The sequence below is a fragment of the Streptomyces sp. NPDC060232 genome, assembly GCF_042726555.1.
Lineage (GTDB): Bacteria > Actinomycetota > Actinomycetes > Streptomycetales > Streptomycetaceae > Streptomyces.
In genome coordinates this window covers 564288-620424 of record NZ_JBHXAG010000001.1, presented here as the reverse complement: position 1 = coordinate 620424, position 56137 = coordinate 564288, and the positions used below count along the sequence as shown (strand labels likewise).

The window sequence follows — 56137 nt, the reverse complement described above, 5'->3', positions numbered from 1 at the left end:
GAACTACGCGGCCGGCGACTCGGTACCGAACCTGGTCGTCGTGCCGGTCGGCAAGAACGGCTACGTGAACCTCTACAACAGCGGTGAACAGGGCGTCGACCTGATCGCCGACGTGACCGGCTACTTCACCCGGACCTCGGCCAACGGCTACACGCCGACGGACCCGACGCGCTTCGTCGACACCCGCGAGGGCCTCGGCACGCCGCGGGGCATGGTCCCCGGGCAGGGCCAGTTCGGCGTCCAGATCACCAGCACCCGCGGCGTGCCGGCCGGCGCCAAGGCCGTGGCGCTCAACGTGACCGTCACCAACCCGCGGACGGCCGGTCACCTGACCGTGTTCCCCAGCGGCCAGGCCGCGCCGAACACGTCCAACGTGAACTTCAGCGGCGGCCAGACCATCGCCAACTCGGTGATCGTCCCGGTCGGCGCCGACGGCAAGATCGTCGTCCGCAACGGCAGCTGGGCTGCAGCCGACGTGATCGTCGACGTCGTCGGGTACTACAGCCCGGACAGCGTGAGCGCCTACATCCCGGTCCGACCCGTCCGGGACCTCGACACCCGTGACGCCTCGCAGTGGCCCTCCGGTCCGCTGAAGCCCTACCGCTACATCTACTCGACGTTCGGGGAGGAAAACACCACGGCCACCGCCATGGTGTTGAACACTACGGTCACCAACACCAGCGGCGCCGGGCACCTCACGGTCTCCCCCGACCCCAACGCCCTGTGGCAGTACGAGAACAAGACGCACACCCCGCCGGTCGCGCCGAACTCCTCGAACCTGAACTGGACTGCGGGCAAGACCGTGCCGAACCTGGTCCAGGCGAGCCTCGGCGTCAACGGCATCGTCGACTTCTTCAACCGCAGCGGCAACAGCATCGACCTCGTCATCGACATCTTCGGCGTCTACGACAAGCACTGAGCGGTTTCTCCGGTCGGCAGCTCTGGCTCGTCGACTGCAACGGCTCCGGTACCGGGCATTCCCAACTTCTCACCGCACCCCAAGCGGGACACGGGCCCGCCATCCCTACACAGGGGGTGGCGGGCCCGCCCTCTGCAGGTCCGCCCGTAACGTTCCGCCTCAGCGCCGACGGACACCTCACCCGGTGCGGCTGGGACCTTGCGGGGCGATACGTGCCCACCCCCAGGGCGCCGCGCTCTTTACGTGCCCCTGCCGTCGCGGTTACCTGGGGCACAGAGCTACGAGCCACGGGGGCGGACATGGCGGGCTGGCAAGGGGGATGGCGACGCGGGCTCTCGCGGATCGCGGTGGCACTGGCCACGCCACCGCTGGCCGCGGCCCTGGCGTTCGGGGTGGCCTGGAAGTCGGCGTACGGGACGCTCGGCAGCTGGGGGTTCTTCCTCGGCGGGTTGCTGCTCCCGCTGGTCCTGCTCGGCTGGCACGCCGCACGCGCCGCGCGGCGCGGGGCCTCGCTCATCGCACTGTCCGCCCTTCCGGCCGGCCTCGGCGCCATCCTCGCACCGGCACGACCACGCGGCCGCAACCACGTCCGGGGACGGTGGTGGGATGCAGCGTCATGCCTACGGCGTGGCGCCGGCGGGTCCTGCGGGCTCGGCGGGCGTGGCGGGCTCGGCGGGCCGCTCGGCCTTGAGCGCGAGCTCGTCCTCGTGGTGCCGCAGGGCCAGCGTCAGTGCGCCCGACGTGCACTGGAAGATCCCGATGGCCGCGAAGGGCAGCGAGAGGACCAGGAGTCCGAGCATGTCGGCAAAGTCGCGGGCGACAGCGCAGCGGGTGCCTTCGGCTTCCGCGTACGTCTTCAAGCGCGACCTGCGGCCGTCGTCGGCACCGTCGTCGTAGAAGACCCGGGAAGCGCACTCGATGCTGCCGTTGGAGTCTCGTTGGATGCTGAAGGGCGCGAACAACTGGTACGCGAGAGCGATCCAGATGCAGCCCGCCACCAGAAGCAGGGAGATCCCCTGGGTCTGCTTGCGGCTCGCGCGCTGGCGGAAGGTTATCTCGTGCGCATCTGCTGTCATGCACGTGAATCTAACCCCGCCTGGCTTTGTCCACGTCAGCGGCAGTGCCTGTCCACCTCGTCGGGAGGCCGGAAGCCGGTCGGCGCAGCGGTGGTCGCGCGCGGAAACGACGTCGCGTTGTGGGCAGTCAGGTCTGACGGGGATGCCGGTGGGCCGACCGCCGCAGGTCCCTTGTGCCGGGAGCGGCCTGGGGGGCTGGCGGTGCATACCGGCAACCGTCGTTCTGGGGGTCACGGTGGCGCCGCCGATGTCGCCGAGCACCCGGGCCGTCCCGCCCCGGCCGGGGCCTCCGCGTCGGCCCCGGTCGTGCCCCTGTCCGCGCCGGTCGCGCCCTTGCAGGCCGGGCCGGTCGCAGGTGGTGGTGGCGCGGTCCTCCCGCCGCGAAGACCTGGTGACGATGTCCCGGTCGGTGAGCATGCCCTTGAACTCGTGGTCGGTACCGCGATGGGCACCGGCTTCCGCGATGCGTGTCCTGACGGCAGCGGGAGCCGTGCCCGACACCCTTAAGGTGCAGTCATGCCCGACCTGATAGTCCCGCCGCAGCGGACCCTGCGGCTGGCGCCCGTCACTGCTGAGAACTTCGAAGCGGTGTGCGCCGTACAAGTACGCCCCGACCAGGCGCATCTGGTCTCCCCCGTCGTCAAGTCCCTTGCGGAGGCATACGTTTATCCGGCCAGCGCCTGGCCGCGGGCCATCGTCGACGGCGGCGACGTCGTCGGCTTCGTGATGGCCTTCCACGACATCGTCTGGAACCCGGCCACCGACCCGGGCGACCGGCGCAGCGGCATCTGGCGGCTGAACATCGACGCCGGCCGCCAGGGCAAGGGATACGGCCGCTTCGCCGTTCGCGCCGTCATCGAGGAGATCCGGCGCCGCGGCATCCACCAGCGGGTCTACGTCAGCTGGCACGTCGGCGCCGGCAGCCCCGAACCCTTCTACCTCGGACTCGGGTTCACCCCCACCGGCGAACTCACCGGTGGCCAGCGCGTCGGCGTAATCACCCTCGACGCGACCCCACCTCGGGCGGGCTGAGGACGACCGTGCCGCCGGGCCCCGGCGCCAGTTCGGCGTCAGGCCCGGACGCGCCCGCACGGAACGCCTGCGGACTCATCCCCCGTACTCGCTTGAACGCCGCGGACAGCGCGAACGCACTGCCGTATCCGACCCGCCGGGCCACCCTCTCGACCGTCGCATCCGGTTCGCGCAGCAAGTCCGCCGCCAACGCGAGCCGCCAGCCCGTCAGATAGCCGACCGGCGGCTCCCCCATCACCTCCCGGAACCGGCGTGCCAGCGACGCCCGTGACACCCCCACCCGTGCCGCCAGCTCCTCCACGGTCCACCCGTGCGCCGGGCTCTCGTGCAGCAGCCGCAGCGCCGGGCCCACCACCGGGTCGCTCTGGGCCTGGAACCAGGCGGGCGCGCTCGAATCCGCTGCCGAGGGCCACGCACGCAGCACCCCGATGAGCAGCAGGTCCAACAGCCGGTCCAGCACGACCTCCTGGCCCGGGTCCCCGCTGGAGATCTCGGAGGCGAGCAGGTCGATCAGGGTCGCGTCCGCCGCTTTCGCCGCCCCCGCCGGTCTGACCAGGATGTTCGGCAGTGCGCCCAGCAGCCGGCGGCCGATCTCGCTCGGCGCCTGGTAGGTGCCGCTGAGCATCACCGCCGATCCGGCGTGCTGGTGGGCGGCCCCCCAGGTCCGCACGCCGAGCGCCATGGAATCGGTGACGTCCTCGCCCTCCGGCGTACTGCACCGCTGGTCCGGCCCCACCGTCACCTGTACCGGCGTACCTGGGGCGTCGGCCACCGTGTACGGGTCGGGCCCGCGCACCACCGCCACGTCGCCCGGGGCGATGAACACCGGCTCGCCCCCGCCGTCGGGCAGCAGCCACGCCGAGCCGCGCACCATCGTCGCCACCGACAGCGGAGCGCGGTCTTCGATCCGCATGGCCCACGGCGGGTTCAGGACGGACTTGAGGAGGAAGGCACCGCGGGCCTGAGGGCCTTCGAGCAGCCCGGTCAGCATGTCCATGCGTACATCTTCTCCGTCCCGCATCCGCGGACGGGGGTGACGGGTGCTCAGGAGGACGGGACGGCCCAGACGCCGGTGGCGGCGGCCTCTCGGGCGAAATCCGCGAAGTCCCTGGGCGCCCGGCCGAGGACCTCCTCGACCCCGTCGACCAGGTGCGCGTTGCGTCCGTCCAGGATGAAGTCCTCCGGCAGGCCGTGGTCCCGCAGCACCGCACGGTAGGCCTCGTCCGAGACCGGCACGTAGGCGATCTCCCGACCGATGGCCTTCGACAGTTCGGCCGCGACATCGGCGAAGCTCATCAGGCGCGGGCCGGACAGCTCGTACGTCCTGCCGATGTGCCGGTCGTCGGTCAGTGCGGCCACCACCACGTCGGCGATGTCCCCGGTGTCGACGAACGCCTCGACCGCGTCCGCGGTAGGCAGGGCGATCACACCCGCCAGCACCGGCTCCAGGAAGAAGCCCTCGTCGAAGTTCTGGTTGAACCAACTCGCCCGCACGACCGTCCAGTCGGCCCCGGAGGCCTTCAGTTTCTCCTCGCTGATCCGCGCGGCCTCCTCGCCCCGTCCGGACAACAGCACGAGACGGCGTGCGCCGGCGGCGACCGCCGCCTCGGCGAAGGCTCCCACCTGCTCGGCGGCGCCGGGGAAGGAGAGGTCGGGGTAGTAGGTCACGTACACGCGGTCGACGCCCTCAAGGGCCGGGAGCCAGGTGCCGGGCTCGTTCCAGTCGAAAGCCGGCTCCGTGCTGCGGGAACCGACCCGGACCGGCCGGCCCTGGGCCGTCAGCTTCTCGGCGACCTTGCGGCCGGTCTTGCCGTGCCCTCCGATGACCAGGGTGATGGCCTGGTCGGTGGTCTGCGTCTCGTTCTTCGTCGTCTTCGTCATGACCTCAGTCAAGTCGAGCGGGACGAGACGCGACATAGCCGAAACGCTCATCCGCATACGCGAGCGTCCACAGGGGTGCCCGCGTCCGCGTCCTCCCCGCATGACCGCAGCTGTTCCCCCCGCCGGCCGGCTGACCCGTGCCCGCACCCGCCGGTGGTCGTGGACAATGTCCGTGACCCAAGTCGACCAGGGGGAACGGATCATGCGTGTCGGGGTGTACCTGGCTCATCCGCGGGCGGGCAGTTTCAACCATGCGGTGTTCGACGCCGTCGTGGAGGAGTTGCAGGGGCGAGGGTGCCAGGTGGTCGCGCACGATCTGTGCGCCGAAGGCTTTCCGCCCCTGCTTTCCGCCGGGGAGACGGGCACCGTCTCCTCCGCTCCGGGCGCCGACGATCCGCAAGTGGCCCTGCACCGGCGGGAGGTGGCCGCGCTGGACGCCATGGTGTTCGTCCACCCGAACTGGTGGGGCATGCCGCCGGCCGTCCTTACGGGCTGGGTGCAGCGGGTCCTGGTGCCCGGCGTCGCCTACAAGCTGGGCAGCGCGGACGGCGAGCCCGCGGGGCTGCTGAAGGCGGGCCGGGCCCTCGTGCTGAACACCTCCGACACCCCGGGCGAGCGCGAGGAGAGCGAGTTCGGTGACCCGCTGCAGCGGATCTGGGCGGCGTGCGTCCTGCCGTACGTGGGAGTGGCCGACGTACGACGGATCGTTTTCCGCACCGTCACCGACTCGACCGACGCAACGCGCCTGGACTGGCTCCACCAGGCCCGCCGGGAAGCCGCCGCGCTGACGACCTGACCGTCGTCAGGGGGCCGGGACCGTGACCGCGGGGCTGTTCCAGCCGGAGATCCGCAGCCGGGGGGCCGAGCCGCGCAGATCCGCCGTCCGGTACGTCGCCGTCAGCGTGGCCGACTCGCCCGGCCACAGGCTGACCTGGTTGTCGCTCCACCGCACCGGCAGCGCCGGTTCCCCCGAAGCCCGCACGAGGTGGACGTCCGTGAGCAGCGCCGGGGTGCTGCCGGTGCCCGCGTGCCGCAGGGTCACGGTCGTCGTGGACGTCCCCGAGGCGTCGTCCGCCGTCGTCGACGCCGTCGCCGTGACCGCCGTCCGCGCCATCGAGTTCAGCCCGCGGAGGTCGGCGTAGGTGGTGGTGGGGGTGTGGAACCAGTCGCTGCGCCCGTAGTCGAGGACGTCCGCCTCGGTGGACAGCCAGTAGACGTTGCGGCTCACCTCGCGTCCGGCGGCGTCGGAGAGCAGCAGTCTGGCCAGGTAGGTGGTGGGCAGGCCGGGTACCGACTCGGGGAGCGTCAGCGCGGTGCTGCTCACACCGCCGCCCGCGACGCTCAGGCCGGTCACCGTCCGGTCGTACTTCTGCGTGCCGTCGGGGGCGAAGAGCGTCACCTGGGCCGTCAGCCCGGACGCCGGTGCGGGCCGGTTGTTGACGACCGCCACGGAGTGGTCGTCGTACCCGTACTGCACGTGCAGGGGCTCGTTCGCCTTCTTCGCGCCGAAGTAGGCACCGCCCTGGTCGAGGTAGCGGTCGACGAGCTGCCAGTGGAGTGAGGTCCAGCCGCTGTTGAACATCCAGTAGATGACGCCGGTCGACGGGTCCGAGGGGTCCTTGGCGTTGCGGGCGTACGCCTCGAACTGCGCGCGTACGTTCTCGTACTGGGCGAGCTGCGCCTTGTGTACGTAGTCCTCAAGGCTCGCCGGGGCGCCGTAGCGGGCGGTGAGGGCGGTGTCGTACAGCTCCAGCGTGTCGAAGGTGGCGGACGGGGAGCGGTGGTACTGGGCGGCTGCCGGGTCCTTCCACAGGGTTTCGAGCTCGGCCGGGGTCATCATGCGGCGCAGTGTGTCGAGGGTGGGGACGTCCGGGCCGGCGCTGGTCTCGGAGTTGAATCCGCTCGCTCCGCCCTCGCGCTTGTCGTACCAGTAGGCCGGCGGGACCCAGTCGTACGGTCCGGTCATCTTCATCCCGGACCGGCCGGTGACGGGGGACGAGGCGTCCGATGCGGCGGGGATCACCGGAGCGTGCCAGTCGGCGGCCTTCAGCGCGTCGAGGTAGCCGCGCTCGATCTCCTCGTTCGGGGCGGCGTCACTGCCGATCAGGAAGGAGATCACGCCGGGGTGGTGACGCAGGCGGGCGGCTTCGGCGGCCATGGAGGCGCGGGCGGTCGAGTGGTCGGCGGCGGACCACCGCTCCCCGGCGCCGTCGCGGTTGAACTCGCCCTCCCATTTGGTGCAGCACTCCCAGCCGGGGAGGGTGAGGATGCCGTACCGGTCGGCAAGGTCGAAGAACTCGTCGGGCTCGATGTGTCCTTCCAGGCGAAGGGTGTTCAGGCCCAGGTCGAGGGCGTACTTGAGGCGGTCCTCGGTATAGGTCGGGTCCCAGCGCAGGAACTCGTCGGGAGACCAGCCGGCGCCCTTGATGAGCAGCGGACGGCCGTTGACCTCGTACTGGCGGGCGCCGTCCGCGTTGAGGGGCGCTCGTACGTCGCGGATGCCGAAGGGCTGATGGGCCGTGTCGGAGGGGGTGGCGGTGCCGGTCACGGTGGCGGTCAGGTCGAGCTCGTACATCGGCTGGTCGCCCAGGTGGGCGGGCCACCACACGCGGGGCGACTTCAGCCGCAGCGCGGGGTGTTCGGCAGGTGAGAAGGCGACCGTCCTGGTCTCGTGGGGAGCGAGCGTGACGCTGCGGGCGAAGGCGGCATCGGGATCCCGGGCCGGGCCATGGCTCGGGCCCTGGCTCTGGCCCTGGCCCTGGCCCTGGCCCTGGCCCTGGCCCCGGACCACGGTGCCGGACAGCGTCGTGGTGACGGTGGCGTCGGAGTCGTTGCGTAGCCGGGCCTTGACGGTCAGGTCGGCCGTTGCCATGGACGGCATGGCCAGGGCGGAGACGACGTGCGCGTCGCGCAGGGCGACCGGTCCGGCGCGGCGGACGGTGACGTCGCGGACGATGCCCATGTTCTCGTCCGGGGGCGGTTGCAGCCAGTCGAGCCAGCCCATCGTGAGGTGCTTGCGCGGGTTGTTGGGCTGGATCCGGAAGGCGACCGTGTTGGTACCGGCCCTGATGAGGGCGGTGACGTCGAACTCGTGCCGGGTGTACGCGCCGGCGACGGAGCTCGTGGTGGCGATCCGGCGGCCGTTGACGAAGACGTCGGCGGCGGAGATCACGCCGCTGAAGTCCAGGTGGGTACGGGCGGTCGTGTCGGCGACCGTGAAGTCGGAGCGGTACCACCAGGGCACGGAGAAGTCGGCGGCGGGGATCAGTTCCTGTTGGGTGGAGTGGAAGGGGTCCGGGTGGACGCCGGCTGCGAGCAGTGCGGCGAGGACGGTGGAACGGGGCCCTGCGGGGTACCAGCCGGTGGCCGGATATCCGGGGCTGGAGACGGTCGCCGCCGTGTCGGCGACCTTCGCGGTGGACTGGACGGCGTAGCCGGAGAGCGGGGTCGCGCTGCCGGGCGCGGCGGGCACGACGGTCGTGGCCGCGGCCGTCACTGAACGCGGTGGTGCCCCGGCGCCCTGTGCGGCGGGGGCGGTACGAGCGGCGGGAGCGGCGCCGGACGTGCCCGCGGTGAGGACGAGGACCAGGCCGGCCACGGCGAGGGCAACGGCCCTCGCGTGGTGGTGGGCGAGGCTGCGGGGCACGGGGCCTCCCGGGGGACCGGGCCCGGGATCACGCGTGCCGGACGGCGGGCGCGGCCGATCCGTGGGGCTGCTCGTCGGGGTGGGACGGCCCGCCCGTCACGCGGCGGCCGGGCCGGAGGGCACCGAGTCTGCCACGGGCGCGGCCCCGTGCGGCGGCGACAGCCCGGTGACCGCGGAATCTCTTCCGGGTGCGTCGCCGGTGCTGTGTGCGGGCAGCCCTCGGTGGAGGACTCGCCGCCTGCGCCGTGGCAGGTGCACGGACGTGCGGCGGTGTCGACGTCGTACCAGGCGATGCCCGCACTCCAGCAGCCGCGGACGAACGCGGGGAAGCTCCGCTCGCCTGCCTGGTGCGCGCGCAGCACCGCGATCAGGCCGGCCCGGTCGAAGGGCGGCGCGGCGGCGGAGGTGGCCGTGCTCGGTCAGTAGAGGAAGGCATGGGACGGGACGGCCATGCGGCAGTGGGTCACACCGGCCTGGCGCAGGCTCCCGCCTCGCCGAATCACAGCGGGACCGATGGTTCGACGAACCAGAACGCCGCGGAATCAACCGCAGGCGTCGGGCGACGAAGGCCGGGGCGGCGAGGACATGTGACCATGCCGCAAGAATTGTTGAAAGTTGCCACAATGGCCTGGAATCTTCGCTCAATTTGGTGACTTGCGCACTGATGTTTCATCATCGTGACTGCACGTCAGCTTTCGACGTGCAGTCGAGGAGGCGGGGGCGCCGGGGGGGTCCCCGTTCGTACCGGCAGATGCGGCAGGCGAGTTCATCCCATCGCCGAGCCCCGCCGCGGCTCCCGTCCCACTTCCGTCACCTAGGCAAAGGCCCATGTCCGCCCAGCAACTCTCGGACCTCATACGTTTCGCCCGTCACAACTCGCCCTACTACCGGGACCTCTACGCGTCCCTGCCGCCGGACACCGACCGGCTCGCCGACCTTCCGGTGGTCGACCAGAAGTCCTTCTGGGCGGCCAACACCCTGCACGACAGCCGCGTGCTGACCGGGCCGCTCAGCGAGGCCACGGTCTACAAGACCGGCGGCACCACCGGGTCCCCCAAGTTCTCCGTCTACACCCGGGACGAGTGGCGCACCTTCGTCACCACCTTCGGGCAGGGCCTCGTGGACACAGGGCTGCGTCCGGGACACCGCGTCGCCGACCTCTTCTACGCCGGGGAGCTGTACGCCAGCTTCCTGTTCATCCTCGACTCGCTCGCCCACGCGCCCGTGGACAACGTCCGCCTGCCCATCGGCGGCGGCGCGCCGCTGGAGTCGACGATCCCCACGCTGCGCGATCTCGCCGCCCAGGTACTGGCCGGCACGCCCACCACCCTGTGCCGGCTCGCCGAGCAGGTCCTCGCGTCCGGTGCCCGGCTCGACTCCGTCGAGCTGCTGCTCTTCGGCGGCGAGGCGCTCTTCGCGGACCAGCGGCGCCTGCTGGCCACGGCGTTCCCCGGCGCCGAGGCCCGCTCCGTCGGCTACGCCAGCGTCGACGCCGGCCTGCTCGGCCGTCCCGTGCCCGGCGCCGATGCCCGGGTGCACCGGGCTTTCACCCCGCACTCGGTCGTCGAGATCCTCGACGACTCCACGGACGAGCCCATCACCGAACCGGGTCGCCCCGGCCGGGTCGTCGTCACGAGCCTGTTCCGCCGCCTGATGCCGATCATCCGCTACCCCGCCGGCGACCGGGCCGAGTGGACCGGCACCGGGCCGGGGCACTTCCGGATCCTCGGCCGCGCCGAGGAGGGCGTACGGGTCGGCCCGGTCTCCCTCTACACCCAGGACGCCCAGGATGCCGTGGCCTCGGCCGACACCGCCGGACAGGTGGTCGGCATGCAGCTCGTCGTCCGCCGCTGGGAGGGCCGCGACGGGCTCGTCCTGCGGCTGGCGACCACTCCCGGGGAGGAACGGGCCGGCGAACCGGCCGCGGAGCGGCGTGAGGCGCTCGCCCGGGCCGTCGTCGCGGAGCTGGAGACCGTACGGCCGCTGTACCCCGACAGTGTGCGCGCCGGGTTCGTGCACCCGCTGTCCGTGGAGTGGGCGCGCCACCGGGACCTCGCCGTCAACCCGCGCTCGGGCAAGCTCGTCCGGGTCCTGGACGAGAGGCCGACGGTATGACCGCCCCCCGTCCCGCAGCCCCGCTGATCCTGCGCAACCGCGCCTTCGCCGCCGTGTGGCTGGGCCAGGTCCTCACCCAGGCCGCCGTGCGCATGTTCCAGGTCGGCGTGTCCTGGTGGATCGTGGCCTACGCGGTGCGCGACGCCCGTGGTCTGGCCTCCGGGCTGTTCATGGCCGCCTGCACGCTTCCCGCCGTGGTGCTGGCTCCCGTGGTGGCCGGGGCCGTGGGCCGGTTCGCCCACCGTTCGGTGCTGCGCAGCGCGGCCGGTCTGGCCGCGGCCACCGCGGGCGTCCTCGCGGTGTGGGCGCAGGGCGGCGGACCGCCGCTCGCCGGGGTCTACGCCGCCGCTCTGGCCCTGGCCACCTGCCAGGCGTTCTTCGATCCCTGTCTGACCACCTCGGTGCCCGAACTCGTCGACGACGCCGACATCGAGACCGCGACCGGATTCGAGCTGTCCACCCAGTCCCTGGCGGGCCTGGGCGGAGCGCTGCTCGGCGCCCTGACGGTCGACCGGGCCGGTGTCGCGGGACTGGCCGCCGGCTGCGCGGCCGCCTACGCCGGGGCCGCCGTCCTCGTCGCGAGCGCGCGCTTCCGCGCCACCGGCACCGCGCAGACCGGCCGGGCCGACCCCGCCGCCTCGGCCCCGCCCGCGCAGCGTCCGCTCCGCCGCATCCTCGGCGACCTGCCCTACGTACGGCGGATCCTGGTCTGCTTCACCGCGGCCAACCTCTTCACCGCCGCCGTGTTCGTCGTCATCCCCCTCTACACCCGCTCCGTCCTCGGGGGCGGCGGCGGCACGGTCGCCCTGCTGGAGGCCTCCCTGGGCGGGGGCGCCCTCGTCGGTGCCTTCACGGGCACCCGCGTGCCGGGGCGGCCCACGGTCGCCGGTGCCTGCTGTCTGGGCCTGATGGCCCTCGCGCTGGCGCTGCCCGGCCTGTTCTCCCACCTCCCGGTCGTGGCGGGCTGCCTGGCGGTGGCAGGCTGGTGTGCCGGGGCCGTCAGCGTCCGCTTCGTGGCGCTCTTCCAGCGGCTGGTGCCGACAGCCGACAAGCCCGGCTTCTTCGCCGTGATGCAGGCCGTACTGGGCGCCTCCCTGCCGGTGGCGTCCCTGGTCTTCGGCTCCGCCGGCGACTTCCTCTCCCCGCAGACGCTCTGCCTGGTCCAGGGCGCCGGCCTGCTGCCCGCCGCCTGCGCGCTGGCCCTGCTGGGGTCCCGTACTCCCGAACCGGCACCCTCGGCGGAGCCGGTACCCCCAGCAGAACCGGCGGCGCCCTCCGTGGAGCCGGAGACCGTGGGTGGCGCCCGGTGAAGACCCCCGTCATCACCCCCGCCACCAGCGCGGACATCGCCGAACTGCGGCAGCTCTACTACGCCGTCTACGGTCCGCACTACCCCGTCGCCCTCGGTACGGACCCGGCCGAGATGGCCCGGCTCATGGCCGACCCGCACTCCTTGTGGCTCGTCGCCCGCTGCCCCGCCACCGGGGCCCTGGCCGCGTCCGCCGCCATCCACGGCGAGGCCGGCAGCCGCATCGCCCGGCTGGAGGGCATCGCCGTGCACCCCGAGCACCGCTCGGCGGGTCTGGCCGCCACGCTGACCGAGGCGCTCTGCGCCGAGATGCTCGACACCGGCCGGCTGGACTCGGTGTACGCGACCGTCCGCACCGTCGGCTCCGGTCCGCAGCGGGTCGTCGCACGCAACGGCTTCCGGCCGCTCGGCATCCTGCCCAACGCGGTGGACCTCCGCAGCCGCGAGAGCCTCGCGCTCTACGCGCGTCACTCCCCCGGTGTGCTCGACCGCCGGGTACCCGTCGCCGAAGTGCCCGCCGTGCTCATGCCGTTGCTGCGCACGGCCGGGGCGGCCCTCGGCATCGGCTACCCGGGGGTGCGGGCCGCCTCCGGCCGGCACCCGGCGCCTGCGCCGCAAGGTGTCGTCGAACGACTGGAGTTGATCGAGGCTCCGGCGTTCGTACGCCGCCGCTTCCGCGAGCGCTTCCCCGACACGGAGGGCTGGTTCTACCCGCTGCACACCCCCAACGTGCTGCTCACGCCGGAGGACGGCCGGTTCGAGGTCTACGCCTACCTCAACCGCACCGGCGGCTACTGCTCCCTGCTGACCGCCCATCCCGACCCGGCCGCCGCGGCCGACCACCTCGAACCCGTCACCCGGGCCCTGGCCCGCGCGGGCGCCGGCTACGTGGAGGCCCTGGTGCCGCTCGCCCACCAGGAGGCCCTCTCCGCCTTCCTGGCCCACGGGTTCGTCGCCGGAGCCCTCTACCCGGCGATGCGCGCGGACAGCGACGGCTTCCACGACTACGCCGTCCTGTCGCGCTCCAGCGAGCGGATCGACTTCCGCGGCGTCGCCGTCGAACCGCCCCTCCAGCCCTACCTGGACTGCTACGCGTCGGCCTGGGCGTCGGCGCACCTGCCCACACCATCCGAGGTTGCCCCATGAACCGCATGAACCCCCACCTCGCGCCGGTCGCCGTACCCGACCCGGCCCTCCTGCCGCACGTACAACAGCTGTGCGACCTGACCGACCCCTACGCCCACGGGCCCGCGGTGGACGAGCTGTTCGCCGCCGCCATGGCGGAGACCAACGCCTGGCACACCGAACGCTCCCCGTTCTTCCGCTCCTTGTACGAGGCGACTCCCCCGGCGGAGCCGGAGCCGTACCGTGCGCCACTCGTCCACGCGAACTTCTTCAAGCGCCACGAGGTGCTCTCCATCCCGCGCGAGGACGTCGAACTGCACCTGACCTCGTCCGGCACCACCGGCCAGAAGTCGCAGATGTTCTTCGACCACTGGACCATCCGCTCGGCCCAGCGCATGGTCGCCCGGATCTTCGAGCGCAACGGCTGGATCACCCCGGACCAGGAGGTCAACTACCTCCTCTACAGCTACGAGCCGGCCCCGTCCCTGAACCTGGGCACCGCCTTCACCGACAACTACCTGTGCGACTTCGCCCCGGCACGCAGCGTGGAGTACGCGCTGCGCAACACGGGCAGCGACCACGAGTTCGACCCCTTCGGCTGTATCGCCGCGCTGCGCCGCTTCGAGCGGGAGGACGCCCCGGTCCGCATCCTCGGCTTCCCCGCCTTCCTCTTCTTCACCCTGGAGCGGATGCGGGCCATGGGAATGGCGCCGCTGCGCCTGCCCGAGGGCTCGCTGGTCGTCCTCGGCGGCGGCTGGAAGGGCCACGCCGACCGGCGCATCGAGAAGGAGGAGCTGTACGCCCGCGTCACCGAGCAGCTCGGCATCCCGGGTGAGCGGATCCGGGACACCTTCGGGTCGGTGGAGCACTGCATCCCGTACATCGAGTGCGACCACCACCGGCTGCACGCCCCCGTCTGGTCGCGGGTGACGATCCGGTCCACCCGGACCCTGGAGCCCCTGCCGTACGGGGAGCGCGGCTACCTGCACCTCGTGTCGCCGTACATCACCTCGGTGCCGGCGCAGAGCGTGGTCATGGGCGACCTCGCCTCCCTCCAGCCGGGCGAGGCCTGCGGGTGCGAGCTGGAGACCCCCTGGTTCACCGTCCACGGCCGTGCCGGGGTGAGCCGCAACCGGAGCTGCGCCGTGGCCGCGGCGGAACTGATGAAGGGAATGGCGTGACCATGAGCGTGCACCACCACTACTGGCAGGGTTCCTTCGTCGGCGACGAGGAGGCCGGGCGGCGCCTCACGGAGCTGCCGACCGCCGTCGAGGCCGCGCTGGCGACGGACTTGGAGACCGAGACCGTGCTGGCCGCCTGCGACGCCCTCGCCGGCGCGCTGCGCGACCCGGCCCACCCCGTACACGGCCGGCTCGCCCCGCACCTGCCGGAGGGCGAGGACCCGGCGGTGCTGGCCGAGCTCGGCGCGCTCCTCGGCCGGCGTGAGCTGACCCGCAAGCTGCGCCGGGAGCTGGGCGGCACGGCTCCGGGCCGGCTGAACCGGGCCGATCCCCGCGAGACGGTCTACGAGGCGTGGGCGCCTCTCGGCCTGGTCGCCCACATCGCCCCGGGCAACGCGGCGACGGTGGCACCGCTGAGCATCGTCGAGGGCCTGCTCGCCGGCAACGTCAACATCCTCAAGACCAGCAGCGCCGACACCCTGTTCACCCAGCACCTGATGGCCGAGCTGGCGGCCCTGGACCCCAGTGGTGCGCTGGCCGCGCGGGTCGTCGTCCTGCGGTTCCCGTCGTCCCGTCAGGAGTGGCTGCGCCTGATGTGCGCGCCCGCGGACGCCGTCGCCGTGTGGGGCGGGGAAGGCGCCGTGGAAGGCGTGGCGGCCCATGTGCCGGCCGGTTGCCGGCTGGTGGAGTGGGGGCACCGGATCTCCTTCGCCTACCTGACGCGTGACGCCTGGTCGGACGCCGTCACGCTCGGGGCGCTCGCGGACGACGTGTGCCTGCACGAGCAGCAGGCGTGCTCCAGCCCCCAGGTGGTGTACCTCGACACCGAGGACGAGGGTGAGGTGTTCGCCTTCGCCGAGCGGTTCGCCGCCGTGCTCGCGGCCCGGCCGCCGGCGGTGGGCGCCGCCGTGTCCGCGGTCGGGCCGGACCCGGCCGAGGACGCGGAGCTGACCACCACCGAGCTGGTGGCACGGCTGGAGGAACACCTGGGTCTGACCCGGGTGTTCGCCGCACCCGACGGTTCGTGGCGGGTCATGGCCGACACCCGCTCCCCGCTCACGGCGTCGCCGCTGCACCGCAGCGTCTGGGTCAAGCCGCTGCCGCGGAAGCGGCTGATCTCCACCCTGCGCCCGATGCGCCGTTACCTGCAGACGGCGGGCCTCGCGGGCAGCCGGACCGACATCGCCGAGCTGTCCCGTACCGCGCTGGCCGCCGGCGTCACCCGGGTGACGCCCGTCGGGGCCATGCTGGAGAGCTATGCGGGCGAGCCGCACGACGGCGTGTACGCCCTCCAGCGCTACAGCCGCCGCGTCGCGGTCCAGGCCGACCCGGCGCTCTTCGCCACCACCGCCTGCCTGGACGACCTGGCCAGGCCCGTCGTACTGCCGTCGCCCGCGGGCCCGCTGCTGGGCAAGGAGGACGTTCAGGAGCCGGGCCGGAAGGTGGCGCGCGCCGACGCCGAGCTGTACTTCCGCAGCGGCGGCAGCACGGGCGCGCCCGCGTTGTCGATCTTCAGCTACGACGACTACGACACGCAGATGCACGCCGCCGCCCGCGGCCTGCTCGCGGCCGGCTACGACCCGGTCGGGGACCGCACCGCCAATCTCTTCTACTGCGGCGCCATGTACGGCAGCTTCATCAGCTTCTTCTCCGTACTGGAACGCCTCGGCGGGGTGCAGCTGCCCCTGTCGGCCGGCCCCGACCACCGCGCGACGGCGCGGGCGCTGATCGACCACGGGGCCGACACCCTCTTCGGGATGCCCTCCTACCTGTGGCAGCTGCTGCATGCGGAGGCGGACACCCTGCGTGCGTACGGCGGCCTGCGCAAGGTGTTCTACGGCGGCGAGCACTTCACCGCGGAGCAGCGGCGCACGCTCAAGGACACCTTCGGCATCGAGGTGATCCGCTCGATCACCTACGGCAGCACGGACCTCGGGCCGCTGGGCTACCAGTGCACCGAGAGCTCCGGCGGCGTCCACCACCTGCACGCCGACCTGCACACCATGGAGGTCCTGGAGCTGGCCGAGGACCGGCCGGTGACGCCCGGCGAGACGGGCCGGCTGGTCTTCAGCACGCATGCCCGGCGCGGCCAGGACCTGGGCCGGTACGTGATCGGCGACCTCGGCCGGGAAATCCCGGGCCGCTGTCCGTGCGGACGGCACGCGCCGCGCTTCGAACTGCAGGGCCGCACGGGTGACGTGATGCGGGTGGCGACGTACTTCCTCAACCACCGGCGGTTCCTGGACCTGGCGGGGAAGCCCGGCGGGCACCGCGGCGAGCTCCAGATCCGGCTCGATGCCATGGACGCGCGCGAGCGGCTGACCGTACGCGTGGAACGGGCCGCGGCCACGGATCCGGAACGGCTGCGGGAGGTCTTCCTGGCGGGCTACCCGGAGCTGCGGTCGGCGGTGGCGGAGCGGCTGCTGGACCTGGTGGTCGAGGCTGTCGACGGTGCTTCGCTGGACCGCAGCCCGACCAGCGGCAAGCTCCTGGCGGTGGTGGACGCCCGCCGGTAGGCCGTCTCCTCCAGTCGGTGGCCGGGGCGGGTCGTCTCACCAGCCCCGGCTGCCTGGTTCCCCTTTGAAGGGTCCCGTGATCTCGTCGGTGATCCAGCCGCCGTAGAAGCCGCCCGGCTGGGCCCGAACCGGCTCTCCGTCCACCGTGCACGCCTCCACCCGGTCGGCGCGGAACGCGAGATGGCCGGCGATCGGTGCGTAGGCCGGGGTCGGCACCTCGTAGCTCCACGCGATGTCGGGCACGGGCGGCAGGCCGGGCTCCCGGCCGAGGGTCCAGTAGGTGGCCGTGCCCTTCCACTCGCACACGCTCCGGTTCGCCGAGGCGCGCAGGAGGTCCATGCGCACATCGGCCCGCGGAATGTAGAAGACCGGCGGATGGCTGGTCTCCAACACCCGGAGGCAGCGGCGGGAGTCGGCCAGGACCACGCCCGCGTCCCGCACCACCACGTGCCGTGCGTCGGGCTCGATCCGGGGCGGGCGCGGATAGTCCCACACCGATTCCGTCCTGGGCGTGTGTGTGCGGTTCGTGCTCATGGGGCCTCCCGTCGGTGCGGTCGTTGTCCGGCGGACGGGTCCGCCAGGTCGCCTCCGGCGCGGACCAGGAAGACCTCGTCGGGGAAGCACCAGGCCCAGTCCTCGTCCGCCGCGAGCGACACGGCGACCGGGTGCCCGCTCTCCACATGGTGCCCGTAGGCGTGGCGGCCCCTGGAGCTGTCGCAGCACCCGACGTATCCGCAGGTGACGCATCGGCGCAGCCGCACCGGGCGCAGCCCGCGCGCCTGGCACGCCGCGCATGCGGCGGGCGACGCGGCCGCATTCGGCCTCCAGTCCTCCAGGAGGTCGAGATGCGCGCACGCGCGTCCCTCCGGGCGTCCCGCGTCGGGCGCGACGCGCCACTTCTCCGGTCCTCCCATCAGGCCTCCGCTTCGCTGCCGGTCGGCGTCCGCCGCTCGCGTACGCCTCTTGTCTTTCGTCTTCGGGTGGAGCGGCCCGGACGGATGCGCCGCGGGGCACCCCCGCCGTCACAGTTGCCCGCTCCTCGGCCCGCCGGCGAACACCGCCGCGCCGCCGGCGTGGCCGGAGCCACCCCTCCTCAGCGGGTGGGGTAGTCCGTGTAGCCGCGGGCGTCGCCCCCGAAGAAGGTGGACGGGTCCGGGGTGTTGTACGGACCTTCGGTGCGCAGGCGGTCCGGCAGGTCGGGGTTGGCGAGGAACAGCGCGCCGAACGCGACGAGGTCGGCGGTGCCGTCCTCGACGAGCGCGAGGGCCCGGTGGTCGGTGGGACCCTCGGTCGCCGGGTTCAGCACGAGGAGCCCGGAGAACTGCTTGCGCAGGGCGAGGGTCGTCTCCCGCACCTCGGGGGCGTACTCCAGTACGTGCAGGTAGGCGAGCCCGAGGCCGTCGATCTCCTTGACCAGCGCCTCGTAGACGGGCTGCGGGTCGGGCTCGGAGATGTCGTTGTACGGATTGCCGGGCGAGACGCGCAGAGCCGTACGGTCGGCGCCGATCGCGGCGGCGACCGCCTTGACCACCTCGACCGCGAAGCGGATGCGGTTCTCGGCCGGGCCACCCCACTCGTCGGAGCGCAGGTTCGAGCCGGGGGCCAGGAACTGGTGGATCAGGTAGCCGTTGGCCCCGTGCAGCTCCACGCCGTCGAAGCCCGCCTCGATGGCGTTGCGGGCGGCCTCGGCGTAGTCGGCGATGGTCGCGCGCACCTCGTCGCCGGTCAGTTCGCGGGGGGTCACGAAGTCCTTCATGCCCTCGCCGGTGAACAGCTGCCCCTCGGGGGTGACCGCCGACGGGGCCACCGGGACGAGTCCGTCGGGCAGCAGTGACGGGTGGCCGATCCGGCCGGAGTGCATCAGCTGGGCGAAGATCCGCCCGCCGGCCGCGTGGACGGAGTCGGTGACCTCGCGCCAGGCCGCGACCTGCTCCGCGCTGTGCAGGCCGGGGGTGAAGGGGTACCCCTGTCCGACGACCGAGGGCTGGACGCCCTCGCTGATGATCAGGCCGGCCGAGGCGCGCTGGGTGTAGTACTCGGCGACGAGCGGGGTGGCGATGCCGCCCTCTCCCGCGCGGCTGCGGGTCATCGGAGCCAGGGCGATCCGGTTGGAGAGGGTGGCGCCGGCCATGCGGACCGGGTCGAAAGCGCTGGTCATTTTCGCCTCACAGAGATATTTGGTCGGCCAATGAATGGCTTCGAGATGCAGCGTACTCCATTACTTGGTCGGCCAAGGTAAAATCTGAGCGGTGGGTAGGATCGTCGGAGACGAGCGGCGGTCCGGGCGGGGCCCCGCCCCCACCGCCCCCACCGGGCCCGCCGCAGCCGACGCAGGAGGAGCGAGCCATGACCGCGGAAACCGCCCCCGACACGCGCACGCCCCCGCAGTGCGCGGCGGCGCCCAGCGCCGTGCTCGACGGGCCGGTGAGCCATGCGATCAGCCGGGTGGCCCGGCTCCACCGGATCGCCGCGGGCCGTCTCCTGCGGGACCTGGGACTGCATCCGGGTCAGGAGTTCCTGATGATGCACCTGTGGGACAGCGGGGCCGTGCGCCAGTCGGAGCTGATCAAGGCGGTCGGACTGGACCCCTCGACGGTGACCAAGATGCTCCAGCGCCTCGAACAGTCCGGGCACGTGAGGCGCCGCCCCGACCCCGCCGACCGGCGGGCCTCCCTGGTCGAGGCGACGGAGGCGAGCTGCGGCCTGCTCGTCGAGGTCCGGGGGGCTTGGGGCGAGCTGGAACGCCTGACCCTGGACGGTCTGGACGACGCCGAGCGCGCCGAGCTGGGACGCCTGCTGGGCAAGGTGGAGGGGGCACTGTGCGCGTCGGTCGCCGGGGGCGGCGGCACCGAGTGCGGGACGACCGGCGAAGGACCCGAACACCCGATCGACTGTTGAGCCGAGCGCCGGGCGCCCGCCCGGCCCGCCCCTACGGTCTCCCTACGGCCTCCCCACGGCCTCCCCACGGCCTCCCCGCTGCTCCCGCGCGGTCGAGCCCGGCATGCCCGGCCGCGGCGGTGGCCGTAGCCTTTGTCCCGTGCGCCACACCACCGCGGCCGCGGCCGTGACGACCGCTCTCTGCGCGGCCGCACTGGCCTGTTCCACGCAGGCCGCTCCGCCGCGGTCGCCGGCCGGGCCGCCCGACCCGCCGGCCCGGTTCACCGCGCGGGTGACGGCCGTGCCCCAGGAGAGGCTGGGCGCCTCCTACCGGGTGGGCTGCCCTGTCCCGCCGGATCGGCTCCGGCTGATCCGCATGAACCACTGGGGCTTCGACGGCCACACCCACACCGGCGAGATGGTCGTCCACGAGAACGCCGTCCGCCCCGTCCTCCACGCCTTCGAGCGGGCCTTCGAGGCCCGGTTCCCGATCCGCCGGATGCGCGTGATGGCCGAGTACCGCGACGACGCGGAGGCCATGGCCGACGACAACACCTCGGCCTTCAACTGCCGTCCGGTCACCGGCGATCCCCGGCGCCTGTCACAGCACGCCTGGGGCGACGCGGTCGACGTCAACCCCGCCGAGAACCCGTACGTCGACATCCGCGGGGTCGTCCACCCGCCGAGCGCCCGCACCCACCTGCGGCGCTCCCCGGCGCGCCCGGGGCAGATCCACCCGGACGACGCGCTCTCCGCGGCCTTCCGCGAGGTGGGATGGCAGTGGGGTGGCCGCTGGGCCAACCCGGACTACCAGCATTTCTCCGCCAACGGCGAGTGAGTGCCGGGGCCCGCCACGCGGGTGACACCGGCGTGTGCACGACGGCCCCTCCCGTAGAGACCCCTACAGTCGCGATTCGAGATGATTCGTCCTGTTTGGGGGATTCGCGTTGCGTCGACTCGCCGTTGCTCTCGCCTGCGTGACCGCCCTCTCCTGCGGGGCCCTCGTCGGCCCGCAGGCCGTATCGGCCCACCCCGCGGCCGCGGCGGGCGGCGGGCGGGGCACGAACATCCTCATCGTGGGCATCGACAGTCGTGACGGGCTGTCGAAAGCCGAGAAGAACCGGCTCCACGTGGGCGGGAAGGGGTGCAACTGCACCGACGTGATGATGCTCGTGCACCTGTCAAAGGACGGACACCGGGCGAGCGTCGTCTCCATCCCGCGCGACTCCTACGTCGAATACGCCGGCGGCGCCGTCCCCGCGCGCACCGGCAAGATCAACGGTGCGTATGCCCTCGGGGGCGGTCCGCTCACGGTCGCCACCGTCGAGAAGGCCACCGGACTCCACATCGATCACTACCTGGAGACCGGTTTCACCGGCTTCGAGCGGACCGTCGACAACCTGGGCGGCGCGACCGTGTGCACGGACCGGCCGCTGAAGGACGAGAACTCCGGCCTGGACATCGGGGCCGGCCGCCACCACACCGACGGCAACCGGACGCTGCGCTACGTACGGGCCCGGCACGTCAACCTCCGGCCCGGCGATCTGGGCCGCGTCCGCCGCCAGCAGCGCGTGGTCAACGACCTGCTGGCCCGGCTCACCGTCGAGGGCGCCCTGTCCAGCCCGCTGCGTACGGCGCGGACCGTCCGCACCCTGCTGAAGACCGTGCGTACCGACGCGCGGACGGGCCCGGGCGACCTCATCCGTATCGGCTGGGCGCTCGGTCGGCTGCGTGCGGACCGGACCGAGTTCGCCACCGTGCCGATCCGGCTCTTCGACCACCGTGTGCCGGGCGTGGGGTCCACCCTCGTATGGCACGAGGCCCGGTCCGCCGCGCTGTGGGAGGCCCTGGGCGCGGACCGCCCGATCACCGGCGACACCCGGATCCAGCCCGTCGCGGAAACCCCGGCGCCGACCAACCCCGCGTCCATCACGGTCCGCGTGGACGACGCCGCCGTGGCCGCGGCCCTGAGCCGGAACGGCTTCGTCGTCACCGACGCCTCCCCGTCCGCGCCGCTCGTGCGGCCTGCGGGCCCGCCGGTCATCCGGTACGCCCCGGGCCAGGAAGAGCACGCGTCGACCCTCGCGGCCGCGCTGCCCGGCTCCCGGCTGGAGGCCGTTCCCGGCCACGACACGTACTTCGACGTCGCCGTCGGCACGGAACCGGTACAGGTCAAGACCGTCACCTACGACCGCAACATCGCCGACGGCGCCCCGGTGACCGGCGACACCCTGCGCTGCGCGGAGCCACCCGGAGCAGCGCCGGCGGGCCGGTCATGACGGCGGGCCCGGAAGATGGGTGCCGGCCCCGATGTGCGGGGCCGGCTCGCCGGGTGACGGTGGAGTGGAGGACCACCCCCGTTGCGGGCGGGGTGCGGTGTCGGCACGTCAGCGCACCCGCCTCGACCTGCAGCCTCAACGGGTCGTGCAGATAACGGCGTTGTCCGAACGGAGGCCCTCCGGCGGGAGGGATACCTTCGGGCCCGAGAGGAGCGGCGATGCCCCACCGCAACGATGAGACCCACGTCGCACGGGCCCCGCGCGCACACGGCCGTCCGCGCGCGGACCGCACCGCCGGGGAACGGCCCGGCCGGCCGGGGGCCGTTCTGGCGCTCGTCCTGACCGCCGCCGTCGCCGCGGCCGTCGCCGGCGCCGTCCTGCCCCACGGCCTGCTCCTCGCCGCCGGCCTGATCGCGGCCGCGGTGGCGGTGATCCGCTCCGGCGCGCCCCGCCGGGACCGTGAGCGCCTGCCGTGAGACGGGGCGGACCCGGCCCAGCGCCGTGCCCGCAGAGGTTCACCGGGTCACAGCACTAGCGTTCCCGGGAGGCCGGTTCCGGCAGGGCCGCGGCGGCATCCGGCACCGGGTCGGGGGACAGGCCGCCCGGACCCCGGCGCTCGGCGAACCAGGCCGCGAGGGGCTGGGTGTAGCGGGCGGTGAGCGGGCCGATGACGACCAGGATGAGGACGTAGGCGGTGGCGAGGGGGCCCAGCGCCGGTTCGATGCCGGCGGTTACGGCGAGGCCGGCGATGACGATGGAGAACTCGCCGCGGGCCACGAGTGTGCCGCCCGCCCGCCAGCGGCCCTTGACACCGATGCCCGCCCGCTTGGCGGCCCAGTAGCCGGTGGCGATCTTCGTACCCGCCGTGACCACGGCGAGCGCGAGGGCGGGCAGCAGCACGGGCGGAATGCTCGCCGGATCGGTGTGCAGGCCGAAGAACACGAAGAACACGGCGGCGAACAGGTCCCGCAGCGGGCTGAGCAGCGTGTGGGTGCCCTCGGCGACCTCTCCCGAGAGGGCGATGCCGACGAGGAAGGCGCCGACGGCGGCGGAGACCTGGAGCTGCTGGGCGATGCCCGCCACCAGCAGCGTCAGGCCGAGGACCACGAGCAGCAGCTTCTCCGGGTCGTCACTGGAGACGAAGCGGGAGATGAGTCGGCCGTAGCGGACGGCGACGAACAGCACCGCGCCCGCGACGCCGAGGGCGATGGCCAGGGTGAGGCTGCCCGCCGCCAGGCTCACTCCGGCGAGCAGGGCGGTGATGATCGGGAGGTAGACGGCCATGGCGAGGTCTTCGAGGACCAGGATGGACAGGATGACCGGGGTCTCGCGGTTTCCGAGCCGGCCGAGGTCTCCCATGACCTTGGCGATGACGCCGGAGGAAGAGATCCAGGTGACCCCTGCGAGGACGACGGCGGCGACGGGGCCCCAGCCCATCAGGAGCGCGGCGATGGCTCCGGGCAGGGCGTTCAGGGTGAAGTCGACGATCCCGGCGGGGTATTGGGTCTTGAGGTTGGAGACGAGGTCGCTGGCGGTGTACTCCAGCCCCAGCATCAGCAGCAGGAGGATGACGCCGATCTCGGCGCCGATCGCGATGAACTCCTCGCTCGCGCCCAGCGGGAGGAGGCCACCGGTGCCGAAGGCGAGGCCGGCGAGCAGGTACAGGGGAATGGGCGAGAACTTCAGGCGGCCCGCGACCCGGCCCAGCAGGCCCAGTCCGAGGATGATCGCTCCGAACTCGATGAGGAAGACGGCAGAATGCACGCGATCACTCCCGGCCGAGTATGTCGGCGGCGGCGTCCACGCCTTCGCGGGTGCCGATCAGGATGAGGGTGTCCCCGCCCGCGAGGCGGAAGTCGGGGGCCGGGGAGGGACGGGCCTCGGCCCGGCGCAGCACGGCCACGATCGAGACGCCCGTCTCGGTGCGCATCCTCGTCTCGCCGAGGAGGCGGCCGTTCCAGAGCGAGTGCGCGGAGAGTTCGACGCGCTCGGCGACCAGGCCGAGGTCGGTGGTGTGCAGGAGGTTCGGGCTGTGGTGCGCCGGCATCAGGGCGTCGATCAGCGAGGCCGTCTCCCCTCCCGTCAGATGCAGCGATTCGGCGCAGGCGTCGGGATCGTCCGCCCGGTACAGGCTGACCGTGCGGGTGCCGTCCCGGTGCGCGATGACCGACAGGTTGCGGTGTTCGCGGGTGGTGAGGTCGTACTGGACGCCGATGCCGGGCAGCGGCGTCGTACGCATCCGTGGAGCAGGCACAGCCCATCCCCCTCGTGTTGTGAGCCTTGTGACGGTGGTGCGGCACGCGGCGGATCCGAGCATGCGGAACCGGCGCGGCGGTCCATGCTGCCATGTTTCGCGATGCCCGGAATATGGGTGTCGGCACGGATGGACAGGGGCTCGCCCGGATGGTGAGGATGGGGCGGGGAAGGGTTCCGACGCAGGTCGGAGCGTGCCCGATGGGGCCTGCGGGCGCAGTCGGGGACGATGGACGGGATGGACGGGGACGGGAGGCAGCGGGCCGGAAAGGGGCATGGCCATGTCGTTGTACTGGCGGATCTTCCTGCTGAACGCCGCCGTGCTCGTCGTCGCGGTGCTGTTGCTCTTCGGGCCGGTGACCGTGTCGACGCCGGTGCTGTTCGGCGAGGCGATCGTGCTGGTCGCCGGGCTGGTCGCGATGCTGGTGCTGAACGCGGTGCTGCTGCGGATCGGGCTGGCCCCGCTGGGGCGGCTGAGCCGGGCGATGGCGACGGTCGACCTCCTCAAGCCCGGCGTCCGGCCGCAGGTCACCGGTCAGGGCGAGATCGCCGAGCTGACCGCGACGTTCAGCACGATGCTGGACCGGCTCGAAGCGGAACGGGCCACCAGCAGCGGGCGGGTCCTGTCCGCCCTCGAAGAGGAACGTCACCGCATCGCGCAGGAACTCCACGACGAGGTCGGGCAGACCCTGACCGCGGTCCTGCTCCAGATCAAGCACGCCGCCGACCGGATCCCGGAGCCGGTGCGCGGCGACCTGCACCAGGCACAGGAGACCACCCGTGCCAGCCTCGACGAGATCCGGCGCATCGCCCGCCGGCTGCGCCCGGGGGTCCTGGAGGAGCTGGGCCTGCACAGCGCGCTGCGGTCGCTGGCCGCGGAGTTCACCACGTCCCGGCTGGGTGTCAGCGCCCACATCACGCCGGGGCTGCCGGCCCTGGACGCGGCGACGGAGCTGGTGCTGTACCGCGTCGCGCAGGAGGGGCTGACCAACGCCGCCCGCCACTCGGGGGCCACCCGGGTGGAGGTGCACCTGCGTCCGGTGCCGGGCGGCGGCACGGCGCTGCTCGTCCGCGACAACGGCCGCGGACTCGGCGGCGCCGCGGAGGGTGCCGGGATCCGGGGCATGCGCGAACGCGCCCTGCTGATCGGCGCCGAGCTGCTGGTCGGCGCCGGGCCGGGCGGCGGTACCGATGTGCGCCTGAACGTCACTGCAGACCGACACGGGGGATCCAGCTCATGACCGCACCGGCCCGCATCCTGCTCGCCGACGACCACGCCCTCGTCCGCAGCGGCGTACGGCTCATCCTCGACGCCGAACCGGACCTGACCGTCGTCGCCGAGGCGGACGACGGTGCGGACGCCGTCCTGCGTGCCCGCGAGGACCCCGGTCTGGACCTCGCCATCCTCGACATCGCGATGCCCCGCCAGACAGGCCTCCAGGCAGCCCGCGAACTCTCCCGGCTGCGGCCGGGCCTGCGGATCCTGATGCTGACCATGTACGACAACGAGCAGTACTTCTTCGAAGCTCTCAGGGCCGGGGCCAGCGGCTACGTCCCCAAGTCCGTCGCGGACCGCGATCTGGTCGAGGCCTGCCGAGCGGCGCTGCGCGACGAGCCGTTCATCTACCCCGGCGCCGAGACCACCCTGATCCGCACCTACCTCGACCGCGCCCGCACCGGCGAGGCCCTTCCGTCGCGGCCCGTCACGGAACGCGAGGAGGAGATCCTGAAACTCGTCGCCGAGGGCCACACGTCGAAGGAGATCGGCGACCTCCTCGTGATCAGCGCCAAGACGGTCGAGCGCCACCGCGCCAACCTCCTGCACAAGCTCGGCCTGCGGGACCGCCTGGAGCTCACCCGCTACGCCATCCGCGTCGGCCTGATCGAACCCTGACGCCGAGTGGCACCCGCCTTCGGCGGCTGACGGGCCGGGGGGCACCCGTACATCTCTCCCACGGGCAGGGGCCGGTACCTCCACCGCGGGCAGCGCGCACCCCAACTCGGCTCACATTGCGGGCCGTTCGCACCTCACGTCGAGCTCCCCCCGGCATGAGACATCGCACAAAGAGCCCCACAAGGGCACGAACGCCTCCCGATTCTCATAAAAAAGTACCTGCCGACTGGTTTTCTTTCAGATCACCCGATTACATTGACGGCGTACCCCAGCAGACAGCGCGCCGACAGCGACCCGGGAGGACGACCACGTGGCGAGGGCCAGACAGGAACGGGCCGAGATCACCCGCCAGGCCATCCTCGACGGCGCGGCCATCGCGTTCGACGACTCCGGGTTCGAAGGCACCAGCCTCAGCGACGTCGTCAAGCACGCCGGAGTCACCAAGGGAGCGCTCTACTTCCATTTCCCGTCCAAGCAGGCACTCGCCCGTACGCTGATGGACGAACAGTTCCAGGTCTCGGAGCACCTTGCGGCGATCGAGAACCCGGGGCTCCAGACCGTCATCGACCTGACCCACCAGATGGCCCACGGGCTGCGCACCGACGTCCGTATCCGCGCCGGCATCCGCCTGGTCATCGAGTTCGGTTCCTTCACCAACCCGGACCCCGCCCCCTACGACGCCTGGATCGACACCTGCCGCAGCTGCCTGACGCCGGCCCAGCGGGTCGGTGACATCCACCCCGCGCTCGACGTCAACGCGCTCTCGGTCCTCCTCGTCGGCGCGTTCACGGGCATCCAGATCACCTCGCACGTCCGCACGCGCCGCCAGGACCTCCACGCCCGTGTCACGGACCTGTGGAACTTCCTGCTCCCCACCGTCGTCCCCGCGGACCGAATCGCCCGGTTCCACCCCGCGGGCACACCGCAGTCACACGGCTCCCCCACCGGCTGACCGCACGCACCGCACCGCACCAGGGCGGCCTCGCACACGCCGTGGCGAACCACGGGGGTGCTCGCCACGGCGTGCCCGAGACCGCCCTGCCCCCCATGCGGCGCCGTTCGTGCCGACCACGCAGCCACGCTCTCGAACAACGGTTCCCAGAACAACCCGGTCAGGCCTCTGCGGGCGTTTCGACGTGCGCGACCGGGCGCGATCGGCGACCGTGGGGACCCGCCACCGGCGCGGGCCCCGATCCGACTGCCGATCCGACCCCCGACCCTCCGACGTCTCCGAGGAGCCACCCCGTGAACTGGACCATCGAGGTCGTACCCGTCCCCGTCACCGACATGGACCGCGCGAAGGAGTTCTACTCCGAGAAGATCGGCTTCGACGTCGACCTCGACGACGAGGTCGCCCCCGGCGTACGCATCATCCAGCTGACGCCGCCCGGCTCGCGCTGCTCCGTCGCCCTGCTCCAGGGGATGCCCACGCCCCCCGACGCCAAGGTGATGGCCCCGGGCACCCTGCACGGGCTGCAGGTGTGCGTGACCGACATCGATGCCGCCCACGAGACCCTCACCGAGCGCGGGGTGGACGTATCCCCCGTCCGCCACATCGGCGATGCGGGCTGGGAGGAGGGCAAGGGCGGCACCTGGAACTCCTTCCTCACCTTCAACGACCCGGACGGCAACGGCTGGGTGGTCCAGGAGGCCCCCTCCGACCTCAGCGAACGCTGACGCCGCGCCGCGCCGCGCCGCGCCGACGCACAGTCCGAGGCGTCGGCGGCCGCCGCGGTGAGCACGCCGGCGTTCACTCCTCACGTCGTGTCAGGAGGCCGATCCCGAAGGAAGGCCCTGCCAACGGCCGTTACGCGTCGCGGGAGTCGACCTCCTCCATGAAGGCAAGCATCCGGGCGTTGACCAGGTCGGGGTGGTCGATCTGCGGTCCGTGGCCGGTGGCGGCGACGATCTCGGCGCGGGCGCCGGGGATGAGGCGCGGTACGCGCTCCAACTGGCGCTGCGGGTGGACGAGCAGGCTGCGCTTACCCATGATCAGGTAGAACGGCGTCCGGATGGAGCCCAGTTCCGCGTCCGCCAGCGGCAGCGGGGCGGGGCGGCGGATCCGGAAGGCCTTCACGCTGGCCTGGATCATCGCGCGGAGCTCGGGGACGACGATCACCGGCTGTTCCAGCCACTGGGCGAGGCGGGGGCGCCACGCCTTCGGGGCGTAGGTGGCGAAGAGGCTGGCGAAGATCCATACGAAGAAGCGCAGGCCGCCCGGCGGTCCGCGCGTCGACGGGGAGGGCCGGTGCGTCGACGGGTGAGCTGCCGGTACGGCGCCACGCCCCTTCGCACCTGCCTCCGCACGCCCGGCACAGGGTCCGCAAGAGTGCGGCGGCCGGGCTGTCGGGGCGGCCGAAGCCGGCCGGCGGGCCGTCCACCCAGTCGGTCCGGCAGCCGTCGACCGGCCGGCACCCGCTCCGCTTCCCAGCTCCGCCCGCACCCGAGGTCGGGCAGATGGGCGAAGACGGTTCCCCACTGCGCGTGCACGGCCCTGAACGCCACCCGGCCCCCTCGTCCGATCGGCGAGGAGGCCAGTGTGGCGCGGGGCACCGACGTCGCGACAGGCCGCGCCGGGCCCGCCGCGGGTCAGTCGGTGCCGAACTCCATCGCGGCGCGGTCGAGCATCTGCTCGTCGTCGCCCTCGGCCCGGCCGCGGGAGGCGATGACCTCGGCGCCGCCTTCCGGCATCGCGCCGATCAGGCCCGTCGAGGCGGCCTGGGCGGCGCCGATCAGCGTCTCGTGCGTGTTGCCGACGATGCCGAGAGCGGCGTACTGCTCCAGCTTGGCGCGCGAGTCGGCGATGTCGAGGTTGCGCATGGTGAGCTGGCCGATCCGGTCCACCGGGCCGAAGGCCGAGTCCTCGGTGCGCTCCATGGACAGCTTGTCCGGGTGGTAGCTGAACGCCGGGCCCGTGGTGTCCATGATCGAGTAGTCCTCGCCGCGCCGCAGCCGCAGCGTGACCTCGCCGGTGACCGCCGCGCCGACCCAGCGCTGGAGGGACTCGCGGATCATCAGCGCCTGCGGGTCCAGCCACCGACCCTCGTACATCAGGCGGCCGAGCCGCCGGCCCTCGTTGTGGTACTGCGCGAGGGTGTCCTCGTTGTGGATCGCGTTGACGAGGCGCTCGTACGCCGCGTGCAGCAGGGCCATGCCGGGGGCCTCGTAGATGCCGCGGCTCTTGGCCTCGATGATCCGGTTCTCGATCTGGTCGGACATGCCCAGGCCGTGGCGGCCGCCGATGGCGTTCGCCTCCATCACCAGGTCGACGGCGGAGGCGAACTCCTTGCCGTTGATCGTCACCGGCCGGCCCTGGTCGAAGCCGATGGTCACGTCCTCGGCGGCGATCTCCACGGAGGGGTCCCAGAACCGCACACCCATGATCGGCTCGACGGTCTCGACACCGGTGTCGAGGTGCTCCAGGGTCTTGGCCTCGTGGGTGGCGCCCCAGATGTTGGCGTCGGTGGAGTAGGCCTTCTCGGTGCTGTCGCGGTAGGGGAGGCCGTGGGCGAGCAGCCACTCCGACATCTCCTTGCGGCCGCCGAGCTCGGTGACGAAGTCCGCGTCGAGCCAGGGCTTGTAGATGCGCAGGTGCGGGTTGGCCAGCAGGCCGTAGCGGTAGAAGCGCTCGATGTCGTTGCCCTTGAAGGTCGAGCCGTCGCCCCAGATCTGGACGTCGTCCTCCAGCATCGCCCGGACCAGCAGGGTGCCGGTGACGGCGCGGCCGAGCGGCGTCGTGTTGAAGTAGGCCCGGCCGCCGGAGCGGATGTGGAAGGCACCGCAGGTGAGCGCGGCCAGCCCCTCCTCGACCAGCGCGGCGCGGCAGTCGACCAGGCGGGCGATCTCGGCGCCGTACGCCGAGGCACGGGCGGGCACCGACGCGATGTCGGGCTCGTCGTACTGGCCGATGTCGGCGGTGTAGGTGCACGGGACGGCGCCCTTGTCGCGCATCCACGCGACCGCGACGGAGGTGTCGAGTCCGCCGGAGAAGGCGATGCCGACGCGCTCGCCGGTGGGAAGGGAGGTGAGGACCTTAGACATAGGAAGAGTATGCAGCCTCACGCATGTTCATGCAATCCAGTGGGCGTGTCGGCCTGACCTTCCAGGCGCAGGACGACCAGAGCCGTGTCGTCGGTGACGCCGGCGGGCGGCACCAGCTCCTCCAGGAGGGCGTCGGCGAGCGCGGCGGCATCGGCGCCGCGGTGCCGGGCGAGGGCGTCGGCGAGGCGGCCCAGGCCGGTGTCGATGTCCTCGCCGCGGCGCTCGACCAGGCCGTCGGTGTAGAGGACGAGGACGGAGCCGTCGGTGAAGGCCGTACGGGCCTGGGGGCGCGGCGCGTGTTCGGGGCGGGCTCCGAGCGGCGGGTCGGTGGCCCGGTCGAGGAAGACGACGGTGCCGTCGGGGTCGCAGAGCGCGGGCGGGAGGTGGCCCGCACTGCTGTACGTGAGGGTGCGGCTGTTCCAGTCGATGAAGACCGAGACCGCGGTGGTGGACTCAGCGCCGGCGACGGAGCGGGCGTAGAGGCCGAGCGCCTCCAGGGCCTGCGCGGGGCCGTCGGCGACGAGCGAGGCGGCCGACAGGGCGCTGCGCAGCTGTCCCATGACGCCGGCCGCGCCCAGCCCGTGGCCGACGACGTCCCCGACGGCGACGGCGGTGCAGCCGGGGGCCTCGACGAGGTCGTACCAGTCCCCGCACACGTTCAGGGCCGCGGCGGCGGGGCGGTAGCGCACGGCTGCCTGGTGGTGGGCGAGTGGGTCCGGCTCGGGGAGCATCGACTCCTGGAGGTGGAGGGCCACCTCCCGTTCGCGGGCGTGGGCCTGGCGCAGTCGCTCGTTGAGCTCCTGGAGCTCCATGGCGCGGGTGTAGAGCTCGGACTCCAGCACCTGGGTGGCGCCCTCGCCCCTGCGGATGCCCCGGGCCCGGATCAGTTCGGTGACCTCCTCCACCCGGTGCAGCACCAGCGCCACGCCGCCGTCGGACGCCAGGACGGGGACGTTGACCGGGCTCCAGTACCGCTCCTGCCACGCCCCGGGGCGTTCGGGGTCCTCCACGTCGTAGCGCTGGAGGGCCATCGTGTCGCGCTCCCCCGTGGCCACGACCCGCTCCAGCGAGGCGCGCAGGTTCCGCGTGCCCGACGCGGCCGGGTCGTTGGGGTTGTCGGGGAAGACGTCGAACAGGTAGCGGCCGACGACCTCCTCGCGGGTGCGGCCGGCCACGGACAGGTACGCCGCGTTGACGTCCAGGTACACCAGACCAGGGGTCAGCAGGGCGGCCGCGCCCGGTAGCGCGTGGAACACCGCCCGGTAGTCGATCCCGGATCCGTTCACGATCCACCTGCCCGTGTGCTGACGGTGCTCACGTCCCGGTCGTGAGGTTCCTCCCACGATAGGCGCGGCGGCGGGGTACGGCCCGGCACGAGCGCCCCCCTGGGCCGTTCGGCTGCCCCCTGCGAGGCGCGGCGCGTCCCGCACACCCGGGCCCTCGCCCTCCGGCCCGGACCGGAGGCCGTGTGATCATGTCCGTCGGCACAACAGCACCTCATGGGGGGACCATGCGCACCCGAACCCGCACCACCACAGCCACGACCGGCCTCGTCACCGCGCTCGCGGTGGCGCTCACCCTGGCGGGCTGCAGTACCGCCCCGGACAAGGACCGGCCCGCGACGGCGGGACCCACGGCGTCGGCGCCCGCCCCGGCCGCGCCGGGCGGCTCCGGGTTCGACGGCCCGCGCCCGCAGGACCAGAACCTGCTGGCGTGGACCGGCGACCCCAATGACGCGGGCCACGTCACCGCCCAGTCCACGGCCGGGGTCGCCGGCCGGATCACGCTGGTACGGATCGTGCTGCGCGAGGAGATCACCTGGTCGAACATCTGGCTGGGGCTGGCCGGGCTGGACCCGAACGCCCAGCTGGCCAACTGCTACCTGGGGGTGTACGACGCCAAGGGCACGCTCGTCGGGTCGACCGCCGACATCTCGCCCCAGCTGATGACCGACGCCATCGCCAAGCCGCTGCCCCTCGCCAAGCCCTTCACGGCCGCCCCCGGTACGTACTTCATCGCCCTGCTGCTCAACGGCAACTGGGCCACCAACGCCCTCACCCTGAAGTCCACGGGCGCCGGCATCTCCGTGAACGCCGGGCTCACCCCGCCGAACCTCCGGTACAGCAGCATCCTGACCGGCCAGTCCTCGCTGCCCGCCACCGTGAACCTCGGCGAGCAGTCCACGGCCACCATCAACACCGGCTGGGCCAGCCAGTGGTACGCCATCTCCTGAGCCCCGCGCATCCCGTCGGCTCGCATGGGCGACATATGCCGGTGGGTGACCTATCGTGCGGGGCATGAGTGATCGCGCGATGCAGGAACCGACCCTTCTCCTCCTGACCGCGCTCGCGGACGCACCCCGCCACGGGTACGCCATCGCCCGCGAGGTGGAGCTGATCTCGGGCGGACGGGTCACGATGCGCACGGGCACCCTGTACGGCGCGCTGGAGCGGCTGCTGGGGCAGGGGCTGATCGAGGTCCGCGAGGAGCAGGTCGTCGACAGCCGGCTGCGGCGCACCTACGGCCTCACCTCGGCGGGCCGGGAGAGCCTGGCGGCCGAGGCGGCGCGGATCGCCGCCACGGCCCGCGAGGCCGCCCGCCGGCTGGGCGTCTCCGGAGAGGCAGCCACGGCGTGATCCCTCGCCTGCCGCGTCTGCACCCGGCGGAGTTCCGCCGTGCCTTCGGCGACGAGTCGGCGAAGGCCCACCGCGAGGCGGCGGAGGACGCCGGGGCGCTCACGCGCCTGCGGGAGGGCTGCGAGGCCGTGCGCCTGTGGCGCCGCGGGAACTCGGGTACGGCCGGCCGCGCCTGACCGGCCGCCCGGCCGCTCGGGCGTCAGGGCGTCAGGGCGTCAGGCGTCGGCCCCGACGGCGCTGACGCGGATCTTGGACTGCCCGTGGCCGAGTTCCTCCCAGTCCTCCATGAAGCGCGCGGCCAGGCCGTGCCGGGCGGCGAGGTCGACGAGGGTCTGCGTCCGGTAGTAGAAGTCCTCGCGCAGGACGTGGTGTTCGGTGCCGGTGGTGCGGTCGAAGGTGAAGTCGAAGTGGCCCCCCGGCGCCAGGACGCGGCCCACGTGGGCGAGGCATTCGTCGATCACCTCGATCGGCGAGTGCGAGAACACGCTGTGCGCGTGGACCACGTCGAAGTAGGCGTCGGGCAGGAAGTCCAGCGTCAGGTTCCTGGTGATCGTCAGGTGCGGGACCTTGGCCTGGAGTCCCCGCTCGGTCAGCGTCCGCTTGGCGGCGATGAGGATGTCGGGCGAGATGTCGATGCCGTAGTAGTGGCCCGCGTCGAGGTAGTCGATGAAGCGCCAGCCCGCGCGCAGGTTGCCGCAGCCGATGTCCAGCATCCGGGCGTCGGGCTCCAGTCCGTGGTCGAGCAGGTAGTCGAACTGCATCTTCCCGAGGGCGAGCCAGCGTTCGTGGGTCTGGCTGCCGACGGCGGCCTCGGGGTTGCGGCGCGTGTCCGAGGCCATCACCGCCCGGTAGTAGCTGACGTGGTCGGGGTGCCTGAAGGCCAGCCACCGGTCGCGCGCGGCCCGCTTGAGGTACGGGGCGATGCGGCTCGGGCGGCTCGCCGCGTAGCGGACCTTGTGGACGAGGGACTCCCGGTTGGCGGTGAGGTTCTTCCTGGTGGCCATGAGCACTCCGTCTTCGTCGCAAGGCGAAATCCCGGCGCGGCAGACGGAACCCGCTGCCACCCGGAAGGATCTTCAGCACATGCGTCGGTCGCCGATATATACATGTCACCGGAGTGTGGTGAACGCAGGAATCCACTCCGAGCACACGACAGCTCACCGACGGCCTTTTGTGGCGATTTGTCCAAGATTGCCACCGACCCCGCCCTGATCCGCGCAACGCGCCCGAAGAACCCGGCGGCGCGCCGTCAGTTCGCCGCGGCGGGGCGGTCTTCGAGCAGGAGGCGGGTGCGGAAGAGGTCGAGGACCATGTCGAGGGCCTCGCGGGTGGGATGGCCCGGTTCGTCGACGAGGTGCTCCGTGAGCACGGAGTGCGGCGGCAGGGCGCTCTGCGGGTTCGCGTCACCGTCCTCCAGCTCGACGGCGACGAAGGCCTCTCCCAGTTCGCGGCGCAGGTACGCGAAGCGGTCGGCCGGGACCAGCCGGTCCCCCCGGAAGCGCAGACCCAGGACCTGGAGCCCCTCGCGCTCGCAGCGTCCGCGGACCACGGCGAGGTCCTCGGGGCTGATGTCGACGGCGGCGGCGCGGCCGGGGGTGCAGGCCAGCGGCAGCGACGGCTGGGAGAGGACCGGGGCGACCAGGCGTTCGTCCGTGGCCATGGCCAGGGCGAACCCGCCGGTCAGGCACATGCCCACGGCGCCCACGCCGGGCCCGCCGCACCGCTCGTGTTCGGCGGCGGCCAGGGCGCGCAGCCACCGCACGACGCGGGAGCCGCGGCCCGTGGCCAGCAGGGTGAACTCCCGGCTGACGCACACCCGCCACATGGTCGACGCCATGTAGCGGCCGCTGCCCGCCCAGCCGACGGCGCGGGGATCCGGGTCGCGGCCCGGTTCGCCGAAGAGCACCGGGAGCACGGCGGTACAGCCGACTGCGGCCACCCGCTCGGCGAACTCGATGACCTTGGGGGTGATGCCCGGAATCTCCGCCATGACGATCACCGCGGGGCCCGTGCCCCCGCGCAGCACGCGGCGGGTCGCGCCGTCGTGGGTGAACGAACCCTCGGTGAAGCCGGTCAGGTCGTGGTTCGGCACGCGCCCGGTCCTTTCCGTCGACGCTTCTGGACCGCGCTCAAGTTACCGGCAGGTATGGCCTGGTGGTCAACCGTGCGGACGGCCTCAGCCCACCTGGATGCCGATCACGCAGGTGTCGTCGTCCGTGTCCGACCTGCTCCCGGCAAGCAGGCGGTCCAGCCGCGCGTCCAGGTCCCCGGCGCCGGCGGCGGCCGCGGTCACGAGATGGCCCAGCGAGTCCTGGACGGAGGAGTCGCGCCGTTCCACCAGCCCGTCCGTGAACATCAGCAGGGTGTCGTCCGGTTCGAGCTGCACCTCCCTCTCGCCGTACGCGACATCGGGCAGGGCGCCGAGGAGCAGGCCCTCTATGAGCGGGAAGGCGTCGGCCCGGCCACCGCGGACGAGTACGGGTGGCAGGTGGCCGGCGCGCGCCCAGCGCAGCACCCTCGTGCGCGGGTCGAAGATGCCGCAGACGGCCGTGGCGGTCACGTGCTTGGCCAGGTTGTGGGTGACCGTGTTGAGCCAGGACAGCAGCTGTCCCGGGCCCGCGCCGGTGACGGCCAGGCCGCGCAGGGCGTTGCGCAGCACGACCATGCCGGTGGCGGCCTCGATGCCGTGGCCGGCGACGTCGCCCACGGACAGCATGATGAGACCGGAGGGCAGGACCACGGTGTCGTACCAGTCGCCGCCGACGAGCGACTCGGTCTCGGCCGGCCGGTAGCGTACAGCGACCAGCATGCCCGGAGCCTCGATGGCCGGCGGTGTGGGCGGCATGATGGCGTGCTGCAGCTGGAGGGCGAGCCGGTTGCGTTCGGCGGACTCGGCCTCGGTGTGGGCGAGCTGGTCCCTGGTCGCGGCCAGCGCCACCTCGGTCCAGTGCTGGGCCGAGATGTCCTGGTAGGCGCCGCGTACGGCGTGCAGTCGCCGGTCCGCGTCGAGGACGGGCTCGGCGACCACCCGGATGTGCCGGGTGATTCCGTCCGGGCGCTGGAGGCGGAAATGGACGGACGAGGGCCGGCGGTGGTGCAGCAGCGCCCGCAGGAACCGGCCGAGGGCGGCCGAGTCGTCGGGATGAGCGTGGTCGGGCAGTTCCCGCAGCCGCACGGGGGGCGCGGTGGCCGGGAGTCCGTGCAGGGCGTAGAGCTGGGCGTTCCAGGTGGTCTCCCCGGTGGCGAGGTTCTCCTCGAAGCCGCCGATGCGGCCCAGGCGCTGGGCGTGCTGGAGGAGGTTCGCCAGCCGGGCCGTCTCGTCCTCGATACGCCAGATCAGCAGGACGGCGGCGCCGTGGCGGCTGACGCTGATGTCCGCGACCGAGGTGAGCGGGATCTGGTCGACCAGCGCGGTCAGGCTCATGCGTTCGGCCCGGAACGGCTCGCCCGTCGCGTGGACGCGCTCGATGATGTCGAACAGCCCGTTCTCGGCGGCGGCCATCGGGTAGGCCTCCAGCAGCAGTGCGCCGTTGACGTCGCCGCGCGGCCGTCCCACGGGGTCGACGAAGCGGCTGCCAACGTGCCGGATCCGGAAGTCGGTGAGGCGGCCGTCGTGGTCGAGGACCGGGGTGAGCACCACGGCCGGGTCCTGGAGTCCCTCGGCGAGGTCGATGAGTTCGGCGACGTCCGGGAGCATCGCGTCGGTGGCCGCAGGGTCGCTCGGCGGGGAGGCGTCCATGGTGCGGGCGCACAGCTCGGCGAGGGCCTCGACCTGGCGCTCGATCTGCGGCGGCTGTGCTGCCAGGGGCCCGGGCCAGCAGATTTCGAGGACGCCGTGGATCCGTCCCCCCGTCCCGGTCGGTACGGCCATCCGTCCGCCGTCGGGCCACTGAAGGTGGCCGATCGAGGGCAGGCCCGCGCGTCCGAGCCGGGCGAGGGTCACCAGTCGGCGCTCCCGCAGTGCGAGGCCGGCGACGGTGGAGACGCCGGGGGGTACGTGGCGCCAGCGGACGGCCTCCCGGGGCGGGAACCCGGCATGGCCGGCGAGGGAAAGCGAGCCGTCGGGCACGGCGGTCCACACGGCGACGGCGACGGCGCCCAGCGGCCCCAGGGCGTTGGTCAGGAGGGATTCGGCCACGGCTTGGGTGTCGGAGGCAGCGGCCAGCATGCCGCTCTCGGCGGTACGCAGCCGCACGGACACCGTGGAGTGCTCGGCGGGGTCGTCGGGGCCGTCGGCACGGCCGGCGCTCTCGACGAACGCGGCGGCGACCTCGCTGACGTGGTCGCGGGAGGCCTGGTTGACGATGTCGGCGGCGAGTTCGAGGCGGGACGTGCCGCTCTCCCGGCACAGGACGTCGAGCTGGCGTGCCGCCGCGGCCGGCGTGCAGTTCAGCTGCCCGATGAGGATGCCCTTGGCCAGTTCGACGAGGGCCCGGCCGTCGGCGGCGGCCTGCGCCTCCAGCACCTCCCGGCGCAGCCGTTCGACGGTGGCGACGAGGCGCCCCATCGGCGTCGGGGACTGGTGCGGGATCGCGCAGGCGGCCTGCCCCGCGGCCGGCGCCGACGGCGGGTGGACCGCGCCGCCGCGTGTCGTGTCGCCGGTCATCGCGTGAGCCAGTGCCGGACGCGGGCGATGAGGTCGTCGGCGTCGACGGGCTTGGTGACGTAGTCGCTGGCGCCTGCGGCGAGGCTCTTCTCCCGGTCCCCCGGCATGGCCTTGGCGGTGACCGCGATGATGGGCAGGGCCTCGTACGCCGGCATCCGCCGGATCTCGGCGGTGGCCGCGTAGCCGTCCAGTTCCGGCATCATCACGTCCATCAGGATCAGGTCCACGTCGGCGTTGCCGGTGAGGGCGTCGATGCCCTTGCGGCCGTCCTCGGCGTGGAGCACGCGCATGCCGTGCAGTTCCAGGACCCCGCTGAGGGCGAAGAGGTTGCGTGCGTCGTCGTCGACGACCAGGACGGTGCGTCCGGCCAGGTCGCCGTCGGGCACGTGGGCGTCCTGCTGCCGGGCGTCCGGGTGCACGAGCGGCAGCACGTCCCCGGGCTGTTCGGCCGACAGGTGGAGGGCGATGCGTTCGCGCAGTTCGTCCAGGCTGGACAGCAGTTCCACCCTGCGTGAGGCGGCCCGCTGCCGCAGGGCCTCCTCCCGGCCGGTGCGGACCCGGGGGTTGTTGTGGGCGAGGACGGGGAGCGCGGCGAGGGCCGGGTCCCCGTCGAGCGCGTCGAGGAAGCGCAGCGCTTCGCCGTCGGGCATGTCCAGTTCCAGCACGACGCAGTGGAAGGCGTCGGACGCCAGGGCGGCGGCCGCCTCCCGCGAGCTGGTGGCGCCCACGACCTGGATGCCGCCGCGCTCCCCCGGCGCGTGGGGATGGGGGGCGAAGTCCCGCTCGGCGCTCTCGGCGACCAGGGAGAGCAGGCCGTTCGGCCGTTCCTCGATCACCAGCAGGCGGCGGGCGCGCCGCTGCGCCGGGAGCGCGGGCGTGGCCAGCCGGCCCGGTTCGCCCGTCCCGGAGGCGTCTTCGGTCGAGGCGGTCACGGTCTCGTCGGCGGGCGGGGCGTCCTCGTAGTCCGCGCGGCTGACCGGCAGGTAGAGGGTGAAGGTGCTGCCCTGGCCCGGGGTGCTCTCCGCGGTGACGGCCCCGCCGAGGAGCTGGGCGATCTCACGGCTGATGGAGAGGCCGAGGCCGGTGCCTCCGTACTTGCGGCTGGTGGTGCCATCGGCCTGCTGGAAGGCTCCGAAGACGGACTCCAGCTGCTGCTCGGGGATGCCGATGCCGGTGTCCCGTACCCGGAACGCCAGCATGGGGCCGCGCCGGGAGACGCCGGCGGGGATCTCCGGGGCCGCTGCCGGTTCGATGCGCAGCTCGACGCCGCCGCGCTCGGTGAACTTGACCGCGTTGGACAGCAGGTTGCGCAGGATCTGGCGCAGCCGCGAGTCGTCGGTGAGCAGGTCGTCGGGCGCGTCGGGTGCGGTGGTGACGGTGAAGTCGAGGCTCTTCTGGGTGGTCATCGGCCGGAAGGTGGCGTCGACGTATTCGAGCAGTTGGGGCAGGTGCACCCGCTCGGGGTTGATGTCCATCTTGCCCGCCTCGACCTTCGACAGGTCGAGGATGTCGTTGATGAGCTGGAGCAGGTCGGAGCCGGCCGAGTGGATGATGCCCGCGTACTCGACCTGCTTGGGGGTGAGGTTGCGGGTGGGGTTCTGTGCGAGCAGCTGGGCCAGGATGAGGAGGCTGTTGAGCGGGGTGCGCAGCTCGTGGCTCATGTTCGCCAGGAACTCCGACTTGTAGGTGGAGGCCAGCGACAGCTGCTGGGCGCGGGCCTCCAGTTCCTGCCGGGCCTGTTCGATCTCCAGGTTCTTGGCCTCGATGTCGCTGTTCTGGCTGGCGAGGAGGGCGGCCTTCTCCTCCAGTTCGGCGTTGGAGCGCTGGAGTTCCTCCTGCTGGACCTGGAGTTCCTCCGAGCGGGCCTGGAGTTCGCCGGTCAGCCGCTGGGACTCGCCGAGGAGCTCGTCGGTCCGGGCGTTGGCGACGATGGTGTTGACGTTGGTGCCGATGGTCTCCATCAGCTGGGCGAGGAAGTCCCGGTGCACGGGGGTGAAGGCACTGAAGGAGGCGATCTCGATCACGCCGAGCACCTGGTCGTCGACGACGATCGGCAGGATGATCAGGCTGCCCGGGGTGGTGTGGCCGAGCCCGGAGGAGATGATGTAGTCGCCGGGGACCCGGTCGGTGGCGATGATGCGGTGGCTGCGGGCCGCCTGGCCGATGAGGGACTCCCCGAGGGCGAACCTCGTGCCCTCCTGGGCGTTCGCGGGGCGGCCGTAGGAGCCGACGAGGGTGAGCACGGTTCCGTCGGGGGTGTCCTCGGCGAGGTAGAAGGCGCCGTACTGGGCGGCGACCAGCGGCGTCAGTTCGTCCATGACGAGTTCGGCGACGGCCGCGAGGTCGCGGTGGCCCTGCATCAGGCCGGAGATGCGGGCGAGGTTCGACTTGAGCCAGTCCTGCTCCTGGTTGGCCCGGGTGCTCTCGCGCAGCGAGCCGACCATGGAGTTGATGTTGTCCTTCAGTTCGGCGACCTCCCCGGAGGCGTCGACCGTGATCGAGCGGGTCAGGTCGCCCTCGGCGACCGCGCTGGCGACCTCGGCGATGGCCCGGACCTGGCGCGTGAGGTTCCCGGCCAGCTCGTTGACGTTCTCGGTGAGCCGCTTCCAGGTGCCGGAGACGCCTTCGACCTCGGCCTGACCGCCGAGCCGGCCCTCGCTGCCGACCTCGCGGGCGACGCGGGTGACCTCGGCGGCGAAGGAGGAGAGCTGGTCGACCATCGTGTTGATGGTGGTCTTCAGCTCCAGGATCTCGCCGCGGGCGTCCACGTCGATCTTCTTGGACAGGTCGCCGTTGGCGACGGCGGTCGTGACGAGGGCGATGTTGCGGACCTGGCCGGTGAGGTTGTTCGCCATGGAGTTGACGTTGTCGGTGAGGTCCTTCCAGGTGCCCGCCACGTTGGGGACCCGGGCCTGGCCGCCGAGGCGGCCCTCGGTGCCGACCTCGCGGGCCACGCGCGTCACCTCGTCGGCGAACGCGGACAGCGTGTCGACCATCGTGTTGATGACACCGGCCAGCGCGGCGACCTCGCCCTTCGCCTCCACCGTGATCTTCTGCGACAGGTCGCCGCGCGCGACGGCGGTGGCCACCTGGGCGATCGATCTGACCTGTCCGGTCAGGTTGGACGCCATGACGTTGACGTTGTCGGTGAGGTCCTTCCAGGTGCCGGAGACCCCGCGGACCGTGGCCTGGCCGCCCAGGTTGCCCTCGGTGCCGACCTCGCGGGCCACGCGCGTCACCTCGTCGGCGAACGCGGACAGCTGGTCGACCATCGTGTTGATGGTCTCCTTCAGCTCCAGGATCTCCCCGCGGGCGTCCACCCGGATCTTCTGCGTCAGATCGCCCTGAGCCACGGCGGTGGTGACTTCGGCGATCGAACGGACCTGGGCGGTCAGGTTGTCGGCCATGACGTTGACCGATTCCGTCAGGTCCTTCCACGTACCGGAGACGCCCTTGACGTCGGCCTGGCCGCCGAGCCGGCCCTCGGTGCCGACCTCGCGGGCCACCCGGGTGACCTCCCCGGCGAACCCGGAGAGCTGGTCGACCATCGTGTTGATGGTCTCCTTCAGCTCCAGGATCTCCCCGCGAGCGGTGACGGTGATCTTCTGGGAGAGGTCGCCCTTGGCCACGGCCGTCGCGACCTGGGCGATGGAACGCACCTGTGCGGTCAGGTTTCCGGCCATGAAATTGACCGAATCGGTGAGGTCCAGCCAGGCACCCCCGACGCCGGGTACGTCGGCCTGCCCGCCCAGGGTGCCCTCGGTGCCCACCTCACGGGCGACCCGCGTCACCTCGGAGGTGAACAGCGACAGCTGGTTCACCATCCCGTTGAAGACGGTGGCGATCTCCCCGAGCAGCCCGTCCGCCCCGTCGGGCAGCCGGGTACGGAAGTCCCCGTCCCGAACGGCGGTCAGCCCGGCCAGCAACTGGCGCAGCTCCGACTCGCCGATCCCGCCGTCACCCGGCAACGCCGGAGCGCCGCCCAGTGGATCCGCGCCCGCCCGCTCGGCCATCCGTCACCCTCACTCTCGTTACCGACCGCGCCGACACACGGACAGGACAGCGCCCTGGAAGCAGGGCATGCCGGCTCGCCCGGTCCAGCGGATCCCTCCTGGCCGCGGCACCGGTCCGGTGAAGGCTAACGCCGTCCGAGGCGCGATGGAGCACGGTCGATCACTCCGGCGGCCGACGCATCCGGCGATCCAGGGAGGGGCACGTGCCCGGGAGCCCGACGCCGTGGGCCCGAACTCGCGTTCCCTGCACGGTGCTTCGGAAATTCTCGGATGCGACCGCGGGCGCCGGGTAGACGAACCGGTACCGAACGGCACAACGACGGAAAAGGGGTGAGGACCTTGGCGGTCAAGGCAGTCGGCTGGGCACGTTCGTTCCCGATTTCGGAGGGCGTCCGGGCAGCGCGGCAGTGGACCGCCGCGCACCTGGCGTCCCTGCCGTGGAACACTTCGGCAGCCGATACCGTGGACTCCGTACTGCTCTGCGTCTCCGAACTCGTCACCAACGCCCACCTGCACGCCTTCGGCACCGCGCATCTGGTACTGACCTGGGACGGCCGCTGCCTCCACGTCAGCGTCGCCGACTCCGATCCGCGGCTTCCCCGTACCCGGACCCCCGAGGGCGACGCGAGCGCCACCTCCGGGCGCGGGCTGGGAATCGTGACCGCGCTGGCCGACTCCCTGGACGTGCACGCCTGCCACGGCGGCAAGGCGATCACCGCCTGCTTCCGGCCCGCAGGCGGGCCGGACCCGCACGGAACCGAGGTGTTCGGCGACTGACCCGCACTCAGGAGGGGCCGTGGAGGCTCACGCCGCGACGGCGTCCTCGACCGTCGCGTGCAGGGAGAGCACGGTGTCGGCGCCGGTGACGGCGAAGAGCCGCCGCAGCTGCTCGCCCGGGGCGGCGATGCGCAGCGCGGTGCTGTGGTGCAGCCGCAGGAGCAGGTTCAGGAAGGAGGAGTCCCCGAAGGTGATGGACCCGGCGTCCAGAACCACCAGCGGATGCCGGCCGGCCGCCGCGGTGAGAGCCTCTTCCAGCGGATTCAGCGTGTCCTGGTCCAGTTCCCCATGGGCCGCCACCACCCAGCCGTCGCCCGCCGGGTAGCCCTCCCCCACCACTCCCGGCTGGTACGCGTCCCCGAGTCCGCTCATCTCCGCCTCCACGGATCGCCGCCTGTTCGTCTACGTCAAGGGAGTATGCCTGCTCACTGCGGCGGCACCGCGCCCTCCGGTCGTCCGGCGCCCTCACGGGCGACCGGTTCGCGACGCGGGAAAAAGTCTTGCGGTTGAGGTGAATGGAATCGGAAACCCGGGGCACAAGCGCCTCGGCAGCCGCAGTCAATCGGGAGGGAGCGGCCAACCATGTCTCGCTCGGCCACCGTTGTAGGCCCCGTTCGTGCAACCGACGCGCACGTCCCCGTTCGCGACCTGGAGGACCCTGGAGCACCGGCGCGGGACGAGGAACCCTCGCTGGTGGAGAACGCCCGCGAGATGTCGCCGGCCGACGCACGTGAGCTGTCCCGGCACTTCTTCCGGCGGCTGCAGGCCCTGGAGGAGGGCACGCACGAGTACCAGTACACGCGCAACACCCTGATCGAGATGAACCTCTCCCTCGTGCAGTTCGCCGCACGGCGCTTCCGGGCCCGCGTGCTCGGCGGCGGCCTGGACATGGACGACATCATCCAGGTGGGGACCATCGGCCTCATCAAGGCCATCGACCGCTACGACCTCGACCGCGAGGTCGAGTTCTCCACGCTCGCCCTGCCGTACATCACGGGCGAGATCAAGCGGTACTTCCGTGACACCACCTGGGCGGTGCACGTCCCCCGCCGCCTGCAGGAGCTGCGTACGGAACTCGCCAAGGCCCAGGAGGCCCTGACCGACGTCCTGGGCAGGGCCCCGACGGTCAAGGAGGTCGCCCAGCACCTGGAGCTCTCCGAGGAGGAGGTCATCGACGGGCTGGTGGCCGCGAACGGTTACACGAGCGGCTCCCTCGACGCTTCCGGCGCCGACGGCGACGCGCCGTCCACGCCGAACGGGACGACCCGGCCGCTGGCGGAGCGCCTCGGCGAGGTCGATCCCGCCATGGAGCTCTTCGAGGAGTTCCACACCCTCGCGCCTCTGCTGCAGGAGCTCGGCGAACGCGACCGGCGCATCCTGCAGATGCGCTTCGGCCAGGACAAGACCCAGGCCGAGATCGGCGCCGAGCTGGGCATCTCGCAGATGCAGGTCTCCCGCCTGCTGTCCCGCACCCTGGCACGCCTGCGCGCCGGCATGCTCACGGAGTAGGCGTGCACCATGACGCCGAGTCCGGACGCGACGGCGCCGCTGACCGCCCTGCCGCTGCGGGGCCGATCCGGCGTGCGCCTGAGCGGCAGCTGCGACCTCGACACCCGGCAGGCGCTGTCCAGCGTTCTCAGCGTCGTGGCCGGCATGCCCGGCGCCGTCGTCCACCTCGATCTCTCCACCGTGCCCTTCTTCGACGCGGCCTCGGTCGCGGCACTCGTACGGACGTCGGCGGCCCTGAGCGATCAGGGGCGGCGCCTGCTGCTGCACGACCCGCCGTACTCGCTGCGCAGGGTAGTGGAGATGTTCCCGGACGAGTGCGCCGCGCTGGAGGTCGCAGCATGATCACTGTTCCTGCGCCCGCCGGGCCGGGGGCCTTCGTCCATCCCGCCCTCTTCTACCGGGACCTCGACGAGTACGTGACGGGCGTGGGGGGCTTCGTACGCGCTGCCCTCGCGGCCGACGAGCCGGTGCTCGTCGCCGTACCGGGCCCGCACCTGGACGCCCTGCGCGAGAGCCTCCCCGTGGGCGACGGCTCCCGGATCACCTGGACGGACATGACGGAACTGGGCCGCAACCCGGGCCGGATCCTGGCCGCCCTCCAGGATTTCGCCGACCGGAACCCGGGCCGGCCGGCGCGGATCGTCGGCGAACCGATCTGGCCGGGCCGCACCCCCGCCGAAGTCCTGGAGGCCACCCGCCACGAGGCCCTCATCAACATGGCCTTCGCCGGCCGGCCCGCGACCGTCCTGTGCCCGTACGACGTCGTCGGGCTGGCGCCCGCCGTGGTGCGGGACGCCCGGCGTACGCACCCCGCGCTCGTGGAGCGGGGCCGGGACCTGCCGAGCCCGGGCTACACCGGACTCGCGGGGGTCTCGGCGGACCTGGACCGCCCGCTGCCCGAGCCCGACGGGCCGGTGGCCCGGCTCGCGTACGCGCGCGGCGGGCTGGCCGAGGTCCGCGAGTACGCCGAGGGCTGGGGACGCGGTACCGCCCTGAGTTCGGCGCGGCGCGGCGACCTGATCCTGGCGATCAGCGAGGCGGCGGCCAACTCCCTCTCCCACGGTGGCGGGAAGGGCACGCTCCGCCTGTGGACCGTCGACGGGCCCGCGGGGGGCGTCGTCGCCGAGATCCACGACGACGGCCGACTGGCCGACCCGCTGGCGGGGCGGCGCCGCCCCTCCCTCGCCGCGGCGGACGGCGGCCGTGGCCTGTGGATGATCCACCAGCTCTGTGACCTGGTGGAGGTCCGTGCCACGGAGATCGGCCTGACGCTGCGCCTGCACGTGGCCACGCCCTGAGAGCGGCTGTCGCCTACAATGTCACGCGCCTGCCAGAGCGACCACGCAACGCCTGCGGTATGTGGACTGTGTCGTACATCGATCGTGGCCGCGCCGGGCATACGCCTGTGACAGAGACCAGTGCCAACGCGGGGGTGAGAGAGCTCAGTGGAGACCGTCGGAGCGGAAACGGGTGATCCTGTGGGTGTCGGCCATCCCGCCGCGGGGCAGCGCCGCCGGCTCGCCCTGACGGGCGTCCGCGGTTCCGTGGCCAAGGGGCGCGATTTCACGCGCCAGGCCCTGCGGGACTGGGGCTGGGACGGGACCGAGACCGCCGAGGACACCCTGCTCCTCGTGTCCGAGCTGCTGACCAACGCGTCACTGCACGCGGGAGGCTGCCACGAGCTCGTCCTCGTCAGCGGGAAGGTGCTGCGCATCGAGGTGTACGACGGCACCACGACGCTCCCCCGCCGCGATCCGGCACCCCGGCGCGGCGTGCCCGGCGGCCACGGCCTCCACATAGTGGAGCGGCTGTCCGATCGCTGGGGGGCCGACGTCCATCCGGGCGGCAAGGCCGTCTGGGCCGAGATCGAGGCCGTCCGACTGGTCTCCGGAGACGCCACCGGACGCTAGGGCCGCGTCAGGCGACGTTCGCCCCGTCGCGACGCCCGGCACGTACTCCCGCCGCACCGGCCGAAAGCCACGTACGTCCCGTACGAGCGCTTCCGGTCGGCAGGCATGCGCACCGAACGCCGCTCCTTGACGGTCACCTACGGCCGAGGGCCCCCGGCGGGCTGGGCGGGGTCTTCCCGCACGGCCGCGAGGACGAACGCGTGGCCCGCCGGGTCCGCGTAGCGGCGCAGGGTCGTGCGGTTGTCCGGGCGGGTGCCGTCCTCCTCGGCCGCCACCGGGCGCGCACCGAGGGCCACAGCCTCGCGTTCGGCCTCGTCGAGGGCGTCCTGCGCCACCAGGATCCGCAGGTGGACGTCCTGGGAGCCCTCCGGCAGCGGCCAGCTCGGCGTCGCGCGGTGCGGATCGCGGCGGACGCCGAGCAGGAGGCCGGCGCGGCCGGTGACCAGGAACAGTTCGCCGTCGTCGGTGGCCGGGCCCGCCGACGCGCCGAGCAGTCGCGCGTAGAACCGGGCCAGCGGCTCCGGTTCGGCGCAGTCCAGGACGATCACACTTGTCTTGAGTACGGTCATGCCCCGCGTGTGCCCTGCGTCGTCACCCGTACACGCGCCGTACCGGCCCTCCGCGCCGGGGCCGCGCATGGCGCCGGCGCGGCCGGGTAGCCGCGCTGCGAGATGTCCAGACGGACGCCCGCACCTCGGGGGTGCGGGACTGCCGACGACAGGGAAGGGGTGCGCATGTCGCACGTCGAGGAGTATGTCGAGGTCAACGTTCCGGTACGCACGGCCTACAACCAGTGGACGCAGTTCGAGGACTTCCCCGCCTTCATGGAGGGGGTCGAGCGCATCGACCAGCGCACCGACACGCTGACCCACTGGGTGACGAACGTGAACGGGGTGCGGCGCGAGTTCGACGCGCAGATCACCGAGCAGCTCCCGGACCGGCGCGTCGCGTGGATGACGGTCGACGGCGAGGCCCGCCAGGCCGGGCTCGTGACCTTCCAGCCCATCGACGCGACCACCACCAAGGTCGTCCTGCGCATGAACTGGGTGCCCGACGGTCTGGCCGAGTCCGCCGCCGACAAGCTCGGCTTCGTCAAGCGCCAGGTCACGGGTGATCTGAAGCGGTTCAAGCTGTTCATCGAGTCGCGCGGGGTCGAGACGGGCGCCTGGCGGGGCGAGGTCTGACCGCCATGAGCGGCGAGGTGGCGAGCAGGGGCGCCCGGACCGTGTCGCGCGGCGGCACGGTCCGGGAAGTCGCGGGCAGATGCGGGCTGGTGGCGCACGGGGTGCTGTACGCGCTGATCGGGGTGCTGGCCGTACGCGTCGCCTTCGGCGGCGGCGATGAGGAGGCCGACCGGCAGGGTGCCCTCCAGGAGATCGCGGACAAGCCCCTCGGCTCCGTCCTGATCTGGGCCGTCGGCATCGGTCTCGTGTGCATGGCGCTGTGGCGCCTGTCGGAGGCGGTCTTCGGTGCGGCCGGGCCGAAGGGCGACAAGCCCACGAACCGGCTGGCCGCGGCGGCCCGGTGTGTGTTCTACGCGGTGGTGGCCTTCTCCGTCTTCGCATTCGCCGCGGGCGGGGGCGGCGGGAACTCCGGGGACGAGCAGTCGCGTGACATGACCTCGAAGGCGTTGGGCCTGCCGGCCGGCCAGTGGCTGGTGGGCGCCGTCGGACTCGGGATCGCCGTCGCGGGCGTGGTCATCGCGGTGCAGGCGGCCCGGCGTGACTTCCGAGAGCACCTCGCCATGGGCGGGGCCTCGCAGGGCTGGCGCAAGGCGGTCGACTTCCTCGGGGTGAGCGGCGGGCTGGCCCGCGGGGCCGTGTTCGCGGCGGCCGGCGGCTTCATCCTGTACGCGGCGGTGCGCTATGACCCCGGTCAGGCGAAGGGGCTCGACGACACCCTGAGGTCGTTCTCCCTGACCCCGGCGGGGCCGTGGCTGCTGGTCGCGGTCGCCGTCGGACTGACCCTGTACGGGGCGTTCGACTGGGCGATGGCGCGGTGGCGCGAGGTGTGAGCCGTTCGGCGGGGGCGGGCGGAGCGGCACGCCTCCGGTCTTCAAGGGGATAACCCGCCTAAGCGGAGCCGGATCCGCGGGCATCTCGGCCAAGTTGTCCGTATGCCCCTGCAAGCCCCCCGCAGTGACGTTCCATCCCCCCGCTACGGGGGCAGCCGCGTGGTGCTGTCGGTTCGTTCACCGAGGAGAGCTCACGATGACGAAGGTCCTGGTCCTGCACAACGTCAGCCTGGTCCGGTCGGCCCTGGCCGCCCTGCTGAGATCGGAAGGGCCTTTCGAGGTCACCTGCGCGGGCTGGCGGAGCGCGGCACACCGGGCGGAGTCCTTACGGCCGGATGTGACGGTCGTCGACCTGGACTGTCCGGGGACGACGGCCGTGCTGGGCGACCACGGGCGCGCCGCCGACCGCCAGGTCCTCGCTTCCCCCTCCCCCGTGCTGGTGCTGGCGTCGGCCGGCGCGCCCGGTTCGCTGCACCGGGCCTTCCGCGCCGAGGCCCGCGGCTACGTCGACAAGGACGGCTCGCCGGGGCGGTTGGTACGGGCGGTGCGGCGGGTCGCCGCCGGGGAACGGTTCATCGACGCCTCGCTGGCCTCGGCCTTCATGGAGGCGGATCCGCTACCGCTGAGCCCGCGGGAGCTGAGTGTGCTGGCCCGGGCCGCCGAGGGCGATTCCATCGCCGAGATAGCCCGCGCGCTGCACCTGGCGAGCGGGACCGTGCGCAACTACATGGCCGCGGCGACGCGCAAGACCGGCGCACGCAACCTCATCGACGCGATCCGGATCTCCCGGCGGGAGGGCTGGGTCTGATCCGCGGCCCCCGCGGACGGCGGGCGGGACGGCCGGGTCATCCGTCGGTGGTCCCGTTCCACTTCCCCACCAGGTCGCGGTAGAGGGGCGATCTGGCCGGGAGGTCCGCATGGGTGCCGCACACGGCGCGGGTCCCGTCCAGGACGAGGACCCGGTCGGCGCGGGCCGCGGACGAGACGCGGTGGGCCACGACGACGAGGGTGCCGGGCCGGGCCGCGAGGGCCCGTTCGGCACGCTCCTCCGTACGCGGGTCCAGGTGGCAGGTGGCTTCGTCGAGGAGCAGGAGCGGCGCCGGCGAGAGGTAGGCGGCGGCGAGCGCGAGCTGCTGGCCCTCGCCGCGGGACAGCAGCCCGGGCCGCACCTGGGCGTCCAGTCCGCCCAGCCGCTCCACCAGGGCGTCCAGGCCCAGGGCGCTGACGGCGTGCCGCACCCGGGCGTCCCCGGTCCGGGCGCCGCCCTGGTCAGGGGGGCCGGAGAGGTGGGTGAGGTTCTCCCGCACGGTCCCGGTGAACACGTAGGCCTGCTGCGGCAGGAGGGTCCGCCGCAGATCCGGTCCGCCCGCGTCCGGTGACCGGCGGGCGGCCTCGCCCGCGACGAGCACCGTGCCCGCGTCGGGTGCGAGCATCCCGGCGAGCAGGGCGGTGAGCGTGGACTTGCCGATGCCGCTCGGACCGACGACGGCGAGGTGTTCCCCTGGCCTCACGACGAGGTCGAGGGCGTCGAGTACGGGCGCCGCGCCGCGGCCGTAGGCGAAGGTGACGCCCCGCAGTTCGGCCGCGGCCACGGCGGCGGCGGGACGGACCGGGTCGCTGACCTGCTGCGCCCTCGCCGCCGGAGCGACCGGCAGCGGGTGCAGCGGGGCGCAGAAGCGCTCCAGGACCACGAGCAGCCGGGTCCCGGCGGAACCGAGTGCCGTCATCAGCGAGTTGAGGGCCGGCAGCAGGGCCTGCACCACGTAGGTGAGACCCCCCGCGAGCGTTCCGGCGGTGATCCCGTGGGCGAGCAGCCAGGGCGCCGCGGCGAGCAGTGCGATCACCGGCAGGCGGCCCGCCGTACCCAGGGCCAGGGTCCGCAGTGCCGCCCAGTGCGCGAGCCGGCGGGCCAGCTGTTCCTGGGCGGCGATCAGGGGCTCGACCCGGGCCTGCGCCGCCGGCTGTCCGCCGCAGGCCACGATGTCGCGCAAACCACCGCCCAGCTCCCCCAGCCGGTCGGCGAGCGCCTCGTCGGTGTCCAGGGAGCGGCGCTGCACGGCCGCCATGGGGCGGAGCGTGGCCAGGAAGACGGCCACGCCGAGCAGCAGGGGCGGCAGCACGGTCAGCAGCAGCACCGGGGCCAGGGCCGCCATGCCCGCGAAGGCGCCCACGGCGGTGAACACGAACGAGCGCACCGTCAGAACCAGCCCGGCGAAGGAGTCCCGGGCCATTTCCGTCTGCTGGGTCAGGCGGGACACCGCGCCCGCGTCGGGAGCCCGTGCCGGGTCGCCGACCGCGCGGTCCAGTGCCTGCCGGACCGCCCGCCGGACCAGGCCGTCCCGCAGTGGCTCGACGAGGTCCGCGAGTCCGGCGAACACACCCCGCAGCGCGATCCCGCCGAGGAGTGCTCCGGCCGCGGCGGCGGCCAGCCAGGCCAGTCCGGTGGCGGTGCGGCCGGCGAGGAAGCCGTCGTCGAGGGCGCGGGCCACCGCATAGCCGCCGAGGAAGGTGTGCGCGGACTCCAGGAGCGACCATGCCCCCAGGCGCGCCAGGGCGCTCTTGCGGCCGCGCAGGAACCGCCTGGCCTCGGGGGCCACCCGGCGCCAGGCCTCCGTCTCTTTCCCGGCCCCGGCCCCGGCCCGGGCCCCGGCTCCGGCTCCGGCCGCGGTTCGGGTCTGCGTTCCGGTCATCGGCCCGCCTCCAGCTTCCGTGGGGGCGGCGGGCGGCCGTCCGTCTCCGTCCCGGGCATCGCCGTGGCGCCGGCAGCGAACACCTCGCGGTAGGCCGGTTCGCGCCGCCACAGTTCGGCGTGGGTGCCGGTTGCCCGCATCCGTCCGTCGTCGAGCCACACCACGAGGTCGGCGCGGACGGCGGACGAGAGGCGGTGGGCGACCACGATCCGGGTGCCGGGCCGGATCTCACGGGCGAGCGCCCGCTCGACCTCCCGGGCGGTGACGGTGTCGAGGCTGGAGGTGGCGTCGTCCAGCACGAGGAGCCGGCCCGCATGGCAGAACGCCCGGGCCAGCCCGAGGCGTTGGACCTCACCGCCCGACAGCGGGGCGTCGGTCAGGCGCGTCGCGTACCCGTCGGGCAGGCGCCGTACGAACGGCTCGGCGCCCGCGGCCCGTGCCGCGGCCCGGACCGCCCGCGGCCCGGGGGCCGGGTCCGCGCCGAACCCGATCGCCTCGCCGACCGTGCCGCCGAGCAGTACGGGCCGGTCGAAGGCGTAGCCCACCTCGCGGCGCAGGGCTACGGCGCTCAGCTCCCGCAGCGGTACGCCGTCCAGCAGCACCTGGCCGGCGTCGGGGTCGGTGAGCCGGCCGGCCACGGCGGCGAACAGCGTCTTGCCGGCCCCGGACCGGCCCACCACCGCCACGGTGCTGCCCCCGGGGATCACCAGGCTGAGGTCCCGCAGGACGGCCGATCCGCCGCGCACGACCCGTACGTCGCGCAGCTCCAGAGTGCCGGGCCCCCCCTCCGGCAGCTCGGCCCGGCCGTGGCCGAGCGGGGGCAGGGCCAGGAGGGCGGCGGTCCGCCGGGCGGCGGCCCTGCCTCGGACCACCGCCGCCAGCGCTCCGGTCACCGCGCCGACACCGGCCGCGAGGCCCGCGTACCGCAGGGCTGCGAGGAGTTCGCCGACCCCGATGGCCCCGGCCGACAGGCGGATGCCGCCGACGGCGAGGACCGCGTACAGGAGCATCGGCATGAGGGCCGAGGACCGGGCCGTCGTGCCGCCGTAGACCTGCCACATGCGCCTGCCCTCGGCGCCCAGTTCGGGCAGCCGTGCGAGGATGCGGGCGCGTTCGCGGTCGGCGGTCCCGGCGGCGGCGATGGTGCGCGCCCCGGCCAGTGCTTCGACGAGGCGTCCGGCGGTCGCGAGCTGCACCTGCTGGTAGCGGGTGACGCTGGTGAGGGTGTCGCGGGTGAAGGCCCGCAGCAGGAGCACCAGCAACGGCAGGCCCAGGAGGAAGGTCAGCGCCGTCCACGGGTCGATGAGGAAGAGCGCGGCCACCGCGCCGAGCGGCGGCAGCAGCGCGGCGACGCCGTGCGCGACGGCCGCCGGGACCTTCCCCGCCTCGGCGGCGTGTGCGGTCAGCCGCGCGGCGGTTTCGCCGGGCGCGTGCCGGGCCGCGTGGTGCGGTGCCGTCCCCAGCAGCCGGGCGAGCCCGAGCCTGCGCAGGCGGGCGGTGGAACGGCCGTCGACCTCCCCGGTCAGCCGTGCGGCTGCGGCGTCCAGGGCCACTTCGGCCCCGATGACGGCGGCGCACAGCAGCGTCCAGGCGGGGCCCGACGGGTCCGCGCGCAGCAGCAGATCGAGGGTGTGGCCGAGGACGGCCGGTTCGGCGAGCGCCGCCGCGGCGGCGGCCAGCGTGCATCCGAGGACCGCGGCGGTGCGCCCGGCGCTGTGCCGGGCGGCCTCGGCGAGTGCCTGGTCCGCGCCGCGTGCCAGGGCGGGTTCCGGCCCCTGCGCCGGTCCGGCGGCCGCGTCAGGAGGGCTCATCGGCGGATGCCTCCAGTGATGTGGTGCGGCCCGGGCGGTGAACCGCCCGGGCCCGAGGTGACCCGGTCAGTTGCAGGTCGTGATGCTCAGGCTGCTGTCCCCGCAGAGGAGCAGGCTGGCGCGGCTGCCGCCGCCGGTCATCGCGACCTCGGCGGTCTCTTCCTTCGGGGTCTCCATCGACTGCAGGTCAAGAAGCGTCATGTCAGGTTCCTCTTCTTCTCTCGGGTCGTGCGATGGGTCACGGTCCCGGACGGGACCGGTTCGTGGGCCGCGGCGGCGTCGCGCAGCGGCGGAAGGAACGGCAGGTGCGCGCGCCCGCCGGGCGCCGCGCTGCCGAGGGCGAGGAGAGCGCCGGCCGTGCCCGTGGTGAGGTCCATGGACAGCCGCATCATCTGCTCGCCGGGGAAGGCCAGATGTCCCTGGTACGGCACGGCGTGGCGGGCCAGCGCGTCGATCTGGCGGGCGATGGCGGCGGGCCCGGTCCCTGGTCCGGGGGTGGTGGTCCGGGCCAGGTGGAGGATCATTCCGGCGGCGCCGCGCATCAGCCCGGGCTGGGCGTAGAAGGTGGCCTGCGCCGCCCGTACGATCTCCGGCCGGGCCTGTTCGAAGCGCTCGTCGGGACCGTGCCGCAGCCAGTCGTCGAGGACCATGCCGATGCCGACGCTGCCCTCGCCGAGGTACGGCATGGTGCGCCAGCCCTCGTCGACCTGGAGGGTGCCGTACGCGCTGGTGACGCAGCGGTCGAGGTCGCGGTGGAGCGCGTGGGCGGCCTGGATGAGCAGTTCCTTGTCGCCGGTGCGCTCGTAGAGGCGTACGAGGAGCAGGGCGGGGCCGGAGTTGCCGTACAACAGGCCGGCTCGGGTGGGCCGTTGCTCCGGTCGGGCGAGCAGTTCGGCGCAGCGCAGGGCCGCGGAGTGCAGTTCGCGCTCGCCGCTCGCGGTGCCGAGCGCGTCCAGGGCGAGGCCGATGCCGGGGAGGCCGCCGTGCAGGTCGGGGCCCGCGCTCTCCCAGGGCTGGTCCAGCAGCCGCTCGGCGAGGGCGAGGGCGCGCTCCGGGTGTCCCAGCCGGTGCAGCGTCCAGGCGGTGCCCGCGAGGCCGTCGTAGAAGCCGAGCGGGGTGCCGGAGGCCGGTTCCGCGGTCCGGTCGAGCAGCCACTCCTCGGCTTCCGGCCAGGGGCCGGCGCCGGTCTCGGCGAGGGCGTGGAGCACCCCGGCGATCCCGTTGCCGAAGCCGATGCCTCCGTGGGCGGTCGCGAACTGGGCGATGTCGCCGGGGACGAAGCGGTCCTCGCGGTGCGGGGTGGCGCTGGCCCGCAGCGCTTCGGTCATCGAGGCACGGGCGGCCGGCCATTGCCGGGGGGCGACGGGGAGGTACGGTCCGGCCGGTGCGGGCAGGCGGTCGCCCGGCCGGCCCTCCGGTGCGCCGGTGAGGATCTCCTCGACGGCCTCGTCGAGGAACCGGCGCGGTACGGGGAACTGCTCGGCGGCGACGGCGGCCAGGTGGGCGGCCTTGGTGCGGTCCATGGCGAGGAGGCTGGTCAGCGGGAGGAAGAGGGCGAGCCGCAGGCAGGCGAGGGCGTAGCGGTCGACGGCGAATCCGCGCCGCCCGGCGGGGGCGACGAAGGCCGGGTTGGCCACGGTCTGCCGCAGCCCTTCGTCGATGTGCGCGGCAGCCTCGAAGTCCAGCAGTGCGACGGAGGGTTCGCCGGTCGCGTCCTCGGCCACCATGATGTTGAAGAGGTGGAGGTCGTTGAAGACGACCCCGCGGGCGTGGACGGCGTCGACGGCTTCGGTCACCCGCCGGTGGATCTTCAGCGCCCATGCGGTGTAGGAGGCCAGTTCCGCCGGGGCGGGGTCCGCCTCGATCAGCGGGTGGCGGCGGGCGAAGTAGGTGTTGAGCGGTTTGCCGTCGAGGTGCTGCAGTACCAGGAAGTGGTGGTCGCCGACCGTGAAGGTGCCGCGGACCGCAGGTACGCAGTCCAGGCCCGCCAGCCGTTCCAGGGCGGCCCGTTCGCGGTGCAGCCGGGCCACGGCGTCCGCGCCGTCGGCGGCGAGTCCGGCGTGGGGCCGGGCCTCCTTGAGGACCACGGCCTCGCCGGTGCGGGTGTCCGTGCCGGCGTAGACGCCGCCGCCGTTGGAGAAGTGCAGCGCCCGCTCCACCGTGAAGGGGATGTCGGTCAGGGTGACGGCGGAGCGCGCCTGGAGGTGGGGCGTCAGGAAGGCGGGCAGTTCGAGCCACTCGGGCGGCTGGAAGGCGGGTCCGCGCCGGTCCGGTACGAGCCGGCCGTCGGGGGTCTCGACGGCCGGGACCAGTTCGCCGTGCCCGTCGTAGCAGTGCCGCAGGGTGAAGCTGCCGTAGCGCAGGTGGACCGGGCCGGCGCCCCAGCGCAGATCGCTGAGGATGTACGGGCCGGCCGCCCCGGCCAGTGCGGCGTCGAGGTCCTGCGCGATGCGGTGGCACTGCTGCTCGTCGGCGGGGTACACGGTGATGAACTTGCCGCTCGCCGCGCGGTCCGCGTACTTGGCGTTGCGCAGGTGCAGCAGGTAGCGGCTCGGGATGAACTTGAAGGCGATGCTCCGCTCTGTGCAGTATGCGTACACCGTCCCGAGCACCGACTCGGCGTTGTCGAGCGTGGCCGAGACGTGGATCTTCCAGCCCTGCGCGGGCAGTTCGGCCGCGGTGGGGCGCAGGGCGAGCCAGTCGCCGCTGCGGTGCGAGCGCCAGCCCGGCGGGACGGGGGCGAGGGCGGCCGGGTAGCTCTCTCCGGCCCGCCGGTACGGCGCGTCGTAGAACCAGCGGTCTGCGTCGCAGAAGGCGGCGTACCCCTTGTTCACACCTGCTCCCTCGGTCGGTGGCAGACCCGAAGGTGTCACGCGCGGCGCGGGGTGCGACAGTCACCGCTGTCACCGATGGGGTGTGCAGTACTCACGAGTCACGAAGGGCGGCGGTGCCACCAGTGCCGGCGGCGCGGGTGCAACCCGGCGGCCGGGCCGGTACGCGGGGGCCCCGCGGGCGCATGGGCGCGGGCCCCGGCGGGCACGCGCACGGGGTGACCGACATCCCCCGCACCGCTTCGCGTCGAGGCGCCCCGCCCGCCGCCACCTCCACCGCCCGCGGCCTCGCGGCGCGCACCCGCGCCGAGTTGCGGCGTACGGCCGTCCGCGTGTGGACGGACAACCTGGCCGACCACGCGGCCGCTCTCACCTACTACGCCCTGTTGGCGCTGCTGCCGGCGCTCGTCATCGCCGTCTCGGTGGTGGGGCTGCTGGGCGGGGCGCGCCGGGAGGGGCTCATCGCCGATCTGACCGCGTACGCGCCGCCGCAGTCGGCGCAGGTGCTCCGCGAGGCGCTGGGCGGCCTCCCCGAGGGGCATTCCTCGATGTGGGCCCTGCTGCTCGGCGGGGTGGTGAGCGCCCTGTGGTCGGCGTGCAGTTATCTGGCGGTGTTCCGCCGCGCCCTGCACACGATGCACCGGGTGCCGGACACGCGGCGGCCGCTGCGTGCGGCGCACACCCTCGTCGTGCATGCGGCGCTGCTGCTGGTGCTGCTCGTCGTCGGCGCCGTGGGTCTGGTCGTGTCCGGGCCGCCGGCCCGATGGGCCGCGCGGGCCGTGGGGGCGGGCGGTGCGCAAGCCGTCGCGCTCCTGCGCTGGCCCGTGCTCCTGGTGGTCGTGACCCTTCTGGTGCTGGTCCTCTTCCGGACCGGGCCGGCCCAGAGCCGGGGCACCCGGCGGGGCCTGCCCGGCGGGATACTGGCGGCGCTGCTGTGGCTGGCCGCCTCGGGGCTCTTCACGCTGTACACGCAACTGGACACGTACGGCCGCCTGTACGGGTCGCTGGCGGGGATCGTGGTCTTCGTGGTCTGGCTCTGGTTCGCCAACCTGGCGCTGGTCACCGGCGCTCAGTTCAACGCCGAGCGGGCGCGGGAGCCGGGGGGCGCGGGGCCGGGCGGGGGGGCCGGGGGCCGCGGGCCCGCGGGGGGCGCGCGCGCGGGCGCGGGGCCCGGGGGGCGGGGCGGGCGCGCCCCC

49 protein-coding genes and 1 pseudogene (1 of these 50 running past the window's edge) are annotated in these 56137 nt (G+C 73.1%); 28 read left to right on the top strand and 22 right to left on the bottom strand.

Annotated elements, in window-relative coordinates:
- Nucleotides 1–919, top strand: partial view of a hypothetical protein gene (locus ACFWFZ_RS02750; protein ID WP_387115517.1) — the 3' portion only. Its footprint begins 698 nt before the window's first position; 919 of the gene's 1617 nt are visible here — the last part of the coding sequence; its start codon lies off the left edge, out of view; its stop codon occupies nucleotides 917–919.
- 620 nt (nucleotides 920–1539) lie between these two features.
- Here ACFWFZ_RS02750 and ACFWFZ_RS02745 read toward each other — a convergent pair.
- Nucleotides 1540–1995: a hypothetical protein gene (locus tag ACFWFZ_RS02745; protein WP_387115514.1), complete on the bottom strand. Its 456-nt coding sequence runs from the start codon at nucleotides 1993–1995 to the stop codon at nucleotides 1540–1542.
- A 516-nt stretch (nucleotides 1996–2511) separates the two neighbouring features.
- On the opposite strand from ACFWFZ_RS02745, the gene ACFWFZ_RS02740 reads away from it, so the two are divergent.
- The gene (locus tag ACFWFZ_RS02740) at nucleotides 2512–3027 is read left to right on the top strand and encodes a GNAT family N-acetyltransferase (RefSeq protein WP_387115511.1); all 516 of its coding nucleotides are present in this window, start codon (nucleotides 2512–2514) and stop codon (nucleotides 3025–3027) included.
- On the opposite strand, the gene ACFWFZ_RS02735 is transcribed toward ACFWFZ_RS02740, so the two are convergent.
- Together ACFWFZ_RS02735 and ACFWFZ_RS02730 are read right to left on the bottom strand one after the other, a co-directional pair.
- Nucleotides 2993–4024 (bottom strand): AraC family transcriptional regulator, encoded by a 1032-nt coding sequence (locus tag ACFWFZ_RS02735; protein ID WP_387115508.1) that lies wholly within the window; start codon nucleotides 4022–4024, stop codon nucleotides 2993–2995. The genes ACFWFZ_RS02740 and ACFWFZ_RS02735 overlap by 35 nt on opposite strands.
- 47 nt (nucleotides 4025–4071) lie before the next feature.
- On the bottom strand, nucleotides 4072–4908 hold the full coding sequence (locus ACFWFZ_RS02730) for an NAD(P)H-binding protein (RefSeq protein WP_387115506.1): 837 nt from the start codon (nucleotides 4906–4908) through the stop codon (nucleotides 4072–4074).
- A 172-nt stretch (nucleotides 4909–5080) separates the two neighbouring features.
- Between ACFWFZ_RS02730 and ACFWFZ_RS02725 the strand changes: the two genes are divergently transcribed.
- Nucleotides 5081–5704 carry an NAD(P)H-dependent oxidoreductase gene (locus tag ACFWFZ_RS02725; RefSeq protein WP_387115503.1) on the top strand — a complete coding sequence of 208 codons (624 nt, stop codon included), beginning with the start codon at nucleotides 5081–5083 and terminating at the stop codon, nucleotides 5702–5704.
- Nucleotides 5705–5710: 6 nt separating this feature from the next.
- Here ACFWFZ_RS02725 and ACFWFZ_RS02720 read toward each other — a convergent pair whose 3' ends face one another.
- Nucleotides 5711–8554 (bottom strand): sugar-binding domain-containing protein, encoded by a 2844-nt coding sequence (locus tag ACFWFZ_RS02720; protein WP_387115500.1) that lies wholly within the window; start codon nucleotides 8552–8554, stop codon nucleotides 5711–5713.
- Nucleotides 8555–9382: 828 nt separating this feature from the next.
- Between ACFWFZ_RS02720 and ACFWFZ_RS02715 the strand changes: the two genes are divergently transcribed.
- Genes ACFWFZ_RS02715 through ACFWFZ_RS02695 form a run of 5 tightly spaced genes read left to right on the top strand, consistent with a single transcriptional unit; the run spans nucleotide 9383 to nucleotide 16800 of the window.
- On the top strand, nucleotides 9383–10669 hold the full coding sequence (locus tag ACFWFZ_RS02715) for a phenylacetate--CoA ligase family protein (RefSeq protein WP_387115497.1): 1287 nt from the start codon (nucleotides 9383–9385) through the stop codon (nucleotides 10667–10669).
- Nucleotides 10666–11979 carry an MFS transporter gene (locus tag ACFWFZ_RS02710; RefSeq protein ID WP_387115494.1) on the top strand — a complete coding sequence of 438 codons (1314 nt, stop codon included), beginning with the start codon at nucleotides 10666–10668 and terminating at the stop codon, nucleotides 11977–11979. Before ACFWFZ_RS02715 ends, ACFWFZ_RS02710 begins: the two co-directional genes overlap by 4 nt.
- Nucleotides 11976–13124, top strand: a complete 1149-nt coding sequence (locus ACFWFZ_RS02705) for a GNAT family N-acetyltransferase (RefSeq protein ID WP_387115491.1) — start codon at nucleotides 11976–11978, stop codon at nucleotides 13122–13124. The genes ACFWFZ_RS02710 and ACFWFZ_RS02705 overlap by 4 nt, the downstream gene beginning before the upstream one ends.
- A gap of 5 nt (nucleotides 13125–13129) precedes the next feature.
- Nucleotides 13130–14284, top strand: coding sequence for an acyl-protein synthase (locus ACFWFZ_RS02700; RefSeq protein WP_387116300.1), 1155 nt, complete (start codon nucleotides 13130–13132; stop codon nucleotides 14282–14284).
- 2 nt (nucleotides 14285–14286) lie between these two features.
- Nucleotides 14287–16800 (top strand): acyl-CoA reductase, encoded by a 2514-nt coding sequence (locus ACFWFZ_RS02695; protein WP_387116297.1) that lies wholly within the window; start codon nucleotides 14287–14289, stop codon nucleotides 16798–16800.
- A gap of 36 nt (nucleotides 16801–16836) precedes the next feature.
- Here ACFWFZ_RS02695 and ACFWFZ_RS02690 read toward each other — a convergent pair whose 3' ends face one another.
- The 3 genes from ACFWFZ_RS02690 to ACFWFZ_RS02680 form a co-directional block, all read right to left on the bottom strand.
- Nucleotides 16837–17334 carry a DUF427 domain-containing protein gene (locus ACFWFZ_RS02690; RefSeq protein WP_387115488.1) on the bottom strand — a complete coding sequence of 166 codons (498 nt, stop codon included), beginning with the start codon at nucleotides 17332–17334 and terminating at the stop codon, nucleotides 16837–16839.
- Nucleotides 17331–17714 (bottom strand): UBP-type zinc finger domain-containing protein, encoded by a 384-nt coding sequence (locus ACFWFZ_RS02685; RefSeq protein WP_387115485.1) that lies wholly within the window; start codon nucleotides 17712–17714, stop codon nucleotides 17331–17333. Before ACFWFZ_RS02685 ends, ACFWFZ_RS02690 begins: the two co-directional genes overlap by 4 nt.
- A gap of 179 nt (nucleotides 17715–17893) precedes the next feature.
- The gene (locus ACFWFZ_RS02680) at nucleotides 17894–18958 is read right to left on the bottom strand and encodes an alkene reductase (RefSeq protein ID WP_387115482.1); all 1065 of its coding nucleotides are present in this window, start codon (nucleotides 18956–18958) and stop codon (nucleotides 17894–17896) included.
- 188 nt (nucleotides 18959–19146) lie between these two features.
- Here ACFWFZ_RS02680 and ACFWFZ_RS02675 point away from each other — a divergent pair, with 188 nt between their 5' ends.
- From ACFWFZ_RS02675 to ACFWFZ_RS02660, 4 genes are all read left to right on the top strand, one after another.
- On the top strand, nucleotides 19147–19698 hold the full coding sequence (locus ACFWFZ_RS02675) for a MarR family winged helix-turn-helix transcriptional regulator (protein WP_387115479.1): 552 nt from the start codon (nucleotides 19147–19149) through the stop codon (nucleotides 19696–19698).
- A gap of 139 nt (nucleotides 19699–19837) precedes the next feature.
- Nucleotides 19838–20515 (top strand): M15 family metallopeptidase, encoded by a 678-nt coding sequence (locus tag ACFWFZ_RS02670; RefSeq protein ID WP_387115476.1) that lies wholly within the window; start codon nucleotides 19838–19840, stop codon nucleotides 20513–20515.
- Between the two features lie 139 nt (nucleotides 20516–20654).
- Entirely contained in the window at nucleotides 20655–21956 is a 1302-nt protein-coding gene (locus ACFWFZ_RS02665; RefSeq protein ID WP_387115473.1) for an LCP family protein, read from the top strand.
- A 218-nt stretch (nucleotides 21957–22174) separates the two neighbouring features.
- A complete protein-coding gene (locus tag ACFWFZ_RS02660; RefSeq protein ID WP_387115471.1) occupies nucleotides 22175–22432 on the top strand; it encodes a hypothetical protein in 258 nt (85 codons plus the stop codon).
- 55 nt (nucleotides 22433–22487) lie between these two features.
- Here ACFWFZ_RS02660 and ACFWFZ_RS02655 read toward each other — a convergent pair whose 3' ends face one another.
- Together ACFWFZ_RS02655 and ACFWFZ_RS02650 are read right to left on the bottom strand one after the other, a co-directional pair.
- Complete coding sequence (locus ACFWFZ_RS02655) at nucleotides 22488–23720, bottom strand: cation:proton antiporter (RefSeq protein WP_387115468.1); 1233 nt, start codon at nucleotides 23718–23720, stop codon at nucleotides 22488–22490.
- 4 nt (nucleotides 23721–23724) lie between these two features.
- Nucleotides 23725–24210, bottom strand: coding sequence for a cation:proton antiporter regulatory subunit (locus ACFWFZ_RS02650; RefSeq protein ID WP_387115466.1), 486 nt, complete (start codon nucleotides 24208–24210; stop codon nucleotides 23725–23727).
- A gap of 280 nt (nucleotides 24211–24490) precedes the next feature.
- On the opposite strand from ACFWFZ_RS02650, the gene ACFWFZ_RS02645 reads away from it, so the two are divergent.
- The 4 genes from ACFWFZ_RS02645 (at nucleotide 24491) to ACFWFZ_RS02630 (ending at nucleotide 27780) form a co-directional block, all read left to right on the top strand.
- Entirely contained in the window at nucleotides 24491–25450 is a 960-nt protein-coding gene (locus tag ACFWFZ_RS02645) for a HAMP domain-containing sensor histidine kinase (protein WP_387116293.1), read from the top strand.
- Nucleotides 25447–26103, top strand: a complete 657-nt coding sequence (locus tag ACFWFZ_RS02640) for a response regulator (RefSeq protein ID WP_387115464.1) — start codon at nucleotides 25447–25449, stop codon at nucleotides 26101–26103. The genes ACFWFZ_RS02645 and ACFWFZ_RS02640 overlap by 4 nt, the downstream gene beginning before the upstream one ends.
- A gap of 310 nt (nucleotides 26104–26413) precedes the next feature.
- The gene (locus ACFWFZ_RS02635; protein WP_387115462.1) at nucleotides 26414–27055 is read left to right on the top strand and encodes a ScbR family autoregulator-binding transcription factor; all 642 of its coding nucleotides are present in this window, start codon (nucleotides 26414–26416) and stop codon (nucleotides 27053–27055) included.
- A gap of 293 nt (nucleotides 27056–27348) precedes the next feature.
- Nucleotides 27349–27780, top strand: a complete 432-nt coding sequence (locus tag ACFWFZ_RS02630; protein WP_387115460.1) for a VOC family protein — start codon at nucleotides 27349–27351, stop codon at nucleotides 27778–27780.
- A gap of 130 nt (nucleotides 27781–27910) precedes the next feature.
- On the opposite strand, the pseudogene ACFWFZ_RS02625 reads toward ACFWFZ_RS02630, so the two are convergent.
- From ACFWFZ_RS02625 to ACFWFZ_RS02615, 3 genes and pseudogenes are all read right to left on the bottom strand, one after another.
- Nucleotides 27911–28318 (bottom strand): annotated as a pseudogene (locus ACFWFZ_RS02625) (alpha/beta fold hydrolase); the annotation flags it as partial.
- 374 nt (nucleotides 28319–28692) lie between these two features.
- A complete protein-coding gene (gene argG, locus ACFWFZ_RS02620; RefSeq protein WP_387115457.1) occupies nucleotides 28693–30144 on the bottom strand; it encodes an argininosuccinate synthase in 1452 nt (483 codons plus the stop codon).
- Nucleotides 30145–30161: 17 nt separating this feature from the next.
- Nucleotides 30162–31433, bottom strand: a complete 1272-nt coding sequence (locus tag ACFWFZ_RS02615; RefSeq protein ID WP_387116290.1) for a PP2C family protein-serine/threonine phosphatase — start codon at nucleotides 31431–31433, stop codon at nucleotides 30162–30164.
- A 221-nt stretch (nucleotides 31434–31654) separates the two neighbouring features.
- On the opposite strand from ACFWFZ_RS02615, the gene ACFWFZ_RS02610 reads away from it, so the two are divergent.
- The 3 genes from ACFWFZ_RS02610 to ACFWFZ_RS02600 all read left to right on the top strand — a co-directional run bounded on the left by ACFWFZ_RS02610 (nucleotide 31655) and on the right by ACFWFZ_RS02600 (nucleotide 32956).
- Nucleotides 31655–32377 (top strand): hypothetical protein, encoded by a 723-nt coding sequence (locus ACFWFZ_RS02610; RefSeq protein ID WP_387115455.1) that lies wholly within the window; start codon nucleotides 31655–31657, stop codon nucleotides 32375–32377.
- A gap of 64 nt (nucleotides 32378–32441) precedes the next feature.
- Nucleotides 32442–32780: a PadR family transcriptional regulator gene (locus ACFWFZ_RS02605; protein ID WP_387115451.1), complete on the top strand. Its 339-nt coding sequence runs from the start codon at nucleotides 32442–32444 to the stop codon at nucleotides 32778–32780.
- Nucleotides 32777–32956, top strand: coding sequence for a hypothetical protein (locus tag ACFWFZ_RS02600; RefSeq protein ID WP_387115449.1), 180 nt, complete (start codon nucleotides 32777–32779; stop codon nucleotides 32954–32956). Before ACFWFZ_RS02605 ends, ACFWFZ_RS02600 begins: the two co-directional genes overlap by 4 nt.
- A gap of 39 nt (nucleotides 32957–32995) precedes the next feature.
- Here ACFWFZ_RS02600 and ACFWFZ_RS02595 read toward each other — a convergent pair whose 3' ends face one another.
- From ACFWFZ_RS02595 to ACFWFZ_RS02580, 4 genes are all read right to left on the bottom strand, one after another.
- A complete protein-coding gene (locus ACFWFZ_RS02595; RefSeq protein WP_387115446.1) occupies nucleotides 32996–33784 on the bottom strand; it encodes a class I SAM-dependent methyltransferase in 789 nt (262 codons plus the stop codon).
- A 245-nt stretch (nucleotides 33785–34029) separates the two neighbouring features.
- Nucleotides 34030–34872, bottom strand: coding sequence for a dienelactone hydrolase family protein (locus ACFWFZ_RS02590; RefSeq protein WP_387115443.1), 843 nt, complete (start codon nucleotides 34870–34872; stop codon nucleotides 34030–34032).
- Between the two features lie 84 nt (nucleotides 34873–34956).
- Nucleotides 34957–37386 carry a SpoIIE family protein phosphatase gene (locus ACFWFZ_RS02585; RefSeq protein ID WP_387115441.1) on the bottom strand — a complete coding sequence of 810 codons (2430 nt, stop codon included), beginning with the start codon at nucleotides 37384–37386 and terminating at the stop codon, nucleotides 34957–34959.
- On the bottom strand, nucleotides 37383–41399 hold the full coding sequence (locus tag ACFWFZ_RS02580) for a HAMP domain-containing protein (RefSeq protein WP_387115438.1): 4017 nt from the start codon (nucleotides 41397–41399) through the stop codon (nucleotides 37383–37385). Before ACFWFZ_RS02580 ends, ACFWFZ_RS02585 begins: the two co-directional genes overlap by 4 nt.
- A 339-nt stretch (nucleotides 41400–41738) precedes the next feature.
- Here ACFWFZ_RS02580 and ACFWFZ_RS02575 point away from each other — a divergent pair, with 339 nt between their 5' ends.
- The gene (locus ACFWFZ_RS02575) at nucleotides 41739–42176 is read left to right on the top strand and encodes an ATP-binding protein (protein WP_387115435.1); all 438 of its coding nucleotides are present in this window, start codon (nucleotides 41739–41741) and stop codon (nucleotides 42174–42176) included.
- Nucleotides 42177–42203: 27 nt separating this feature from the next.
- On the opposite strand, the gene ACFWFZ_RS02570 is transcribed toward ACFWFZ_RS02575, so the two are convergent.
- Entirely contained in the window at nucleotides 42204–42548 is a 345-nt protein-coding gene (locus tag ACFWFZ_RS02570) for an STAS domain-containing protein (RefSeq protein WP_387115433.1), read from the bottom strand.
- 210 nt (nucleotides 42549–42758) lie between these two features.
- On the opposite strand from ACFWFZ_RS02570, the gene ACFWFZ_RS02565 reads away from it, so the two are divergent.
- The 4 genes from ACFWFZ_RS02565 to ACFWFZ_RS02550 all read left to right on the top strand — a co-directional run bounded on the left by ACFWFZ_RS02565 (nucleotide 42759) and on the right by ACFWFZ_RS02550 (nucleotide 45595).
- On the top strand, nucleotides 42759–43685 hold the full coding sequence (locus ACFWFZ_RS02565; protein ID WP_387115430.1) for a SigB/SigF/SigG family RNA polymerase sigma factor: 927 nt from the start codon (nucleotides 42759–42761) through the stop codon (nucleotides 43683–43685).
- Nucleotides 43686–43694: 9 nt separating this feature from the next.
- Entirely contained in the window at nucleotides 43695–44027 is a 333-nt protein-coding gene (locus ACFWFZ_RS02560; protein WP_387115426.1) for an STAS domain-containing protein, read from the top strand.
- Nucleotides 44024–44983 (top strand): anti-sigma factor RsbA family regulatory protein, encoded by a 960-nt coding sequence (locus ACFWFZ_RS02555; protein WP_387115423.1) that lies wholly within the window; start codon nucleotides 44024–44026, stop codon nucleotides 44981–44983. The genes ACFWFZ_RS02560 and ACFWFZ_RS02555 overlap by 4 nt, the downstream gene beginning before the upstream one ends.
- Before the next feature lie 180 nt (nucleotides 44984–45163).
- Complete coding sequence (locus ACFWFZ_RS02550) at nucleotides 45164–45595, top strand: ATP-binding protein (RefSeq protein WP_387115420.1); 432 nt, start codon at nucleotides 45164–45166, stop codon at nucleotides 45593–45595.
- A 137-nt stretch (nucleotides 45596–45732) separates the two neighbouring features.
- On the opposite strand, the gene ACFWFZ_RS02545 is transcribed toward ACFWFZ_RS02550, so the two are convergent.
- Complete coding sequence (locus tag ACFWFZ_RS02545; protein WP_387115417.1) at nucleotides 45733–46164, bottom strand: VOC family protein; 432 nt, start codon at nucleotides 46162–46164, stop codon at nucleotides 45733–45735.
- Between the two features lie 165 nt (nucleotides 46165–46329).
- Between ACFWFZ_RS02545 and ACFWFZ_RS02540 the strand changes: the two genes are divergently transcribed.
- From ACFWFZ_RS02540 to ACFWFZ_RS02530, 3 genes are all read left to right on the top strand, one after another.
- Nucleotides 46330–46779 (top strand): SRPBCC family protein, encoded by a 450-nt coding sequence (locus ACFWFZ_RS02540; RefSeq protein ID WP_387115414.1) that lies wholly within the window; start codon nucleotides 46330–46332, stop codon nucleotides 46777–46779.
- 5 nt (nucleotides 46780–46784) lie between these two features.
- Nucleotides 46785–47609, top strand: coding sequence for a DUF1206 domain-containing protein (locus ACFWFZ_RS02535; protein ID WP_387115411.1), 825 nt, complete (start codon nucleotides 46785–46787; stop codon nucleotides 47607–47609).
- A gap of 196 nt (nucleotides 47610–47805) precedes the next feature.
- Nucleotides 47806–48417 carry a LuxR C-terminal-related transcriptional regulator gene (locus tag ACFWFZ_RS02530; RefSeq protein WP_387115408.1) on the top strand — a complete coding sequence of 204 codons (612 nt, stop codon included), beginning with the start codon at nucleotides 47806–47808 and terminating at the stop codon, nucleotides 48415–48417.
- 37 nt (nucleotides 48418–48454) lie between these two features.
- Here ACFWFZ_RS02530 and ACFWFZ_RS02525 read toward each other — a convergent pair whose 3' ends face one another.
- The 4 genes from ACFWFZ_RS02525 to lanKC form a co-directional block, all read right to left on the bottom strand.
- Nucleotides 48455–50299, bottom strand: coding sequence for an ATP-binding cassette domain-containing protein (locus tag ACFWFZ_RS02525; RefSeq protein ID WP_387115405.1), 1845 nt, complete (start codon nucleotides 50297–50299; stop codon nucleotides 48455–48457).
- Nucleotides 50296–52110, bottom strand: a complete 1815-nt coding sequence (locus ACFWFZ_RS02520; protein ID WP_387115402.1) for an ATP-binding cassette domain-containing protein — start codon at nucleotides 52108–52110, stop codon at nucleotides 50296–50298. The genes ACFWFZ_RS02525 and ACFWFZ_RS02520 overlap by 4 nt, the downstream gene beginning before the upstream one ends.
- Before the next feature lie 66 nt (nucleotides 52111–52176).
- On the bottom strand, nucleotides 52177–52311 hold the full coding sequence (locus ACFWFZ_RS02515) for a SapB/AmfS family lanthipeptide (protein WP_030962357.1): 135 nt from the start codon (nucleotides 52309–52311) through the stop codon (nucleotides 52177–52179).
- Nucleotides 52308–54944 carry a class III lanthionine synthetase LanKC gene (gene lanKC / locus ACFWFZ_RS02510; protein WP_387115399.1) on the bottom strand — a complete coding sequence of 879 codons (2637 nt, stop codon included), beginning with the start codon at nucleotides 54942–54944 and terminating at the stop codon, nucleotides 52308–52310. Before lanKC ends, ACFWFZ_RS02515 begins: the two co-directional genes overlap by 4 nt.
- A gap of 215 nt (nucleotides 54945–55159) precedes the next feature.
- Between lanKC and ACFWFZ_RS02505 the strand changes: the two genes are divergently transcribed.
- Nucleotides 55160–56137 (top strand): YihY/virulence factor BrkB family protein (locus ACFWFZ_RS02505; RefSeq protein ID WP_387115396.1); only part of this gene is annotated, 978 nt, incomplete at its 3' end.

Coding starts and splice junctions, on each gene's coding strand:
- ACFWFZ_RS02645 (WP_387116293.1), top strand. CDS start 24,491: ATGTCGTTGTACTGGCGGATCTTCCTGCTGAACGCCGCCGTGCTCGTC.
- ACFWFZ_RS02680 (WP_387115482.1), bottom strand. CDS start 18,958: ATGACCAGCGCTTTCGACCCGGTCCGCATGGCCGGCGCCACCCTCTCC.
- ACFWFZ_RS02525 (WP_387115405.1), bottom strand. CDS start 50,299: ATGACCGGAACGCAGACCCGAACCGCGGCCGGAGCCGGAGCCGGGGCC.
- ACFWFZ_RS02560 (WP_387115426.1), top strand. CDS start 43,695: ATGACGCCGAGTCCGGACGCGACGGCGCCGCTGACCGCCCTGCCGCTG.
- ACFWFZ_RS02570 (WP_387115433.1), bottom strand. CDS start 42,548: ATGAGCGGACTCGGGGACGCGTACCAGCCGGGAGTGGTGGGGGAGGGC.
- ACFWFZ_RS02565 (WP_387115430.1), top strand. CDS start 42,759: ATGTCTCGCTCGGCCACCGTTGTAGGCCCCGTTCGTGCAACCGACGCG.
- ACFWFZ_RS02515 (WP_030962357.1), bottom strand. CDS start 52,311: ATGACGCTTCTTGACCTGCAGTCGATGGAGACCCCGAAGGAAGAGACC.
- ACFWFZ_RS02715 (WP_387115497.1), top strand. CDS start 9,383: ATGTCCGCCCAGCAACTCTCGGACCTCATACGTTTCGCCCGTCACAAC.
- ACFWFZ_RS02610 (WP_387115455.1), top strand. CDS start 31,655: ATGCGCACCCGAACCCGCACCACCACAGCCACGACCGGCCTCGTCACC.
- ACFWFZ_RS02535 (WP_387115411.1), top strand. CDS start 46,785: ATGAGCGGCGAGGTGGCGAGCAGGGGCGCCCGGACCGTGTCGCGCGGC.
- ACFWFZ_RS02695 (WP_387116297.1), top strand. CDS start 14,287: ATGAGCGTGCACCACCACTACTGGCAGGGTTCCTTCGTCGGCGACGAG.
- ACFWFZ_RS02740 (WP_387115511.1), top strand. CDS start 2,512: ATGCCCGACCTGATAGTCCCGCCGCAGCGGACCCTGCGGCTGGCGCCC.
- ACFWFZ_RS02545 (WP_387115417.1), bottom strand. CDS start 46,164: ATGACCGTACTCAAGACAAGTGTGATCGTCCTGGACTGCGCCGAACCG.
- ACFWFZ_RS02685 (WP_387115485.1), bottom strand. CDS start 17,714: ATGGGAGGACCGGAGAAGTGGCGCGTCGCGCCCGACGCGGGACGCCCG.
- ACFWFZ_RS02640 (WP_387115464.1), top strand. CDS start 25,447: ATGACCGCACCGGCCCGCATCCTGCTCGCCGACGACCACGCCCTCGTC.
- ACFWFZ_RS02585 (WP_387115441.1), bottom strand. CDS start 37,386: ATGACCGGCGACACGACACGCGGCGGCGCGGTCCACCCGCCGTCGGCG.
- ACFWFZ_RS02605 (WP_387115451.1), top strand. CDS start 32,442: ATGAGTGATCGCGCGATGCAGGAACCGACCCTTCTCCTCCTGACCGCG.
- ACFWFZ_RS02745 (WP_387115514.1), bottom strand. CDS start 1,995: ATGACAGCAGATGCGCACGAGATAACCTTCCGCCAGCGCGCGAGCCGC.
- ACFWFZ_RS02735 (WP_387115508.1), bottom strand. CDS start 4,024: ATGGACATGCTGACCGGGCTGCTCGAAGGCCCTCAGGCCCGCGGTGCC.
- ACFWFZ_RS02730 (WP_387115506.1), bottom strand. CDS start 4,908: ATGACGAAGACGACGAAGAACGAGACGCAGACCACCGACCAGGCCATC.
- argG (WP_387115457.1), bottom strand. CDS start 30,144: ATGTCTAAGGTCCTCACCTCCCTTCCCACCGGCGAGCGCGTCGGCATC.
- ACFWFZ_RS02690 (WP_387115488.1), bottom strand. CDS start 17,334: ATGAGCACGAACCGCACACACACGCCCAGGACGGAATCGGTGTGGGAC.
- ACFWFZ_RS02530 (WP_387115408.1), top strand. CDS start 47,806: ATGACGAAGGTCCTGGTCCTGCACAACGTCAGCCTGGTCCGGTCGGCC.
- ACFWFZ_RS02710 (WP_387115494.1), top strand. CDS start 10,666: ATGACCGCCCCCCGTCCCGCAGCCCCGCTGATCCTGCGCAACCGCGCC.
- ACFWFZ_RS02580 (WP_387115438.1), bottom strand. CDS start 41,399: ATGGCCGAGCGGGCGGGCGCGGATCCACTGGGCGGCGCTCCGGCGTTG.
- ACFWFZ_RS02540 (WP_387115414.1), top strand. CDS start 46,330: ATGTCGCACGTCGAGGAGTATGTCGAGGTCAACGTTCCGGTACGCACG.
- ACFWFZ_RS02555 (WP_387115423.1), top strand. CDS start 44,024: ATGATCACTGTTCCTGCGCCCGCCGGGCCGGGGGCCTTCGTCCATCCC.
- ACFWFZ_RS02660 (WP_387115471.1), top strand. CDS start 22,175: ATGCCCCACCGCAACGATGAGACCCACGTCGCACGGGCCCCGCGCGCA.
- ACFWFZ_RS02595 (WP_387115446.1), bottom strand. CDS start 33,784: ATGGCCACCAGGAAGAACCTCACCGCCAACCGGGAGTCCCTCGTCCAC.
- ACFWFZ_RS02520 (WP_387115402.1), bottom strand. CDS start 52,110: ATGAGCCCTCCTGACGCGGCCGCCGGACCGGCGCAGGGGCCGGAACCC.
- ACFWFZ_RS02700 (WP_387116300.1), top strand. CDS start 13,130: ATGAACCCCCACCTCGCGCCGGTCGCCGTACCCGACCCGGCCCTCCTG.
- ACFWFZ_RS02675 (WP_387115479.1), top strand. CDS start 19,147: ATGACCGCGGAAACCGCCCCCGACACGCGCACGCCCCCGCAGTGCGCG.